The following is a 56009-nucleotide window of genomic DNA, read 5'->3' as shown; positions in this document are numbered from 1 at the left end:
AAGGCGTCGGGGAGCACGATCAGGAGATTGCCGCCATAATAGCGCTGCCAGTCCTGCAGCACCTTGTAGGGCGCCTCGCGCAGCTCTTCCTCGGAATTGGCCAGCGCGGCGAAGACCATCGGCAGCTCATGCGCGTTGGTGCCCAAAGCTTCGAGGTCGTTGTCCATGGCCAGAAGCACGTTGGAAGTACCGGTGAAGGCATCGCCGATGCCTTCCTTCAGCGCCTCGACGCACCAGCGCTGCCACAGGAAGGAGTGGCGGCGTCTTGTGCCGAAGTCGGAAATGCGGATGCCGGGCAGCGCTTTCAGCCGCTCGGTCTTGGCCCACATCTTGGCCTTGGCGCGGGCGTAAAGCACATCGAGCGCGAACGGCCCGTAGGAGCGCATCGCCGCGCGGGAGCGCAACTCGTTGATGATGGCCAAGGCCGGGATTTCCCAGAGCGTGGTGTACATCCAGGGACCGGGGAAGGAGAGCTCGTACTGCCCGTCACGCCTGGAAAGCTCGTAGTCGGGCAGGCGGAAATTCTCCAGCCAGGCCAGGAATTCCGGCTCGAAGATCTGCTTGCGACCATAGAAATTGTTGCCGCCCAGCCAGATCATCTCCTTCTTGGAAAAACGCAAGGTGCGGGCATGGTCGAGCTGGTCGCGCAATTCGCCTTCGTCGATCTCGTCGGCCAGGCGAACCGAGGTGGTGCGGTTGATCAGGGAGAAGGTGGCGTCGACCTTGGGATACATGCCCCAGATCATCTGCAGCATCAGGAGCTTGTAGAAGTCGGTGTCCAGCAGGCTGCGGACGATCGGGTCGAGCTTCCAGGTGTGGTTGTAGACGCGCCGCGCTATATCGGTTTTTGCCATGTCTCAATGCGCTTTCGTTGCTCGCTAGATCAGGATGACGTTTCGTTGAATCGCCATCCTGATCTAACTTTTTTGTTGAGCATGATCTTTTCCGAAAACCGGTTCCCACTTTTCGGGATCATGCTCTAGCCGCGGGAATGCCTCTTAGCACTGTATTTTCGAACGCGCTTGCTGCTTTGCAAGCTGGCCCGACAAAAAGCAGCTATGCAAGTCCAACCATCAAGACGCCGCGCCGGAGCATTTCCATACGGAGGCTACGGCGAAGTCGCCGAGCCTAACCGCTTCACACTTTTCCTGGAATTGCTCTAGCCCCGATCACCTTCAGGGCGGGGCGTTTCCTGCGGCTGGGCACGCGGCCGGCCACCGGCGCGTCGGCCCGGCCCTCATCCTGCTCCTTCTCGGCGAACAGCCAGTCGATGAAGAGCTGGACGATCGGCGCCGAGCGCATTTCGTTGCGGCAGACGACGTAGAAATCATCGACCGCCGGCACCGACAAGGTAAAAGGCGCGACGAGCATGCCCCTGGCCAGCAAGGCGCGCGCGGTGACGGAATCGCCGAGCGCCACGCCATGGCCGTGCACGGCGGCCTCCGTCGCCATGCGCGCATCGCCCAGATGATGGCGGCGGCCGCGCTCCAGATCGAGCGCATCGGCGGCGGCCAACCAGGTGTGCCATTCGCGGCCGTCGTCGCCGTGCAGGAAGACGTGATCGGCAAGGTCGCGGACGCCGCGGATCGGCCGGTTGTTGATCAGCGTCGGGCTGACCACGGGAAAAAGTTCCAGCCCCGACCATTTGCGTATCCAGCAATCGCTCCAGCTGCCGTCGCCATAATGCACGCAGACGTCGATCTGCGGGGCGCGAATATCACGGGCGTCGTTGGATGGGATCAGCGTCAGCTGGATGTCCGGATATTGCGCCGTGAAGGAACCGAGCCGCGGCGTCATCCAGAGCAAGAGCAGCGCCGGCACGCAGGATACCGACAGCGCGCCGGCGCTTGCCGGCCTGGTCATGCGCTGGGTGGCGGCGGCGATGCCGTCGAAGGCGGAGGAGACCGCCGGCAGGAATTCGGCGCCATGCGGCGTCAGCTTCACGCGCTGACCGGCGCGCTCGAAGAGTTTCACGCCAAGCGATTGCTCGAGCGCCTTGATCTGGTGGCTGACGGCGCCGTGCGTGACATTCAGCTCACCCGCGGCCTTGGTCAGCGAGGCGTGCCGGGCCGCGGCTTCGAAGGCGCGCAGCGGGTTCAGGGGCGGCAGGCGCTTGGCCATGGGTCGGCTCCTACTTTGTGAGATTTTCTCACAACCAAGACCCTAACAATATCAATTGATTTTTCAAAGCGGCTGCCCGACACTTTTGCCCGGAACAGCTTCAAGAGACGTGGAATCCGCAGCACAGCCGGCGGGCAACGATCCAGCCGGACAACAGGCTGGCTTGGCAAATCGTCCATGTGGGCAGCGCTGCAGGCAGGCAAGAGAGGAGACCGGACATGGGTTACGATCGCGGCAAGCTCGAAGCGTTGCGCCGCAAATATGGCGAGAGCCATGGCGGCGAGATGTTCGACCCGAAATTCCGCAAGGTCGCCGACAAGATCTTCAACAAGTCGGGCACAAGGCTGGCGCCCTATTCCGGCATCCCGACCTTCCTCGCCGCGCCCTACCGCGAAATATCGGCCGACAATCCGGATTTCGGCGACCTGCAGGTGGCGATGATCGGCGTGCCGATGGACCTCGGCGTCACCAACCGTCCCGGCTCGCGCTTCGGGCCGCGCGCGCTGCGCGCCATCGAGCGCATCGGACCCTACAACCATGTGCTGGAATGCGCGCCGACGCATGAGCTTCGCGTCGCCGACATCGGCGACACGCCGTTCCGCAGCCGCTACCGGCTGGAGATCAGCCATGAGGACATCGAAAAGCGCACCAACCAGATCGTCGACGCCGGCGTGCTGCCGCTCTCGGTCGGCGGCGACCACTCGATCAGCCATCCGATCCTGAAGGCGGTCGGAAAAAAAGCGCCGGTCGGCATGATCCATATCGATGCCCACTGCGACACCAGCGGGCTGTTCGACATGACCAAGTTCCACCACGGCGGCCCATTCCGCAACGCGGTGCTGGACGGCGTGCTCGATCCTTCGCGCACGATCCAGATCGGCATCCGCGGCTCGGCCGAGTATCTGTGGGAGTTCACCTACGAGTCCGGCATGACCGTCGTGCATGCCGAAGAGGTGACCGGGCTCGGCATCCCGGCAATCATCGAGAAGGCGCGCAAGATCGTCGGCGACGGCCCGACCTATATCTCCTTCGACGTCGACAGCATCGATCCGGCCTTCGCGCCCGGCACCGGCACGCCGGAAGTCGGCGGGCTGACGACGCGCGAGGTGCTCGAATTGCTGCGCGGCCTGAAGGGCCTCAACATCGTCGGCGGCGACGTCGTCGAGGTGGCGCCGCAATATGACGCGACCACCAACACCGCCCATGTCGGCGCCCAGGTCCTGTTCGAGATTCTCAGCCTGATGGTGTTCAGCCCGGCAATCAAGAAGGGCTAATGCCATACCAACACGGCCGCCGCGCTGGAGCCGGCGGCCGGATGCAACAAACAAGCTTCCAGCAGGGGAAAAAAATGACTCTTCGCAACGCACTGAAATCCGTCATCACCGCGGCTGTCATCCTCGGCGCCGGGCTCGGCACTCAGGCGAAGGCCGATGCCGTCGACGACATCACCAAGGCCGGCGCCATCAATGTCGGCATCTTCTCCGACTTCCCACCCTTCTCGTCGGCCAGCGCCGACATGAGCATCAAGGGCTACGACGTCGACGTCGCGCAGGCGATCGCCGATGCCTTGAAGGTGAAGCTCAACCTGGTCAGCGTCACCGGCCAGAATCGCATCCCGTATCTCACCGACAAGCGCGTCGATATCTTGATGAGCGTCGGCTACTCCAAGGAACGCGAGCAGGTCATCGACTTCGCCGCCGCCTACGCGCCCTACTACATCGCCGTCATCGGTCCGAAGGCAATGGCGGTCAAAGGCAAGGAAGACCTTGCCGACAAGTCGATCGCCGTCAATCGCGGCACGCTGGAGGACACCTCGCTGACGGAAGCAGCACCGGCTTCCGCCGACATCCGCCGCTTCGACAATTACAATGCGGTTATCCAGGCCTTCATCTCCGGCCAAACCCAGCTGATGGTGGTCGGCAACGATGTCGGCGCCCAGGTTCTGGCCAAGCAGGACGCGCTGCAGCCGGAGCAGAAATTCCAGCTGCTCACTTCGCCTTCGCATATCGGCCTCAACAAGAACGAGGACCGGCTGAAGAAGGCGGTCAACGACGCGGTCGCCAAGATGCTCGCCGACGGCAAGCTCGACGAGAGTTCGAAGGCCTGGCTGAAGACGCCGCTCAATCCCGACAACCTCAAGGATTGAGTTGCCGTGGCCTTCGGCTGGCTTCCAGGCGCTGTGGGCGACATCGCTCACGGCGCGGCCACGACGATCCTGTTGATCGTCGTGACCACGGTGGCGGGAACGCTGCTCAGCATTCTCGGCGCCGCGGGCCGGCGGAACGGCCCCGTGCTGCTGCGTCAGGCCATAGGCTGGTATGTCGAGGTGATGCGCAACACGCCCTTCCTGGTGCAGCTGTTCTTCATCTTCTTCGGCCTGCCCAGCCTCGGCATCAGGCTCGACCCGATCCTGGCCGCGATGCTGGCGATGACGCTCAACATGGCGGCCTATACGATCGAGATCGTCGGGGCCGGGCTTGACGCCGTGCCGCGCGGCCAGGCTGAAGCCGCACTGGCGCTCGGCCTCAGGCCTCGCCAGGTGTTCATCAAGATCGTGCTGCCGCAGGCGCTGAAGGTGATCTACCCGGCGCTGACCAGCCAGATCGTCATCATGATGCTGGAATCGGCCGTGGTGTCGCAGATCGCGGTGCGCGAGCTGACCTATGAGGCCGACATGCTGCAGGCCCGCACCTTCCGCGCCTTCGAGACCTATTTCGTGGTGACGTTGGTCTATCTCGGCCTGTCGATTGGGCTGCGCCGGCTGCTCGTTGCCGGGGGGCGCCAAGCGCTTGGAGCAGGTGTTTCATGATCGAGTTCACCTTCTGGGACATCCTGCGCAACCTGCTGCTCGCCGCGCGCTGGACGGTGCTGTTGTCGCTCGCCGCCTTCATCGGTGGCGCGCTGGTCGGGCTGATCGTGCTGTTCTTCCGCATCGCCAAGACCAGATGGAGCCGGCGCATCGCTTCCGGCTATATCGCGCTGTTCCAGGGCACGCCGCTCCTGATGCAGCTCTTCCTGATGTTCTTCGGCCTGCCGATGCTGGGGCTGCGCATCGAGCCATGGACGGCGGCGGCGCTCGGGCTCACCTTCTTCGCCAGCGCCTATCTGGCCGAGATCTGGCGCGGCGGCGTCGACGCGCTGCCGCGCGGTCAGTGGGACGCGGGCGCGAGCCTAGGGCTGCATTATCTGCAGGAGCTCAGGCTGATCATCCTGCCGCAGGCCTTCGCGATCACCCGCGCGCCGACCGTCGGCTTCCTGGTGCAGTTGATCAAGTCGACGGCGCTGACCTCGATCATCGGCTTCGAGGAATTGGTCAGGACCTCCAACGCCATCAACAACGCGACCTTCGAGCCGTTCAAGGTCTACGGGCTGGTGGCGCTGATCTTCTTCGTCATGTGCTTCCCGCTGACGCAATATGCGCGCCGGCTGGAGCAACGCGTCGGAGCGCGCTGAGCCGGCGCAAAGGCTGCCGATCGTGCCGGCAGCCTTTCCTGTCAATGCCCGAAGGACAACGCCGGCGCGATGCGGTCGCGCCTGAGCCAGCGCGCGAGGAGCAGCGCCGCCACCACGGCCAGTCCCGAGGCCAGGCCGATCCAGATGCCGACGCCGTTCAGACCGAAATGGAAGGCGAGCAGCACGCCGAGCGGCAGGCCGACGCCCCAATAGCCGATCGCGGCGTAGATCATCGGCACCTTGGTGTCGTGCAAGCCGCGCAGCATGCCGGCCGCGACCGCCTGGGCGCCGTCGAAAATCTGGAACAGCGCGGCGAACATAAGGAACGACACGGCAAGCGTGATCACCCTGGCATTGGTCGGATCGGCGAGATCGATGAAGGCGCTGATCAGCGCATGCGGCCAGAGAATCATCACCAGGCCCATCAGCGCCATGAACGAGACGCCGATGACGAAGGCAGTCCAGCCGGCGCGCGAAACGCCATCCGGGTGGCCGGCGCCGTGCGCCAGGCCGACCCGCACGGTGACCGCCTGGTTGAGCCCGAGCGGCACCATGAAGGAGATCGAGGCGATCTGGATGGCGATCGCGTGGGCGGCCAGCGAATCCGCATCGATCAGCCCCATGAGCAGCGCCGCCGCATTGAAGATCGTGACCTCGAAGGCGAGGATGCCGGCGATCGGCATGCCGAGTCTCAGCAGGCCGCGGAAACGCGGCCAATCGGAGCGCCAGAAGCGGCCGAACAGACGGTAGCGGCGGAACTTCTTCTCCAGCATCACCACCGCCGCCAGGCCGACGAACATCAGCGTGCTGGACAAAGTGGTGGCGAGGCCGGAACCGGCGATGCCCATCGACTTGACGCCGAGATTGCCGAACATGAACACCCAGTTGAAGAAGGCGTTGCAGGCGACCGCGACGAAAACGATGATCAGCGCCCATCCCGGCCGCTCCAGCGCCGAGATGAAGGAGCGCAGCACGATATAGCCATAAAAGGGCAGCACCGCCCATTGCAGCCAGTGCAGGTAGATGCCGGCCTGATGCGCGAGCTCCGGTTTCTGGCCCATGGCCAAAAGCACCTCTTCGCCATGCGAGAGAAAAATCCAGATCGGGATCGAGATCAGGATCGCCAGCCACAGGCCCTGGCGCACGGTGCGGCGCAGGTCGCGCACCGAATGGCGGCGGCGGCCGAGCTCGGTCGCCATCATCGGCGAGGTCGCCAGCATCAGGCCGAGGCCGAAGATCAGCGGCATGAAGTAGAGGTTGGCGCCGAGCGCGCCGGCGGCGAGCGTATCGGACCCCAAACGGCCCATCATCATGACGTCGGTCGCGGTCATGGCGGTCTGGCCGAGATTGGTCAGCACCATCGGCCAGGCAAGCGTGATCGTCGCCCTGATTTCCTGACGCCAAAGGTTTTCCGACGCGCGAGCGCCGGCTTCGATCGCAGACATTGTTCTGCTCTTTCAGAACACGGCGCGTCGGCCAAAGGGCCGGAAGCCGCACAACAACGGCGCGAAATGGCGCCATTTGCGTCGCCTTGTGAACGAAATGCGACATGTTGGCAAGGGAGGGACCCGGGTAGCGATTGATCCAGCCGACGCAATCCGGCGCGACGGCTGCCGCTTCCGTGCCAGGTGACAGAAACGCCGGGCAGCGCGATTCCACCGCCGCAAGGACCGGCGGAGTTCAGGCCTCTGCGCGCGAAATCAGGGGTTTGCGGCCACCGATTATATAGGCGACAGACTCGAGGATGACGCCGTTGGTGTTGATATCGGTGACCTCGATCCGCTTGCCGGTCCGCTCGGATATGCCGGCGGAAAAACCTATTCCCTTCATCCTGGCGCGCTCCCTGACATGGGCTACGAGTTTTTGCGCGTAGTCGCCCGGCCGCGCCGCGAGCCACAGATAGGCGCCCTTGGAGTTGACCAGCCGCAGCGAGTCGGAAAGCTTCGCCGCCTTCTCGGGCGCGGAGGTCTTCAACGTGTCGACCGGGAAAGTGCCGCCATCGTGGGTCAACTGGTAGCCCTGGTAGGTGAAATAGGGCGGCCCGGCCATGGCGGTCTCTGAAACGCAGGTCAGGATGCCGGTGTCCTGGAAGCGCTTCATCTGGGCGGCGTAGAGGATGTCCGCGATCAGCCGCCCATGCGGTGATGCGCCCAGCTCGATTTCCTCGGTGACATGAGGCTCGGTCGCGATGCGGCCGCGCCGCTGGATTTCCACCATGGCCGCGAGGGCGGCGTCCATGTCGTTGCTCGGATCCGCAGTGCCGAAGACCGGCGATATCGCCTCGCCCCAGAGGCTGTATCCGCGGCCGGCATAGCCGGCATAGCTGTTGTACTGTCCCGACGAAATCTTGCCGGTGTCGCTCACCACATGCATCTCGCCATCCTTGAGGACGGGTCCGAATGACCAATGCCGCACCAGCTTGAACACCGGGAAGGCACCCGCGGTGTAGCTGTCCAGGATCTTCAGCGCGACGAGCAGGCGCCCAGTATCGGCACTATCGAAACCATCGCGCTCGCCGCCCCTTGAACTCAGCCGCCGCTCGGTATTTGGAATCTTCACCCCGGCGAAGCTGAAATCGCCCTGGCCCAGGAATGCCAGGATCCGATTGATCATCGTCTCGAATTCGGTCTGGTCGATGATGCGCAGGCGTTGGGCGGAAACCGCCGCCAGGATGTGCGATCCGATATCCCACATGGTGACAAACGGATATCCGGCCTGCTTGCCGGATTCGATCCAGGACGTGGCCGGCGCCATGCCGTTGTATTGCCTTGCGCCCCAATCGAAATAGGTCCAGGCCAGTTCGGCATCGGCCCTCAGCGCTTCCTCCTCCAGCCAATACGGATCGGGTTTTCTCCAGTCCTTCACCGATACCTCGGCACGGGCTTGCCGGATGCGATCCACCTTCGGCATGGCCGGGCAGACGGCTTTGTAGTACTGCGCGAAATTGACCAGCGTCGTGCCCGGCAGGCCTGCCATCCGGGTGATGGAGTCGAGTATCACCTGCTTCTTTTCGGGCGTTTTGGCGGTGTCCGGGTGGATGCAGAAGACCGCATCATTGTCCTCTCCAAGATAATCGAAGACCTGTTCTTGCGAGAAATAGGGAAGGTCGCCCGTCCAGGCGGCTTCGAACTTGACGGTATTGGACACATGCAGGATTCCACGCCTGTCGAGGCCGTTGAACCAGCGCATGTCGCCCTTCTCGGCGGCGAACATCGGCGTCCCTGTGCCGGCCACGGCATCGAGCGTGTTGTCGTCGAAATCGTCGTTCGGAGGAATATAGGTCAGCGGCAGCCTGCCGGTGGAGCGGTAGATTTCGCTCATGCAGTCCCTGATGAGGTCGACGTCCTTCGCGAGCGAGTTTCCGAGCAGCTCGGAAGGCGTATGGTGCCAGCCATGCCCCGCGATATCGTATCGCTGGTCCGCCAGCATCGATCGCAGAAAGGCCTTGCTGTTTTCGTCCGCCGACAGCAGGCCCGCCTTGGGTGCCGGGATGATGGCGTTGGTGACTGGATAGCCGGCTTCGATGAGGCCCTTGACGAAGGCCATGTGGCTCGGATCGGTGTCGCTGTCGAGACGCAGGTCATCCACCCTGACCACGATGTAGCGCCTGCCGGCAGCGCGGCTCTGCGTATAGAGCCTCTGCGGCGTCAGGACACGCACGGCGCCGGATGAGGTGGCCGCAAGCACCGCCTTGGCGACGCCGGCCGCGTAGTCGGCCGCATCGGTATTGGACAGGCCGGCGAGCGCGTCAAAGGGAATTTCAACGATGACCGGGTCGATGTTGGCGGCAACAGCCATGATATTCCGCGCAAGCGCGGCCGGGGCCGTCAGCGCGGCTGTCGCATTGCCCGATGTGGCGGATGTTCGCACCGAGGCGACGGTGTTCACAAGGCCGGTGTTGGTCATCCAATAGCCTCCACCCGGAGGCTGCTGGCCGACCTTGTCGTCGGGCTCGCCCGCAAGACGAATGACGGTGCGAATGCCGGCCGACCTCATCGAGGCGGCGTCCTGAGGCGATTGCAGCGGCTGATTGGTGGTCAGCGTCAGCGCGGTGATGACGGCCTTGGACTTGTAACGGTCGAACGCGTTGATCATGAGCGAGAAGGCGGCCTGCATCTCGCCGGCCTGCCGGGCCTGCAGATAAGGATCGGCCGGCGCGATCTTCGTGGCATGGATTCCGAATTCGATGGCGTTTGGAGCCAGTTCCACGGACTGCCTGATCCACTTAGCTAGGCCGGAGCTGTAGCCTGGGATGTCGCCGGGATCGCCTGCCATCTTGATGGTCATGGCGATCGGCAGACCGGCGGACGAGAAGGCGTTTGCGACAGCTTCGAGCTTGCCTGTGTCGGCGTGGGCGCCGACGCCGCTGACGGTCACGATCAGCGGATTGGGCAGGCGCGCCGCGGCCGTGGCGACACCTCGTCCGGCAACGGCCAGGAGCGGGATGCCGATACCGCCGAGAAGGACCGAACGCCGGGTTATGGTCATGAGTGCCTCCTGTCGGCGGCGGGAATTGCGTACCGCGCCGGGCTCACCCAGCGGCCATCGGATTTCGCGGAGAAGGATTTGGCGAGGGCGCGCAGGAAAAGAGCGGCGTCGAGAAGCCGGATGGCGGGAAAGGCGATGCCGTAGAGCATCAGGCTCGGCCGCCGCTCGATGACCGCGACGACCAGTGTGAGCGCATAATCGACGGCGAGGAACAGAGCGAGCAGAATGACGGGCGAGACTGGCCGTATCGCCAGTTGGCCGATCGACAATGCGGGCACTTCAAGGCCTGTCGCCAGATACGCCAGGACGGCCAGCGGCAGGGCGAGCGCGAAAATCGATATGACGAGCAATTCGGCCAGCAAGCCGCCGAGCGAAAGCCAGAAGCGGCTTGGCCAGACGCCATGCCGGCGCACCGTCTGCCAGAAGCCCAGATACCAGCGTTGCACCTGCTTGCGGTAATCGGAGAGGTTGAACGGATCTTCCGACGAGCACTGCGCTCTCGGCGTATAGGCGACGCGGCCCAGCCCTTTGTGCTGCACCTCGAAAGTCATGTTGAAGTCTTCGATCACAAGGCCCGGGGCCGTGATGTCGATCTGGGTCAGGGCCTGGGTGCGATACATGCTTGCAAAGCCGGGCGCGATATAGCTCACGCTGGCCCATTTCCAGGACTGGCCATATTGGAATGCGGTCTGCAGGATCCTGTAGAGGCGTGTGCGATAGGCGGCGAAGAGCATATCCAGCGTCGGCAGGCGCTGATCGCGCCAGCGCGACAGGACATGGCCCGCGACGACGCTGACACCCGGATCGTCGAACAGCGGAAGGGCGTGGTCGAAATAGTGTGGGTCGATTTCGGAGTCTGCGTCCTGGATCAGCACCGCCTTAAACCGCTCGCAAAGGCGATAGTGCTTGATCGCCCGGTCTATGGCCTTGGCCTTGCCACCGTTGGGCCGGATATCAAGAGCCCTGCAGCCCAGGCTCCGGGCGATGGAAACCGTGGCGTCTTTCGATCCGTCGCTGGCGACATAGATCTGCCGGGCCGGGATGATCGCCTTGAGGGCGGCAATGCATTTGGGAAGCGCGATCTCTTCATTATGCGCGGGAATGACGACCGCGACATCGGCGACCCTGATGGCGCGAGGGATCGCGGCGGCCTTGCTGCTGCCGAGTTCGGCGATGAAGCGCAGCAGCCCGACCGTGCACCAGAATGCGATGTTTATGCCCAGCGACGCGCTGAGAACCATCAAGGTCATGTTGAGGACGGCCGTCGGGCTCATGGCGCGGCGGGCTGCAACCGATCGCCCGGGACCGGCGCGCCGCCGTCCCTCCTGTGCGCGGGGCCGAGAGCCGAGCGGGCGGGCTTAATGCCCATCGCGCGAAGCAGGTCCTGGTAGCTCTGGCGGATGCCTGCTTCCAACGAGATGTTCGGCCGCCAGCCGAGGGCCCGAAGCCTGGTCGTGTCCGGCCAGCGGCCGCGGTGATCCTCGATGAAATGCTCGCGAAAGGCTGCTTCGCCAGCAAGGCCGGTTGCTTTTTTCACCGTTGTGAAGAGGTCGCGCACGGTGATCTGTTCGTCGCCGCCGACATTGTAGACCTCGCCGCTTACTCCCTTTTCGACGACGGTGAGAAGTCCGTTCACCAGATCGTCCACGTGGAGAAAGGTTCGCGTCTGCGTTCCGTCACCATAGATCGGCACGGGCTGGCCGGCGATGAGGCGGGTCAACATCTGTGGGATGACACGCTGATCCTTGGGCGACATGGCCGGACCATAGGTGTTGAAAATGCGTACGATGCGCACCTCGATTCCATATTTGCCGCCCCAGAAGCGGGTCAGCGCCTCGCCGAAGCGCTTGCCTTCCTCGTAGGGGCTGCGCGGCCCGACCGGATCGACCCGCCCGACATAGGTCTCGGGCTGAGGGAAGACGTCCGGATCGCCGTAAGCCTCGGCGGTGCTGGCGAACAGATATTTCGCCTTGCACCTGCGCGTGATCTTCAACAGGTTCAGCGTTCCGGCGGACGAGGCCATCAGCATCTGCTCGCCCAGCCGCTTGATGTTGGGAACGCCCGTTGGACAGGCCAGGTTGTAGACATGGCTGTAACGACGGCGCTGCAACCGCCGGCAGATTGCCGGATCGGCGATATCCATCTTGATGAAGCCGAAATTTGGATGGCGCGACAACTGGTCGACATTCGCCTGGCGACCGGTGGAGAGATTGTCGACGACATCGACCTGCGCGCCCTGATCGAGAAGGCGACGGGCAAGGTTGGTCCCCAGACACCCCGCGCCTCCCGCGATAAGGCATCTGACTTCGTTGCTGTTCATGCTCATCGAGCGACAATCCTCGTTTGCAAAAGAAGAAAGCCGCACCCCCTCATTGTGCGCCTTGCTCCATGAAACGAGGATTTCCCCAGGCAAAGCAACTGATAGTTAATAATATGATAAACAACAGTGGTTAATTACCTTTTTGTAATCGTTGCTTTTTTTGGCGTTCCTTTTTTAAGATGACCTAAAGTGGAACGACTGCGTGCGAAATCGGCACAAGCAGCGCGCTTGACAATCCGCAGAATCTTGATCCTGCCGCGAGCCGCAGTCGCCTTGTTTGCCGGCCCTGCGCAAGGTTCAGCCGCAGAAGAAAACTCGTGGCACAGGAGTTGCATCGCGGCCCATGACAACGTGGGGTTATGACGCCGGCTACCAGAAGTCCTGTTCGTCAGAATTCACGGCATTGCAATGCGGCACCGGTTCCGGTCAGCCGCCCTGGTGGAGGGCAACAATGACTTTGGTCGAGCAGGCTCGCGGCGCGACACTTCATTCGAAACTTGAATCACGAACGGCCACGATCGGCGTCATCGGGCTTGGCTATGTCGGCCTACCGCTTGCCGCGGTGGCGGCGCGGGCCGGCTTCCGGGTGATCGGCTTCGACATCGACAACAGCAAGGTCGAGAGGCTGAGGGCGGGCCGGTCCTATATCGGCGCCGTTGCCGACGAGGCGCTGCAGGACATCAGCGCAGGCGGGCGTTTCCAGGCGACATCGGACTTCGCGGCCCTCGAAGAATGCGATGTGATATCCATTTGCGTCCCGACGCCGCTGACAAAGCAGCGGGAGCCGGACCTCTCCTTCGTGGAAGGAACGACGCGCGCCATCGCGGCTCATCTGCGCAAGCACCAGCTTGTCGTGCTGGAATCGACCACCTATCCCGGCACCACCGACGAGGTGATGAAGCCCATACTGGAAGCGACGGGCTACAAATCCGGCAGGGATTTCTTCCTCGGCTATTCGCCCGAGCGCGAGGACCCGGGCAGCATCGGCTTCGAAACCGCCACCATTCCGAAAGTTGTCGCCGGCGACGGGCCGGTCGCCGCGAAACTGGTGGCGCTCTTCTACGGCGCGATCGTGGAGAGGGTCGTGCCTGTCTCGAGCATCAAGGTGGCCGAAGTGGTGAAGCTGACGGAAAACATCTTCCGCGCCGTCAACATCGCCTTGGTCAATGAGCTCAAGGTCATCTATTCCGCCATGGGGATAGACATCTGGGAAGTCATCGAGGCGGCAAAGACGAAGCCTTTCGGCTATATGCCGTTCTATCCCGGTCCAGGGCTCGGCGGACATTGCATCCCGATCGATCCGTTCTACCTGACCTGGAAGTCGCGCGAGTTCGAAGTGTCGACGAAGTTCATCGAGCTGGCCGGCGAGATCAACGTCTCCATGCCGCACTACGTCATGGCGAAGCTCTCGGAAGCCCTCGACACGCAGCTTGGCCTGCCGCTGAGCCAGGCAGCCATCCTGATCGTCGGCGTCGCCTACAAGAAGAACGTGTCGGACGTGCGCGAAAGCCCGGCGCTCAAGCTGATCGAGCTGCTCGAGACACGCACCGCCGACATTGCCTATCATGACCCTCACGTCGCGCGCATCCCGAAGACGCGCAAGCACCCGATGCTGGCCGGCAAGGATTGCATCCGCCTCAACCGCGACTCGATCGCTGCCTATGACGCGGTCGTCATCGTCACCGACCACGACGGGGTCGACTATGGGCTCCTGGCAAATCATTCGCGCCTGATCATCGACACGCGCAACGCCATGCAGCGCAACGGCATCGTCTGCGACCGGGTGGTGAAGGCGTAGGGCATTCGCCGGGCCAGCCTTGGGATCCGGCGCCGACGGCACGTTCACTTGCCGGAGCTGGGCTGCTACGGATAGCGCCGACGCGGATAGCCGGCGCACCGCGCCGGGAGGAATGGATGCCCTTCAAGCGCAGAAAGAACACCGCCGCGATACCACGCACGGTGCCCGCCTTCGAGCATATCGTGACCGAGGCGAGCGACAGTTTCCTGTGGCGGCTGGACGACTATCCGTGGGAGCGCAATGTCTGGAATTTTCACCCCGAATGCGAAATCCATCTTCTGAGGAAATCGTCCGGCGTGGTGCTGGTCGGCGACCATATCGGCGAGTTCGGCCCGGGCTATCTGACCATCGTCGGCGGCGGCCTGCCGCATGACTGGGTGACCGCGGTGCAGCCCGGCGAGCTGATCCAGGGTCGCGACATCGTTCTCCAATTCGATCCCGAGCGGCTGCGCGGCTCGTCCGGGCTGCTGCCGGAACTGCGCGAGCTGGAACCGTTCCTGGAACGCTCGCTGCGCGGCATGGTCTTCCATGGCCAGACCGCGCTCGACGGCGCCGACCTGATGGAAAAAATGGGAGAGGTGCAGGGGCTGGCGAGGTTCCGCCTGTTCCTCGAACTGCTGGACCTTCTGGCCGCCACCGACGAATACGCGCTGTTGTCGTCGCCGGACTTTTCGCCGCTGCTCGACGCGGAATCGCTCGATATCATCCAGCGCTCGCTGACCTATCTGTTCCAGCATTTCGCCGAGGATCTGAAGCTGCCGGAGGTGGCGGCGTTGGCCGGGATGAGCGAAAGCACTTTTTCCCGCTTCTTCCAGAAGAATACTGGCAACTCGTTCAGCGATCATGTCGCCAAGCTGAGGCTCTGGCAGGCCTGCAAGCTGCTCGCCGATACCGAGATCCCGATCACCGACATCTGCTTCCAGGTCGGCTATATGAACATCTCCAACTTCAACCGGGCCTTCCTGCGCAAGCACAAGATGACGCCGTCGTCCTATCGCAAGCTGTCGCGGCAGCGGCTGACGCTGCGGGCCTGATCGAGCTGGGAGCGGCTACGCTTGATAGCACTGATACTCGTGTGACGGGCAGACTCTGCCGGCGTCATTTTTTGCGCCGCACAATGCATAAAAGTACAGGTCTGCTGCAACGGGGCTTCTAGTTTCGCCCCTTCCAACTCCTCATTTTGGCGACGGGTCGCAGTCATGCGGGCGACGTGAGGGTCGCTTAGCCCGCGGACTTGCAACTTCCCGCGCATGTTCCTGGAGGAGAAACATCAATGAAATCAAACCGGCTCGCTGCCAGCCTCGGTGCAGCTTTCGTGCTTACCGCTTCCGTTTCAACCGCAGCCCTGGCGCAGGCGCCGGTCTGCTCGGCGCCGGTCAAGGTGCTGGCGCAGCCGCGCGACGGCCTGACGCTGCTGGAGGACTCCAAGGACGAGTTCAAGAAACTCTCCGGCGCTTCGTTCCAGATCGATTACCTCAACGAGAACGACCGCCGCGCCAAGTCGCGGGCCGATGCTTCCACCGTCGGCAACTACAATGTCTACTATGTCGACGAGGCCAATGTGGCGCTGTTCGCGTCCTCCGGCTGGATCGTGCCTCTGACCGATTATTACCCGGCTGACTATGACTATGCCGATTTCGATCCGGGCCGCCAGAAGGTCGCCACTTATGACGGCAAGGTGTGGTTCGCGCCGCTGACCGGCGGCGGCGACCTGATGGTCTACCGCAAGGATGTGCTGGAGGCCGCCGGCATCCAGCCGCCAAAAACGCTGGACGAGCTGATCGCCGACGTGCCTAAGCTGACCAATGCCGACAAGGGCATGTACGGCATTGCGCTGCGCGGCGCGCGCGGCTCGGGCGCCAATGTCTGGCGCTGGATGCCGTTCTTCAAGGCCTATGGCGGCAAGTGGTTCGACGGCGACAAGCCGGCTTTCAATTCGGACGCCGCCGTCAAGGCGACCGAGACCTACCTGAAGCTGTTCAAGGACTCGGCGCCCGGCACGCAGACCGGCAGCTGGGATGAATCGACCGGCGCTTTCCTGTCCGGCCAGGTCGCCATCCTCGTCGAATCGACGCCGCTGTCAGGCATGGCGGTGGACCCGAAGACCTCGCAGGTGGTCGGCAAGATCGGCTTCCTGCCGCCGCCCTCGCCGCTGCCCGGCGGCGGCTACGGCCACGGGCTTGCCATCGGCACCAAGGCCAATGCGGATGACGCCGCGAAGAAATGCGCCGGCCTGTTCATCGCCTGGGCGACGTCGAAAGAGAACGAGAAGCGCCGGCTCGACGCGCATCAGTTCGGCGAGCTGAACCGGACCAGCATCCTCACCAGCAAGGAATTCGCCGATATCTACGGCGCCGATCTCGGCCAGGCGCTGGCCGATACCGGCAAGGTCACGGCGGTGAACTTCTGGCAGGATCCGCGCTGGCCCGATCTCGGCGACCGCTGGGGCATCATCCTGGAAGAGCTCGTCACCGGCACGCGCACCGACATCAAGGGCGGCCTCAACGAGCTCGAGGCCTATGCCAACGAGCTGGTGAAGAAGAAGTAATCCTCCCGCCCGCGGCGCGCGGTCCACGGCATTCGTCGGAATGCCGGGACCCGTGCGCCGCGGGACCTTCGCCAGACAGCAGTCCAAATCCGAGGATAGGCAATGCGCCGACGCTCTTCCCTGCCGGTCACATTTCTCGTTCCGACGCTCGCCATCCTGCTCGTGCTGTCGATGGTGCCAACGCTCTACGCCATCGTGATCGCGCTGCAGAACCGCGAACTGAGCACGCCGGGTTATTCCTGGGTCTGGTTCTCGAACTTCGCCGATCTCTTTACCGACCGCCGTTTCCTCAACGCCGTCTGGGTTTCGGTGAAATGGGAGATCGTCACAGTCGTCGCGACAATGGTGGTGGCGGTCGGACTGGGTGTGCTGATGTTCGAGGTCGCCGGCCCACGTATGCGCAATGTCTACTGCCTGCTGTTCATCATCCCGGTGCTTTTGCCGCGCGTCTCGGCCGCCTTCGTCTGGAAGTTCGCCTATCACCCGCTCTATGGCATCGCCACCTATCCCTACCGGCTGATCACCGGCGGGCTGATCTTCGATCCGCTGTCCAAGCCCGGCACGGCGTTGTTCGCCGTCGCTTCAGTGGACGTCTGGCAATGGGGGCTGTTCTTCGCCGTCATCGTGCTGAAGCTGCTCGAAACCTTGCCGCCGCAGCCGATCGAGGCGGCCAGGCTCGACCACGCCAAGCGCTGGCAGATCCACGCCTACGTCACCTTGCCGATGCTGAAGGCGCCGCTGATCAGCCTGATGTTCGTCAAGATGATCGAGTCGCTGCGATCCTTCGACCTCATCTATGTGATGACGCGCGGCGGGCCCGGCGTCGCGACCGAGACGCTCGACATGTACGCCTTCTCGCAAGGCTTCATCGAGTCCGGCAAGGTTTCCTACGCGTCGGCCATGGCGGTGCTGATGATGATCGCAACCGTCATCACCTTCACCATGCTGTGGAAGCGGGTGCAGGCATGAAGCGATATCCGATAAGAGTGGGCCGCCTGATCGCCAAGGCCATCCTGGCGCTGGCCGGGTTCCTGGCCGTGTTCCCGTTGGTCTGGACGGCGCTCAACGCGCTCAAGAACAATGTCGACATCATCACGCGCGTGCCGAAGGTGATCTTCACGCCGACGCTCGCCAATATCAGCTACATCCTCGGCCGCGACAGCGTGCTGACCGGGCTCTACAACTCGGTCGTCGCCTGCGGCGCGGCGGTGCTGATCGGCATCGCGCTCGGCCTGCCGGCGGCCTATGCGGTGGCGCGCTACCCAAACCGCTTTGCCGGCGACATCCAGTTCTTCGTCTTGTCGCTGCGCTTCCTGCCGCCGGTGGCGGTGGCCATCCCGCTGATGGTGATCTGGCTGCAGGTCGGCCTCTACGACACTTTGCCGGCGCTGATCGTCACCTATTCGCTGCTCACCATCTCGGTGATCATGTGGCTCGCCATCCCAGCCTTCCAGGGCGTGCCGAAGGAAATCGAGGAAGCGGCTTTCGTCGATGGCTACGGCGCCTATTCGGTGTTCTGGCGGATCGCGCTTCCCGTCGCGGCGCGCTCGCTGATAGGCGCCATCGCCTTCAGCTTCGTGTTGGTCTGGAACGAGTTCCTGATCGCGCTGATGCTGTCGAGCTCCAACGCCAAGACGCTGCCGATCGTGGCTTCCGAGCTGTCCCAGCAAGGCATGAACGTGCCGTGGGGAATCCTCAATGCCTCGGTCGTGCTCTTGTCGCTGCCGCCGCTGCTGTTCCTCGGTGTTTTGAGCGGCTTCCTGAATTCCGTTTTCCGGCAAAAGAAAAATTGAAGTGAGGCTTATCCCAATGCGGGCACTGGTGCTTGAGAAAAAAGGCGAACTGTCGCTGCGCGAGATCGCGCTGCCGCAAGACGTCGGACCGGACGACGTCAGGATCGCGATCCACACCGTCGGCGTCTGCGGCAGCGACGTGCATTACTACACGCATGGCGCCATCGGCAGCTATATCGTGCGCCAGCCGATGGTGCTCGGCCACGAGGCCTCGGGAACCATCGTCGAGGCCGGCGCCAATGTCACAAGCCTGAAGGTCGGCGACCGGGTGTGCATGGAGCCAGGCGTGCCGAACCTTGCGTCGCGCGCGACGAAGCTCGGCATCTACAATGTCGACCCCGACGTCCGCTTCTGGGCGACGCCGCCGGTGCATGGCGTGCTCGCGCCCTACGCAGTCCATCCGGCGGCCTTCACCTACAAGCTGCCGGACAATGTCTCCTTCGCCGAGGGCGCGATGGTCGAGCCCTTCGCCATCGGCATGCAGGCGGCGACGCGCGCCAGGATCGTTCCGGGCGATGTCGCCGTCGTCGTCGGCTGCGGACCGATCGGCATCATGATCGCCCTGGCCGCTTTAGCCGGCGGCTGTTCCAAGGTGCTGATCTCGGACTTCTCCGCGCCGAAGCTGGAGATCGCCGCCCAGTATCCCGGCATCGTACCGGTCAATATCGGCAAGCAGTCGCTGGTCGACACCGTTGCGGCCGCGACCGACAATTGGGGCGCCGATATCGTGTTCGAGGCGAGCGGCAGCCCGAAGGCCTTCGCCAATCTGTTCGAGGTCGTGCGGCCGGGCGGCGCGGTGGTGTTGGTCGGCCTGCCGGTCGAAGCGGTCGAGCTCAACGTGCCGGCTGCGATCTCCAAGGAAGTGCGCATCGAAACCGTGTTCCGCTATGCCAACATCTTCGACCGTGCGCTGCAGCTCATCGCCTCCGGCAAGGTCGACCTCAAGCCGCTGATCACCGGCACCTATGATTTCTCCGAGAGCATCAAGGCGTTCGAGCGCGCCGCGCAAGGCAAGCCGCAGGACGTCAAGCTGCAGATCCTGCTGACCGGCGAGAAGGGATAAGAAATGTCCGCCATCGTTTGCTCCCATGTCGACAAGGCCTATGGCGCCACGACGGTCATCCGCGATCTCAATCTCTCGATCGAAGAGCATGAGTTCGTCGTGTTCCTCGGCCCGTCCGGCTGCGGCAAGTCCACGCTTCTCAGGATGCTGGCGGGGCTAGAGGACATCAGCGGCGGCAAGGTGTCGATCGGCGGCAAGGTGGTGAACGATCTCGACCCAGGCGACCGCGGCATTGCCATGGTGTTCCAGAATTATGCGCTCTATCCGCATATGACGATCTTCGACAACATCGCCTTCGGACTGAAGCGGCAGAAGGTGCCGGCGGCCGAAATCAAGAAGCGCGTCGAGGCTGTCGCGAGAACGCTTGGCCTCGAACCCTATCTTGGCCGCAAGCCGACCGAGCTTTCCGGCGGCCAGCAGCAGCGCGTGGCGATCGCGCGCGCCATGATCAAGACACCGAAAGTGTTCCTGTTTGACGAGCCCCTATCCAATCTCGACGCCAAGCTGCGTAACCATATGCGCGTCGAGATCGCCCGGCTGCACCAGTCGCTGAAGACCACCACCGTCTATGTCACGCATGATCAGCTCGAGGCGATGACGCTGGCCGACCGCATCGTCTTGTTGAAGGACGGCGTGATCGAGCAGATCGGCTCGCCGGCGGAAATCTATCGCCGTCCCGGCAATCTGTTCGTGGCCGGCTTCATCGGCACGCCGAACATGAATTTCATCGAGGCCATGGTCGGCCGCACAGGCGATGGCTGGACGTTGACCGGCGCGGGGACAGTGCTATCGGTCGAGGGCAGCGACTTCTACCTGCAGCACGGCGATCGCGTGGTGCTCGGCATCCGGCCTCCGGATCTGAAGACGGCGGAAGCCGGCGCGGGAAACCTGCTGCAAGGCACCGCCGACCTCATCGAGTTCCATGGCAATGACGCGCTGGTGACGTTCGGCTTTGGCGGCAAGGAGATCAGCGCGCTGGTGCCGGCCCGCGAATGCCCGCAGCAGAGCGCGCCCGTGCGCTACACGTTCGACGAGGAAAGCATCCATCTGTTCGACGCCGAGACAGGCAAGTCGCTGCGCAGGCTGTAGAACGGCGAGAGCGTTCCTGGAATCGCCCTATCCAATCGCGTCGAGCATCTGCCGCTGGCGATGCATTTCGAGGAATATCCGGTAGTCGCGGTCGAAGCGAGCTCCGGCGGCCTTGTTGGGCGCGCGGATCTTGCCGCCCTGTTGCATGGCGACGCAGGCGGCGTTGAGATCGGGATAGATCCCGGCGGCGGTCGCCGCCACCATGCCGGTGCCGAGCAGCACCGCCTCGTCGGCCAGCGGCTCGACAACCGTGCAGCCGGTGGCGTCGGCGTAGAGCTCCATCAAAAGCGGGTTCTTGGTGTGGCCGCCGGTGACATGCAGCGTGTCGATCAGATAGCCGTTCTCGTTCAGCGCCTCGAGCACATGGCGCACGCCGAGCGCGATGCCGACCGCGGTGCGCCAGTAGAGCTTGCACAGGCTGTCGAAAGAGGAATCGAGCGTCAGGCCGCTGATGACGCCGACCGCATGCGGGTCGGCGAGCGGCGAGCGGTTGCCGTGAAAATCCGGCAGCACATGCAGCCTTGCGGCCAGCGCATCGCCGTCCTCGGCGCGCAGCTCGGCGACGCGCCCGGCGATCTTCATATGCATGGCCGCGTCCGGCTCGCCGCCGGCGCCATGCCAGCGGATGATGTGGTCGAGCAGCGCGCCGGTGGCCGACTGGCCGCCTTCCGACAGCCACAGCGTCGGCAATGCCGCCCCGAAATAAGGGCCCCAGACGCCGGCAAAAGGCTGCGGGTCGGGCGACATCGCCATGACGCAGGACGATGTGCCGGCAATCAGCGCCAGATGCCGGCCAATGTCCTTCTCGTCGCCAGCAAAGCCGCCCAACACGCCGAGCGCACCGGCATAGGCGTCGATGACGCCGGCGCCGACCCGGCATTTTTCGGTGAGGCCAAGTTCAGCCGCGGCCTTCGCCGTCAGCGGCCCGATATCGGCGCCGACTGGACTTGCTTTTTCTGGAAGATTGCCATGCTCGAAAAGATCGCCGAGGCCGACGAGCTCAAAGAAATCGCGCCGCCAGCTCTTTTCCTCGTGGGCGAGATAGGTCCATTTTGCCGTGAGCGTGCATTGCGAGCGGGCGAGCGAGCCTGATGCCTTCCAGGTCAGGAAATCGGCGAGATCAAATAGATAGCCGGCTTCGTTCCATGTCTTCGGCAGATGGCGCTTCAGCCACATCAGCTTCGGCGTTTCCATCTCCGGCGACATCACACCGCCGATATAATCGAGCACGGCGTGGCCGCTCGTGGTGCATTCATCGGCCTCGGCGATGGCGCGATGATCGAGCCAGACCATCGTGTCCCAGCGCTTCTCGCCGGTGACCGAGACGCTGATCTGGCTGCCTTGCCTGTCGCGCGCGACCAGGGAGCAGGTGGCGTCGAAAGAGATGCCGGCGATATCCCTGGCGGCGACGCTGGATTTCTGCAGAGCGGACCGCACGGATTTGCATACCGCCGACCAGATATCTTCCGAATCATGCTCGGCGTGATCGGGCTTGGGCTGATGCATGGCGATCGGATGATCGGCGCGGCCGAGCAGGTTGCCTTCCGAGTCGAGAATGCCCGCGCGGGCGCTCCCGGTGCCGACATCGACCGCGCAAACGAAACTCTTCGTCAAGATGCTTTTTCTCTCGCTCCCAGGCCTGCAATCAGATCGGGCAATTGCAGCATGTCAGCGAATATAAAGTCCGGTTCCGTCGACGCAAGCCGCGCCTTGAGGGCGGGGTTGGACGCGTGCGAGCCACCGGTGAAGGCAAAAACGCGCATGCCCGCCGCGCGGGCCGCGGCAACGCCGGCGGGGCTGTCCTCGACCACCAGGCAACGGCGCGGATGCGCCCGCATGCTGGCGGCGGCATGCAGGAAAAGGTCGGGCGCCGGCTTGCCGCGCTTGACCATGCTGGCGCTGAACAGATGCGGCTCCAGCAAGGGAAGCAAGCCGGTGACGTCGAGCGCGTAGCGGATGCGCTCCAGCGTGCCGGAGGAAGCGACGCAGCATGGCAGGCCAAGCTTCGGCAGCACCTCCTTGACGCCCGGGATCGGCTTCAATTCCTCGCGGAATTTGCGCATCAGGTCGACGCGCATGGCGGTCAGATGCTCGTCGCTGATCTCCAACCCGAAATCTCGGCCGAGGATCTCGCGCACGCTTTTCATGCTCTTGCCGAGGAAATGCTCGTAGGCGGCGTCCTCGCCGACCGTGCCGCCGGCGAGCTCGATCATGCCAAGCAGCGCCGAGACGGAAAGCGCCTCGCTGTCGACCAGCACGCCGTCACAGTCGAAGATGACCAGTTCCGGCGTCATGGCTGTTGCTTCCAGCTAAGCAATTCCAGGAAAAGTGTGAGCGGTTTTCCGCCCGGAATTGCGTCAAAAGAGATCGAGGCTTTCAGAGCTTGCCGGCGAGATAGCGCGTCAGGGTTTCATGCGCGCCCTGCGCCCACAGCACCTTCAAGGCGTGGGCGAAGGCTTCGGCGAAGACGGGCGAGCGGCCGACATCGCCATAGATATCCTCCATAGCCAGCCAGGCCTTCGGATCGTCCTTCGCCGCTTTCGCGGTCGCTTGCATGCGGTCCCAGCTCGGGTCGTTCGGCTCGATGACGGCGCCGCTGTCGGTGGTGCCGAAGCAGTAGCGGCACCACAAGGCCGATTCCAGCGCGAGACCGGCGACGCCCTCGCCCGCCTTCAGCCGGTCGGCGATCGTCGGGATGATGAATTTCGGCTGACGATTGGAGCCGTCGAGGCAAAGCCGGCGGATGGTGTCGCCGATCTTCGGGTTGGAGAAGCGGCGCTCGATGAGCTGGTAATAGTCCTCCAGATCGGTGTCGGGCACGGGCGGCACGGTCGGGATGATCTCGTCATGCTCGAGCTTCGACAGGAAGCCGCGCACCAGCGGCTCCTGCATGCCTTCATGGACGAAATGGATGTCCATCAGCCCGGCCGGATAAGCGATCGTGGCGTGGCCGCCATTGAGGATGCGGATCTTCATCAGCTCGTAAGGCGAGACGTCCTTGACGAACTGCACGCCGACCTTTTCCAGCGCCGGGCGGCCGGCGGTGAAACGGTCCTCCAGCACCCATTGCTTGAACGGCTCGCAGAACACCGGCCAATTGTCCTCCAGCCCGAAATCGTCGGCGAGGATCTTGCGCTCTCGGTCGCTGGTGGCCGGGGTGATGCGGTCGACCATGCCGTTCGGGAAGGCGACCTTGTCCTCCACCCATTTCGCCAGATCCTCGTCGATCAGCCTGGCAAGGCCGATCACGCCGTCGGAGGTGACGTGGCCGTTATGGGGGATGTTGTCGCAGGACATGACGGTGAACGGCACGATGCCGTCGGCGCGCCGGCGCAGCAGGCCGGCAAGGATGATGCCGAAGACGCTCTTCGGCGCAGCACCCGGCTGGGCGTCGGCGACAATGTCGGGATGGGCCGGGTTGAACTTGCCGGAGGCCGGGTCGATGAAATAGCCGCCCTCGGTGATGGTCAGCGAGACGATCTTGATCGCCGGATCGGCGAGTTGGTCAATGATCGCGGCCGCGTCGCCGGGCGTCAGGAAATCGATCATGGCGCCGGTGACGCGGGCGCTCATATGACCCTGGTCCTGCTCGACGACCGTGGTCAGCCAGTCCTGTTCCTGGAGCTTGGAACGGCCGATCTTTTCGCCCTCGAACACGCCGGCGCCGATCAACGCCCAGTCATGGCCCTCGCCGGTGCCGAACAGGTCGTCGAGATAGACTGCCTGGTGCGAGCGGTGGAAATTGCCGACGCCAAAATGGACGATGCCCGCCTTCAGGGCGGAGCGGTCGTATTTCGGGCCGGCGACCTTGGCCGGCAGCCTGGCGAGGTTCGAGGAAGAGAGTTTCACGGTCATCTCATTTTACCCTTTGGCCCATCCGCAGCCCGACTGTTTGCGCCTCCTTGAGGAGAGCGAGGATGAGGGGCAACACCTGGTGTTCCAGCATGCCGCCCCTCACCCGCCCCATGGCGTCTTCTCCGGAGGAAAGAAGAGAAGCGCCTTCCCCCTCAGCCCATCCCGGTCAACTCATCCATTGGCCGCCATCGACATTGTAGGTCTGGGCGACAATGTATTCGGCCTCGTCGCTGGCGAGGAAAACCGCCATGCCGGCGAGGTCCTCGGGCTTGCCCATGCGACCGTAAGGAACGCCTTCGCCGACCAGACGCTTCTTCTCGCCCTTGGGCCGGTTCTCGTATTTGGCGAACAGCGCGTCGACCTGGTCCCACATGTCGCTGTCGACGACGCCCGGCGCGATGCCGTTGACGTTGATGCGATGCTTGATGAGATCGAGACCGGCCGATTGAGTGAGCGAGATGACCGCGGCCTTGGTGGCGCAATAGACGGCGACCAGCGGCTCGCCGCGACGGCCGGCCTGGCTCGCCATGTTGATGATCCTGCCGCCCTTGCCGCGCGCGATCATCGAGCGGGCAGCCGCCTGCAGCATGAACAGCGTGCCGGCCACGTTGACGGAGAACAGTTTTTCGTAGCTCGCCTTGGTGATCTCGACGATCGGCGCCAGGTCGAAGATTGCGGCGTTGTTGATCAGCACGTCGAGGCCGCCGGCGTTCACTTCGACCGCCTTCACCGCCGCCTCGATCGAAGCCTGGTCCGTGACGTCGAGCCTGATCGCGTAGGCGGCAGAACCGATCGCTTTCGCCGTCGCTTCCGCCGCTTCAATGTCGATATCGGCAATTGCGACTGTCGCGCCTTCGCGCGCATAGGCTTCGGCGAAGGCCCTGCCGATGCCGCGCGCCGATCCGGTGATCAGCGCCGATTTGCCTTTCAGCCTCACTTTCCCCTCCTCACTGGGCCAGCGCCTTGCCGTCGGCGCCGAAGCGATGGAGCTTGGCCTTGTCGGGCGTCAGATAGACGGTATCGCCGTGTTTCACGCCGACCTCGCCGTCGGCGCGGACATTGACGGTGCCGATACCGTCCGCCTGGACGTGCAGGAAAGTGTCGGAGCCAAGATGCTCCGCGACGCCGACCGTCGCCTTCCAGTCGCCCGACGTGGTCGAGATGTTGAGATGCTCGGGCCGGATGCCGATGGTCTTGGCGCCGTATTTGTCAGCCGGCGCGCCCTCGATCAGGTTCATCTTCGGCGAACCGATGAAGCCGGCGACGAAGAGGTTCTTCGGCGTCTTGTAGAGCTCCATCGGCGAGCCGACCTGCTCGATGTTGCCGGCGTTGAGCACGACGATCTTGTCGGCCATGGTCATGGCTTCGACCTGGTCGTGGGTGACGTAGATCATCGTCGTCTTGAGCTGATGGTGCAGCTCGCTGATCTCCAGGCGCATGGTGCCGCGCAGTGCGGCATCGAGGTTGGACAGCGGCTCGTCGAACAGGAAGGCCGAAGGCTGGCGCACGATGGCGCGGCCGATGGCGACGCGCTGGCGCTGGCCGCCGGACAGCTGGCCGGGGCGGCGCTCGAGATAGTTGGTGAGGTTCAGCACGCGTGCGGCGTCCTTCACCTTCTTGTCGATGGTCGCCTGGTCCTCGCCGGCCATCTTCAACGGGAAGGCGATGTTCTTGGCGACCGTCATATGCGGATAGAGCGCGTAGGACTGGAACACCATGGCAAGCTTGCGCTTGGCCGGCGCCTCGCCGGTGACGTCGCGGCCATCGATGCTGATGGTGCCGCCGCTGGTGTCCTCGAGCCCGGCGATCAGCCTGAGCAGCGTGGACTTGCCGCAACCCGATGGGCCGACGAACACGACGAACTCGCCGTCATCGATGTTGAGGTCGATGTCCGGAATGATCACCGTCGACCCGAAGGACTTGGAGACGTTCTTGAGCGTGATGTTTCCCATGGTTTCCTCCCGGGGATGGTCTTCGTCGTCCGCCGCTCGGGCGTCGTTACTTCACGGCGCCAAAGGTGAGGCCCCGCACCAGCTGCTTCTGGCTGAACCAGCCCATGATCAGGATCGGCGCGATCGCCAGTGTCGAGGCCGCAGAAAGCTTTGCCCAGAACAGCCCTTGCGGACTGGAGAAGGAACTGATGAAGGCCGTTAGCGGCGCGGCATTGGTGGTGGTGAGCCGGATGGTCCAGAACGCTTCGTTCCAGGCGAGGATGATGTTCAAGAGCATGGTCGAGGCGATGCCGGGAACGGCCATCGGCGTCAGCACATAGATGATCTCGTTCCACAGCGAGGCGCCGTCCATGCGCGCGGCCTCGAGGATCTCGCCCGGGATCTCGCGGAAATAGGTGTAGAGCATCCACACCACGATCGGCAGGTTGATCAGCATCAGCATGACCATCAGGCCGATGCGGCTGTCGAGCAGGCCGGTGTCGCGGAAGATCAGGTAGATCGGGAACAGCACCGCGACGGCCGGCATCATCTTGGTGGACAGCATCCACATCAGGATGTCCTTGGTGCGCTTGGTTGGCGAGAAGGCCATCGACCATGCCGCGGGGACCGCGATCAGCAGCGCCAGGATGGTCGAGCCGACCGACAGCAGCACCGAATTGAAGAAGAACTTGAAGTAGCCGCTCTGCTGCTGGACCTCCGAATAGCTCTCGAAGGTCCCGGATGGGATCAGGGCGAAGCCCTGGATCGCCTCCTGTTCCGATTTGAACGAGGTGATGATCGTATAGAGGATCGGAAAGAAGATCAGCAGGGCGACGATCCAGGCGGCGGCCGTGGCAATGGTCTTGTGCTGGGTGGTGACTGCGCGTGCCATCTTGTCCTCCCTTACTTGTCGAGGTTCTTGCCGACGGCGCGCATGGCGAAGAAGGCAACGATGTTGGCGAGAATGACGGCGATCACGCCACCGGCGGACGCCTGGCCGATTTTGAACTCCAGCAGCGCCTTCTGGTAAACGAGGAAGGGCAGGTTGGTGGAGGCGTAGCCCGGGCCGCCATTGGTGGTGACCAGGATCTCGGCATAGATCGAGAGCAGGAAGATGGTCTGGATCAGGATGACGACGGTGATGGCGCGCGACATGTGCGGCAGCGTCAGATACCAGAAGCGGCTGAGAAAGCCGGCGCCGTCCATCTCGGCCGCCTCTTTCTGCTCGCCGTCGAGCGACTGCAGCGAGGTGAGCAGGATCAGCGTTGCGAAAGGCAGCCATTGCCAGGCGACGATGATGATGACCGCCGTCAGCGGGTGCTGGCCGAACCAGTCGATCGGCTGGGCGCCGAAGAAGCGCGCAATGTCGGCGAAGACGCCGTATTGCGGGTGCATGATCATGTTCTTCCAGACCAGTGCGGCCACCGGCGGCATGACGAAGAACGGCGAGATGACCAGGATGCGCACGATCCCCTGACCCCAGATCGGCTGATCGAGCAGCAGCGCAAGGAGAATGCCGCCGATGATGGTGATCAGGAGGACCGCCACGACGATGGTCAGCGTGTTGAGAATGGCGGCGAAGAACGCCGGATTGTCGTAGAACAGCCTGTAGTTGGAGAAACCGACAAAGCCGTCGCGGATCGGGTTCAGCGGATTGTATTGCAGGAACGAGAACCACAGCGTGAACGCCAGCGGCACGATCATCCAGATGAACAGCAGGATCACCGATGGCGCCATCATGAAACGCGCAAGCGAACGGGTTTGCTGAGTAGCCATGACGGTCACCCTCCCAAGGTCAGCCGGATTTTCAGAGTTGTGCCAGAATTTTCCCGATTTTGAAGGGTGGCCGCCCGAACTGGGTTTCGGGCGGCCACCTGCCGGTCATGATGCGCGACCGGCATTCGGCACCGGGAGGAGCCTTACTTGATGTAGCCGCCTTCGGTCATCGCCGCGGTGGCCGCGTCCTGAGCCTGCTTCAGCGCATCGTCGACGCTCGACTGGCCGGCAAGGGCGGCCGAGAAGAGCTGGCCGACGGTGGTGCCGAGGCCCTGGAATTCAGGAATGGCGACGAACTGCACGCCGACATAGGGCACCGGCTTGACGGTCGGATGCGTCGGGTCGGCGGCGTTGATGGAGTCCAGCGTCATCTTCGCGAAGGGCGCCGCCTTCTGGTACTCCGCATTGGCGTAGAGCGAGGAGCGCGTGCCCGGAGGAACGTTGGCCCAGCCTTCCTTCGAGGCGACCAGCTCGGCATAGTGCTTGCTGGTTGCCCAGGAGACGAACTTCTCGGCGGCATCGGCCTTCTGGGTGCCGGCGGGGATCGTCAGCGACCATGCCCACAGCCAGTTGCCGCGCTTGCCGAGGCCGTTGTCGGGCGCCAGCGCGTAGCCGACCTTGTCGGCGACCTGCGAGGCCTTCGGATCGGAGACGAAGGAGGCGGCGACGGTGGCGTCGATCCACATGCCGCACTTGCCCTGCTGGAACAGCGCCAGGTTCTCGTTGAAGCCGTTGGACGAAGCGCCTTCCGGACCGTCGGCCTTCATCAGGTCGACATAGAACTGCAGCGTGTTCTTCCACTCGGGCTGATCGAACTGCGGCTTCCAGTTCTCGTCGAACCAGCGCGCGCCGAAGGAGTTCGACATGGCGGTGAGGAAGGCCATGTTCTCGCCCCAGCCGGCCTTGCCGCGCAGGCACACGCCGTTCACGCCGTTGGCGCGGTCGGTCATCTTGTCGGCGGCCTGCTTGATGAAGTCCCAGGTCGGGGCATCGGGCATCTTCAAGCCCGCCTTGTCCATCAGGTCCTTGCGGTACATGACGAAGGAGCTTTCGCCGTAGAAGGGCGCGGCATAGAGCTTGCCGTCGACGGAAAGGCCGCCGGCAATGGCCGGGATGATGTCCTTGACGTCGTAGTCGTCGCCGAGCTTGTCGAGCGGCAGGAGCCAGCTCTGCTTGGCCCAGATCGGAACCTCATAGGTGCCGATGGTCATGACGTCGTATTGGCCGCCCTTGGTTGCGATATCCGTGGTGACGCGCTCGCGCAGCACGTTCTCTTCGAGCGTGACCCAGTTGAGCTGGATGTCGGGGTTGGCCTTGGTGAAGTCGTCCGTCAGCTTCTGCATACGGACCATGTCGCCATTGTTGACGGTGGCGATGGTGATGGATTCGGCTTGCGCGGCGAAAGCGAGGGCGCTGGCCGACAACAGGCCCAGGGTGAGCGTGCGAAGTTTCATCAAATTCCTCCCATAAACCAAGTTGAGCATTTGCCTTGGCTTTGGGCAATTACTCACTTGGCGTGAATTATGTCAACCCTGAATCTATGCTGCAACGCAGCAGAAATGACGTTACGTGACCCCGATCCAGCGATGCGGCCGGCATCTTTGGAGGAGGAAGCTAAGGGGCTGCCGGAATTACGGGCAGGCGATCTCGGCCAGGATCCAATCGCGGAAGGCGCGGATCTTCGGCACGTTGCGACGCGCCGTCGGATAGACCAGCCAATAGGCATGGCCGTCGTCGCCGACCAGGTCGAAGGGCTGGACCAGGCGGCCGTCGGCGATCTCGTTCTTGAACAGGGCCCTGGTCAGGATCGCCACGCCGTGGCCGGCCATGGCCGCGTTCGCCTCATAGGCCTGCGCGCCCATGCTGGAGCCGGGCCGTTTTGCGAGGTCGTGCCCGGTCACGCCGGCGGCCTCGAACCATTGCGCCCACCAGACGTCGCCGGGATCAAGGATCGGCAGGCGCAGCAGATCCGCCGGCTCGTTGACGCCGCCGATGCTCGCCGCGAGCTTCGGGCTGAGCATCGGGGTGAAATCGGCATCGAGCAGCTTGTGCGCCTCGAGGCCCGGCCACTTGCCGCCGCCCGAGCGGATGGCGAGATCGACATCCTCGCGCGCGAAATCGGTCAGGCGGCTCGACGTGTCGAGCCGCACGGCAAGTGCGGGATGGGCGAGCTGGAACGAGCCCAGATGCTGCGCCAGCCAGTTCGAGGCGAAGGTCAGCACGGTGGTGACGCAGAGCAGGCCGTCGGCGCCGCCGCGCGCCGCGGCGTAGGCCTGGCCCAGGATGGCGAAGGCCTCGCTGACGGCGGGCGCCAGGCGCTGGCCGGGCTCGGTCAACTCGATCTGCCGTGGACGGCGCAAAAACAGCGGCGCGCCGATGCGCTCCTCGAGCAGCTTGATCTGGTAGCTCGCAGCCGCTTGGGTCATGCCCAGCTCCTGCGCGGCCTTGGTGAAGGACAGGTGTCTGGCCACCGCCTCGAACACCCGGATCGCCTGCAGCGGCGGCAGCGGCGCAAGCTGCGGAGAGCTGAGATCGGGCATAAGGCCTCCTTATGGGTCATGATCGAGGTTTAATTGGAAGCACGAACCGGCCAGACCGATATTTGGGGTCGACGATCAATCCGGTTCAAGCGCTAGAGCGCTTCGCCGTTTCACGGAAACGGCAAATCGCTCTAACTCTCTGATTTTACGCAATTCCGGACGGAAAACCGCTCACACTTTTCCTGGAATTGCTCAAGCAAAGGCTGACGATCATGACCACGGTACAGGAAAAACTCGTCTCCACCCCGGCACGCGGTTGGTTTTTCACGCTCGTGCGGGAATTTGCAAGGTTTTCGGGCCGCAGGCGCGGCTATATCGATGTCAGGGAACTATCCGAGCATCTGCAGCGCGACATGGGTTTTCTCGACGGCAACGATCCGCGCGGCCCCTCGCAATAGCCGGCTCTTTTTATGGGCAATCAGCCGGCAAGCAAGGCTTCGGCCGTCCGTTCGTCGGTGACGAGGCCGTTGACCAGCCGGCGGTTGACGGCGGCCAGGATGCCCGGCAGCTTGCGTTCGCCCATGGCCAGAGCAATGACCAGCGACCTTTCCCGCGACGGCAGCGCGGCGGAGGACACCCGGTCGTTGGTGATGCCCTCGATCATGCGACCCTCCCGGTCGTACACCCATCCAACGATTTCGGCGATGCCGCCGGCCTTCTGCAGCGCCTTCAACTCGCTTTCCGAAATGAAGCCGTCCTCGTAGAGGGGTGCCTTAGGCCCGAGGTCGCCGATGCCGACGAAGGTGACATCGGCCTCGGCCGCCAGCGCCAATGTAGGCTGGATCATCGGCTGGTTGAGCAGCATCTCGCGCTCTTCCGGCGAGGACGCAATGACCGGCAGCGGCATCGGGAAGGACCGTGCCTTGACGCGGTCGGCCATGGTGAAGATGACGTTGTAGAAGGCGGCCGAGCCGTCGGGCGAGATGTTGCCGGTCAAGGACACGACCTTGTGCTGCGGGCATTCCATCGGCGGCAGTTGCTCGATCGCCGCCTTCAGCGTTCGCCCAGTGCCGATCGCCATGACGATGGGGGCCTCCGAGCGCAGCCGGCGTTCGATCTCGGCCGCCGCCGCCTCGGCGATGCCGATCGTCGTCGAGTTCGAAGCCGGATCGCTCGGCACCACTTCGACGAGGTCGAGCGCGAAGCGCGACTTCAGCCGCGCGGCGAGGTCGAGGCAGTTGGCGATCGGGTGATCGACCCGCACCTTGATCAGGCCTTCCGACATGGCGAGCGATACCAGCCGCTGCGCCGTCTGCCTGGAAATGCCCAATTTGGCGGCGATCTGGTCCTGTGTGTTGCCGGCAACATAGTAGAGCCAGCCGGCGCGCGCGGCGTCGTCCAACCTTGTGCTGCCGGTGTCCTGTCGCGAATTCACGTCCTGCCTCCCCAACCCCGTGCAACGTTCAAGCGGGCGCCATAGCTTACAGCGAATGCAGCGGCGCGCAATTGTCTATCGAAAGAGCAATTGCTTGGTAATTTTGACTCTGGGAAGGCGGCCGCTTCGCCCCTGTCCGGGCCATTTGCCATGGGGACGGTTTATCTCTACCGGGAAACGCTTTAAGGGATCGGAAAAGGAGCCTCGCGTGATGCCGAAAGCGGTTTTCTGGGACATGGACGGAACGCTGGTCGACAGCGAGCCGCTGCATGCGGCTGCCCTTGCGGCCGCGCTGCGCAGCGTCGGGATTGCGCCGCCGACCAACCTGCATGAGCGCGTGCTGGGGATCGCGGCGTGGCCGGTCTACGAGATGCTGCGCGACGAGTTCGGCCTCGCTCTGCCCTTCGACGACTGGATCGGGCGCAAATACGACCATTATCTGCCGATGGCCGAAACGCTGAGGCCGCGGCCCGGCGCGATCGAGGTGTTCAACGAATTGCGGGCGCTCGGCGTCGAGCAGGCGGTGGTGTCCAATTCCGACCGGCTGATCGTCGACGCCAATCTGCGCGCCGTCGGCCTCACCTATCCGGGCATGATGACGGTCAGCCGCAACGATGTGATCGACGGCAAGCCGCTTCCTGAACCATTCCTGCGCGCGGCCTATCTCGCCGGCGTCGATCCGGCGGATGCTTTTGCCGTCGACGACAGCCTGACCGGTGCCATGGCCGGACTGGCGGCGGGCATGAAGACGATCTTCTGGCCGGAAGCGCCGATGGAGGGTCCGGCCGGCGCCATCGTCATCAACAGCGCCGAGGAATTGCGCCGAGAACTCGGACTCTGAACGACCGCCAAGGTGGGCGCCGCCCTCATCCAGTCCTTCGGACCACCTTTTGCCCGTGAACGGGGAGAAGGAAAAAGCTTCAATTCCGGTAGACCGGCTCTTCCTCGTCGAGGATCGCTTTCAGCTCGGCCAGATGGCGCTCGGCCTGGCCGGGATAATCGTCCATCTCGCGCGCGGTCTTCTCGGCGATCTCGTCGGAGAGCGTGCGCAGCGGCCGGCCGGTCCACAACGCCTTGATGTAGGTCTCGGCGGCGCGCTCGAAATAGAACATGCGGTTGAAGGCATCGGCGACGTTGTCGCCGATGACCATGACGCCGTGATTGCCCATGACCATCACCTTGACCTTGGGGTCGGTGAGAAGCTGCGAGCAGCGCTCGCCCTCTTCCTCGAAGGCCAAGCCGCCATAATTGGCATCGACGACATGGCGGTTGAAGAACATGGCCGAGTTCTGGTCGACCGGCGGCAGCGTCGAATCGGCAAGCGAGGCAAGCACCGTGGCATGGATCGAATGGACATGCATGGCGCAACGCGCATGCGGGACGTTGCGATGGATGGCGCCATGCAGGCCCCAGGCGGTCGGGTCCGGCGCGTTGGGGCCGGACAGCGTTTCGGGATCGTTGGCGTCGATCAGCAGCAGGTCGCTCGCCTTGATGCGCGAGAAATGCACTTGGTTCGGGTTCATCAGGAATTTGGTGCCGTCGTCGTTGACGGACAGCGAGAAGTGGTTGGCCACCGCCTCGTGCATGTTGAGCCTGGCGGTCCAGCGGAAGGCGGCGGCGAGATCGACCCGCTCCTCGTAATAGGGCAGGTTGCTCAGCGGTTCCTTGTGCAGGCGGGCAAGGCTCATCGAAAATCCTCCTGTTTGGGTGAGAATGCCGTGCGAAGCCGCTGCCAGCAACCGCAAACTGGTAGGTCAGTGGCTTACGCGGCAGGCCGCTCCGACTGCAGCCCGCCCTGCTCGACGATGAAATCGACCACTTCTTGCAAGCCCTTGCCGCGCGACAGATCGGTGAAGCCGAAAGGCCGCTTGCCGCGCATGCGGCCGGCATCGCTCTCCATGATATCGAGGTTGACGTTCACATAGGGCGCTAGATCGCTCTTGTTGATGATGAGGAAATCCGAGCGGGTGATGGCCGGACCGCCCTTGCGCGGGATCTCCTCGCCCTGGCAGACCGAGATGACATAAAGCGTCAGATCGGCAAGGTCGGGCGAGAAGGTGGCGGCGAGGTTGTCGCCGCCGGATTCGATGAAGATGATGTCGAGGTCCGGGAATTTCTTGTTCAACTCGGCAATGGCGCGCAGATTGATCGAGGCGTCCTCGCGAATGGCGGTGTGCGGGCAGCCGCCGGTCTCGACGCCGACGATGCGCTCTTCCGGCAGCGCCTGCAGGCGCGCCAGCATCATGGCATCCTCCTTGGTGTAGATGTCGTTGGTGACGACGGCGATGGAGAAGTCGTCGCGCAGCGCCTTGCAGAGCTTTTCGGTGAGTGTCGTCTTGCCGGAGCCGACAGGGCCGCCGATGCCGATGCGAAGGGGACCGTTTTTCGACGTCATGCCGGAAACTCCGTGATGGCAAGGATTGCGAAGCCCAGCCCGATCAACAGGCAGAGCGGCGAATAGAGGCGCTGGTCGAGCCGCGCGAAAGGCTGTTCGGGCGCAAGCCGGCGCCACCAGGGCGTGAAGCCGGCAATGCCGCGTCCGAGGAAGACAAGGCCGATCATCAACGCCGTGGCCGCCAGGCCTTCCCGTGGAAAGGGCGTGGCGAACACACCAGCGAGCGCCAGCGGCCAGAGCGTCGCGAGCGCCAGGCAAGCGGCGACCGCGAGGCTCGCGAAGGTCGAGGGCATCTCGTCGACGCCACGGAAGCCGACGACGGCGCGCGCGCAGGAGGCCTGGTCCGTGCCCGGCCAGATGCCGCCTATGCCCCAATAGACATGCAGCGTGGTGATCAGGAGCAGGACGAAGGAGAGGATGACGGCGAGCACGATCATGAGCGGAACAGCCTGGAGTATTGCGTCTCATGCTGCATCGCCATGATGTCGGACATGAAGGCCGCGCCGCCCAGATCGTCAAGCGTCGAGGCAGCCGCGTGGGCAGCCGTGTCTATGGCCGAGGTTTCAAAGCCGGCTAACAATGTGACGGCGTCGACCTGACCCACGACACCCAGCCTGATCGCAGCCTGCAGGAGATTGGAGAAGAAAGCTTGCAGGAAGGCAGACAGCGCCTGCGCGAGGTCGATGCCGCCGCTGCCGGCAACAGCGCCGACCGCAACGCAATAGGGGCAGTCGGCCGGCAGACGTCCCAACACCGGAGGCGACCAGGCGGCCGCCGCCTGGAGAAAGGCCGCGCCCTGCAGCATGGTTTCCATGTGCCGTTCCTGCGACCCGGCAAGCGCTTCGGCCAGCGCGGCTACCTCACCCAGATCGCCACCGTCGCGCGCACGGCGCCAGCTTTCGGCGAACAGCACGGCGTCGTTCCAGCCCGACCCCAACTCGACCAGCGTCTCCAGCCAGCCGGCGAGATCATTGCGATCGGCGATCAGCCCATCATGCACGGCACGCTCGAGGCCGTGGCTGTAAGAGAAGCCGCCGACCGGAAAGGACGGCGATAGCCAGGCCATCAGCCGCAGCAGCGCGATGCTGGAAAGCTCCTCAGTCATGATGATGGTGGTGGCCGTGGTCGTGGTCGTGATCGTGATCGTGATGATCATGGTGCTGGTGGTCATGATCGTGATGGTCATGCGAATGGCCGTGGTCGTGCCCATGCCCGGAATAGGCGCCGCGCACCGGGCTGAACGGCAGCAGAACCTCATTCACCGTAGCGCCGAGACCTTCCAGCATCGCCTTGATGACATGGTCGCGCAGGATGAGGATGCGGTCCGCTTCGATCGCCGCCGCGAGGTGACGGTTGCCGATGTGCCAGGCGAGCTCGGCGAGATGAACCGCGTCGCGGGCGCGGATGTCGTAGACCTCCTCGGGCGCCGCGACGATCTCGAGCTCTCGGCCGTCTTCCAGCACCAGCCGGTCGCCATTTGCGAGCGCCACCGGCTCGGGCAGGTCGACCAGCACCTTTTCGCCGGCCGCCGTCTCGATGGCGCGGCGGCGCAGATGCCGCTCGTCATGCGGCAGCACGGCCTTGTCAAAGGGCGGCGCTGAGCCAGCCTCGCCGGCTGGCAACACCGAGACGGCGCGCGGGAATTTGGTGAAATCGGTGGTGATGTTGAGCTTCATTTCATGGCTCCGCCATTAGCTTGGGCACGGGCACGAGCGGGGCGCCCGAGGACACGGTCGAAATAGGCGTTGACGCGCTGGGACTCGATCGAAAAACGGCCGGCACGAGCCCAGCCGCCAATATCGCCGAGCAGGACATCGACGGCGGAGAACCGGTCGCCCAGCGCAAAGGGCTTGTCGCCAAGCCGCCGTTCCAGCGCCTTTATTTCGGATGCGAAATCATAGGCCGCGGCCGGCCCGACATCGACGCGCACGTCCCTTGGCAGCAGGAGGCGATGGCGCAGCTTGTTCCACAGCGGCGCTTCCAATTCGCTCTGGGCGAAATGCATCCAGGAATCCATCTCGGCGCGGCCGGCGAGGCCCGGATTGGCGCCCATGCCCTGATCCGCATGCTTGTCCGCCAGGTAGACGCAGATCGCCGCCGAGTCGGTAACTTTGACGTCGCCATCGATCAGGATCGGCACCTTGCCGGAAGGGTTGAGCGCATAGGCCTCCGGCGAGCGCAATTTGACCTCGACGAACTCGTAGGGCTGCCCGAGCTCCTCGATCATCCAGAGCACCCGGCTGACACGGGAGCCGCGCGATCCGACGGCCTTGTACATGGTTGAACTCTTGCCTTTCCCCAAATCCTAGACCAACGCAGGCGTCGGCCCGACGCCACTTACACGATGGTGTCGAAGAGCCGCAGGATGAATGAGACCTGATAGATCAGCGCGGCCGCGACGAAGGCGATGTGGAAGCGGCGGTCGCGCACCAGGATCGCGACGATGCAGAGCGCGACGAAGACCGGCGTTCGGATCAAATATTCGTTGCCGAAGCGGGCGAAATGCTCCGGACCTTTGAGCAGCGTGTCGACCACGTCGAGCAGATAGGTCGCCGCCAGCAGCCCGAAGAACCAGCCGCGGCGCGAGTAGAAATAGTCCTCGTAGCTGGTGTAATCGAGCATCGAATCCGGAAACAGCAGCGCGCAGAGCAGGAACAGCGTGATGGCGTAGAAGATGATGAAAAGATATTTGCCGAAGGTCCAGTTCTCGATGGCGTAGAGGCCGAACTCCCACCACCAGAAATGCACCAGCATCAACAGCACCGAGCCTACCCAGGCGAGATGCACCGCGTAGAGCCGGTACTGACCGGGGTGCTGGACGATGCGGGCCGTTCCCGAAAGCAGCCGCGTGACGCCGAGGCCGATCACCATGCCCATGACTATACGGATATGCGGGAAGATATCGTGCGGAGAGGCGATTTCGGTGGGCATGCCTGATCACAATGCGGCTGTTCGAATGAGGCCGCATATTGCGGTCTGCGGGCGCGAGCCGCAACCGGCCCTCCGTTAGATCACAGCAATGCAGGCAGGGAGGCAGTCCGAACCTCTCAGTCGCGAGCAAGCTGCTCCGGCAGCCACGGCTCCCCCGGGAGAAAATCTTGATCGAGTATATCCGCGATCTGGTAGGGGCAGTCGGCCGGGAAACTCTTCTTCGGCAAGCCCGTCTCGTCGGCTGCTCTCAGCCGCGCAAACTCGTATTCGGCAGCTAGCTGCTTTCGAGGATGAGCCTTCAAGCTTGGGCTTTCATCAATCAGGCTTTTAATCTGATGCCGCTGCTCGCGGATCGTAAGCAACCAGCCAACTTTCCGCATTTCCACCTGAAAATGCCATTTGAGCAAGTGCAGAAGCAAGGTACCCAATCGCTTCGTAATTTCCCGTCTGTCGCTCCGCCCCAAACTCTCGATCTCCTCGGCAAGGTTCTCGCGATCGAGGTCGGAGGGACGACCTTCGCGCAACAGCGCGCCCTGTTCGGCGCACCACTGAGCATAATCGGCCTCATAGGGCGTCAATTGCTGTTTTCGAAAAATCTTGTTCATTTGGGTGATACTGCTCTCAAAGCGAGCAATTTCCAAGCCCAGCGAGAAAAGGCAGGGCCCGTTTCGGCCTCCCCGCGCAATATCTTCACGGCCACATTTGACAAAGGCCATGCGCTTTCAACGAAGGCTCATTTTACAAATTGGGCTTGTACTTGATCGAGTTCATGAACTTCGGCAGACGCAATCGGTCTCAAAACAGGAAATACCGCTGCGCCATCGGCAGCACGGTCGCGGGCTCGCAGGTCAACAGCTCGCCGTCGGCCCGCACTTCGTAGGTTTCCGGATCGACCTCGACATGCGGCGTGGCGTCGTTGAGCACCATGGAATGCTTACCGATGCCCCCGCGCGTGTTCTCAACCGCGACCATCGCCTTGTCGACGCCCAGCCTGCCCTGCAGGCCGGCGTCGAGCGCCGCCTTGGAAACGAAAGTCACCGAGGAGTTGGTCAAGGCCTTGCCATAGGCGCCGAACATCGGCCGGTAATGCATCGGCTGCGGCGTCGGGATCGAGGCGTTCGGGTCGCCCATCGGAGCGGCCGCGATCGAGCCGCCGACCAGCACCATCTCCGGCTTGACGCCGAAGAAGGCCGGATTCCACAGCACCAGATCAGCCCGCTTGCCGACCGTGACCGAGCCGATCTCCTTCGACAGGCCGTGCGCGATGGCCGGGTTGATGGTGTATTTGGCGATGTAGCGGCGGACGCGGAAATTGTCGTTGCCGCCGGTTTCCTGCGGCAGCGCGCCGCGCTGGCGCTTCATCTTGTCGGCGGTCTGCCAGCAGCGGATCGCCACCTCGCCGACGCGGCCCATGGCTTGGCTGTCGGAGGAGATGATCGAGAAGGCGCCGATGTCGTGTAGGATGTCCTCGGCCGCGATCGTCTCCTTGCGGATGCGGCTCTCGGCGAAGGCGATGTCCTCGGGGATCGAGGGCGACAGATGATGGCAGACCATCAGCATGTCGAGATGCTCGGCCAGCGTGTTGACCGTGTAGGGCCTGGTGGGGTTGGTCGAGGACGGGATGACGTTGGGCAGGCCGCAGACCTTGATGATGTCGGGCGCATGGCCGCCGCCGGCGCCCTCGGTGTGGAAGGCGTGGATGGTGCGGCCCTTGATGGCCGCCACGGTGTTCTCGACAAAGCCCGCTTCGTTCAGCGTGTCGGTATGGATCATCACCTGCACGTCATAGTCGTCGGCGACCGACAGGCAGCAGTCGATTGCGGCCGGGGTCGTGCCCCAGTCCTCGTGCAGCTTCAGCGAGCAGGCGCCGGCCAGCACCATCTCTTCAAGCGCCGCCGGCTTTGAGGCATTGCCCTTGCCCGACAGGCCGATATTCATCGGGAAGGCGTCGAAGGACTGGATCATGCGCGCCATGTGCCACGGTCCCGGCGTGCAGGTGGTGGCCAGCGTGCCATGCGCCGGGCCTGTACCGCCGCCAAGCATGGTGGTGACGCCGCTCATCAGCGCTTCCTCGATCTGCTGCGGGCAGATGAAGTGGATATGCGCGTCGAAGCCGCCGGCCGTCAGGATCCTGCCCTCGCCGGCGATGATCTCGGTGCCGGGACCGATGATGATGGTGACGCCGGCTTGCGTGTCCGGATTGCCGGCCTTGCCGATCGCTGCGATGCGGCCGTCCTTCAGGCCGATATCGGCCTTGACGATGCCGGTGAGCGCGTCGACGACCAGCGCATTGGTGATGACGGTATCGACCGCGCCGCCGGCCCGCGTCACCTGGCTTTGGCCCATGCCGTCGCGGATGACCTTGCCGCCGCCGAATTTCACTTCCTCGCCGTAAACGGTGAGGTCTTTCTCGACCTCGATGAACAGTTCGGTATCGGCGAGCCTCACCTTGTCACCGATGGTCGGCCCATACATCTGCGCATAGGCGGCGCGGGTTATCCTGGCCATCAGCGATTGCTCCCGAAATTCAGGTTGCCAAAAGTAAGGTTGTTTGGGCGCGGACTGCACATTGTCGCCACCCAATGGTCACGCAATGACCCGCTCGGCGACACCTTGCGCTCCCATTTGGCGGTTGAGGTGGCCCGGTCAGCCCAAAACGACCGTTTGCTAAATCGATGGAAGGAATATCCATGCTCAAAGCGATTGTTCTCGCCGCAACCGCCGCCACGTTGATGGCGGGCGCCGCGAATGCCCAGCAGCAGCCGACGCCGCAGCCCAGCCCCGCGCCGACCGCGCCCGCCGCGCCGAAGGCTCAGCCCGCGGCGCCGTCGATCCAGAGCGTCAACGTGGTCGACATCACCGAATTGCCCAAGGACGCGCAGACGCAGGTCAATCAGATCGTCGCGCAACGCGGCGACGCCGGCCTGCAGACATTGCGCAAATCGATCGACGCGACGCCGAAGGTGAAATCCGCGCTCGAAGCCAAGGGGGTGAGTTCGGCGCAAGTGATCGCCGCCAGCTTGCAGCCCAATGGCGCGCTGACGCTGATCACCAAGAAGGCAAGCTGATTGCGCGACCAGGCGGGCCGCTTCGCGGTCCGCCGGCGAGCTTTTGAAGGGAACCACCGGCCAGGCAGGACCGTTTCGCTGTTTTCGCCCCGCCACGAGTTCAGTCAGGAGCGAGCGATGGCGAACGCCCCGCGCCTTGCGAAATGGAGTTCCGTGATTGCCGCCACGCTTTTCGTGGCCGCGCCACATGTTGCACTCGCGGCGCAGCCGCTGGACAGCGACAGGCCTGCCGCGGCAATCGTCGATTCCAACATCCGCCAGGAGGAAGCGCTCTCCAGGACGGAAGCCGGAAAGGTCATCACGGCCATCGACCGCACCCGCGACAACATCGGCGCGGTGCGCAAGACCACCAAGCTCGACACGGTCGACATCGTCTTCCTGACCGACGCGGCGCGCAGCGAAGGCGGGCCGCCGCCCGTCATCGAGAACAAGGTGAAGCAGCATAAGGACGATGTTGCCGAACTTCGCCAGGAGATCGAGGCGAACGCCCTGCTCTTCAACGCGATCGATTCGCGCCGTGTTCTGGCCGAGGACGTGCTTGCGGTGGAGTTCGACAATCCCGGCAGGATTGTCATCTACGCCGCAGCCAAGCCTCCGAAGTGATATCAGCGCGGCGGCGGACCTCACAACTTGCCCATCACCTTCTGCTGGAAGCCATAGACCTCGCGCTTGCCGCCCAGCGGCACCAGCGTGACATCGCGCTCCTGTCCCGGTTCGAAGCGCATGGCGGTGCCGGCGGCGATGTCGAGCCGCATGCCGCGCGCGCGTTCGCGGTCGAATTTCAGCCCCTCATTGGTCTCGAAGAAATGATAGTGGCTGCCGACCTGGATCGGCCGGTCGCCACTATTGGCGACCTTGAGCGTCACCATGGGCAGGCCTTTGTTCAGTTCGATGTCGCCTTTGGCCGTGATGACTTCGCCGGGGATCATTGCGGCCTCACAGCACGCCGAAGGCAAGGCCGACGCCAACCGCCGCACAGGCAGCGCCGGCGGCGCGCGCCAGGCGGCGGAAACGCGAGCCTAGCCCAAGACCGGCCGCAATGCCGACGCCGTGGAGCAGCGCCGTGGCGGCGGCAAAGCCCGCCATATATTCGAGGCCACTGGCATTTTCCGGCACTTCCGTGCCATGCGCGTGCCCGTGGAACAGCGCGAACAGGCCGATGACGGCGATACCGGCCGAGACCGGCAGGTCGATCGCCAGCGCCACCAGCAGACCGAGCGCCACGACGGAAGCGAGGATGCCCGGCTCGACGAAAGGCACCGGCACATGCAGCATGCCGAGCGCGCCGCCGACCAGCATCACGCCGACAAAGGCGAGCGGCCAGGCCCAGATAGCCTTGCCGCCCTTCAGCGCCGCCCACAGGCCGACCGCGATCATCACGGCCATATGGTCGAGGCCGGACAGAGGGTGCGCGAAGCCGGCGGAAAAGGACGAGGTCGCGCCGACGCCGACATGGGCGTAGGCCGGCATGGCGGCTGCCAGGAACAGGATCGCGGCAAGCGTGGTACGTTTCGTCGAAGCGGGGATCATCTTTCTGCCTTTCCAATTGACCTGGTCAAGCGGCCTTGCGCGGACCGCAGCCTTCGGCCTTGAGCACGCGTTTGGTCGATGGCGGATATTTCGTCAGCTTGGCCGCCGGCCGGATCGGCCGCGGCGAGAAACTGCCGCCGCAATTGGGGCAGACGCCACCCAGCACATTATCCACGCAGTCGGCGCAGAAGGTGCATTCGAAGGTGCAGATCAGCGCATCGGTCGCGTCCGGCGGCAGATCCTTGTCGCAGCATTCGCAATTCGGCCTGAGCTCCAGCATCGGTCTCACCTTATGGGTTCGTGCACGGTCACCAGCTTGGTGCCGTCGGGAAACGTCGCCTCGACCTGGACGTCGTGGATCATCTCGGCGATGCCGTCCATGACCTGGGCGCGGGTGACGACATGGGCGCCCGCCTCCATCAGTTCCGCGACCGGGCGGCCGTCGCGCGCGCCTTCGACGACGAAGTCGGTGATCAGGGCGATGGCTTCGGGATGGTTCAGCTTGACGCCTCGCTCCAGCCGCTTGCGCGCCACCATCGCCGCCATGGCGATGAGCAGCTTGTCTTTTTCACGCGGCATCAGGTTCATGCAATGTCCCGGCAATCGAAATCAGAGTGACCACAATTTGGGCAGGCCCGCCCGCCCATTGAGCAGTTCGACCAGCGGAACCAGCCGCTTGCGGAGCTGGTAGCCGTCGCCGGCACAAAGCCTCGCAAGAAGCTTGCCAGATCGGCCGACGCGCCAGAAACTGGCGCCGCCCCCCATAAGGGGATCGCCGATGATGGCGCGGGCCGGTTCCAGCAGGCTTTCGGCCTGCGGCGAAACGAGCAGCAATGTGGCGACGGCAAGCGCGCGGCCGGCCGCCGCCGGCCGCCGCAAAGTTGCCGCGATATCCGGCCCAACGCGAAAATCCTCCGCATGGATCAGCGCGCCGCCTTGGCGGACCCGCCAGCGGTCGTGGAAACTGCCGTTGGTTGCGCGCTCGCCCATCGCCAGCCGGCCGAACAGCGTGGCTTCGAGCACCAATGCCTCGGCATCGTCGCCAAGCTCGACATCCAGCGTGCGAGCGAAGGCGGCGCGGTCGAAAACGATGGTTTCCTGCGGCAGCCAGGCCACGCGGCCGCCCGGATCCACCCGCAGGCGGACGCTTGTCTCGGCCCTGTCGGCGGCGGCGCGATAGACCTTCTCGCAGGCCTGGGTGGTGATGGCGGCGGAGGCGTCGGCGCCGACCTCGATCGTCCAGCCGAGGCGGTCGCCGCCGGTCAGTCCGCCGGCGGTGTTGATCAGCACCGCCTCGAGCGGATCGCCTTGCACCGCCGGCAGGCGGATCTTGGCCGATCCGTCCTGGTAAAGCCGCTGCAGACGCGTCCGGCCGCCGCTTTTGCCGCAGAAAAGCCTGCCTAGGCCGGCAACACGTTGCGCGGCAGGCAAGGAAGGGGCCGCCAGGGGCGAGGCAGGTTGGGATGTCAAGGTGTCGTCGATCATGTCCACGATCCCAGGTTAAGCACTCCGGCGGCTTTGTCGATATCGCTTGTTGCTTGACATCGTTTCGGTTTCTATAGAGGGAAGCCACCTTGGAGCGGTCGCGCGGTGCCTGGCGAGGTAAGGGCGACGGCGTTTGTTGGGTCCGGGGATCAAAAAGGGGCGCTGATCAGTTGGCGTCGGGCAACGACAGGGAAGGAACCGAATGGCTGACCAACTGACGACCGAGATCATCGAAAAGATCAAGGCGCATGCCGATACCGGCGGCGAGGAAATCACCGCCAGCACCGATCTCGGCACGCTCGGCATCCATTCGCTGGAGCTGACCGAGATCATCTTCGATCTCGAGGAAAAATACGGCATCGAGATCGAGATGAATACGGTCGACGCCTGGAGCAATCTGAAGAACGTCGGCGACATGGTCGAGGCGGTTCGCGAACTGATCGCGAAAAAAGCCTGACTTCATGCAAAAACGCGTCGTCATCACCGGCATTGGCGGGATTTGCGGGCTTGGCAACGATGCGCCGGCGATGTGGGAGGCCATGCGCGCCGGCCGCTCGGCCATCGGCCCTATCGACAACCCGTCGCTGCATGATCTCAAGGTCAAGACCGGCTGCGAGATCAAGGAATTGCCGGACCATGGCATCGACCGCAAGCAGGTCGTGTCGATGGACCGCTTCAGCCTGTTGGCGGTGATCGCCGCGCGCGAGGCCATGAGGCAGTCCGGATTGACGGCCCATGCCGACAACACCTACCGGATGGGGGCAATCGTCGGCATCGGCGTCGCGGGCTTCGAGACCATCGAAGAGAATTACCGCGCCATTCTGCTCGAGGGGCGCAACCGCGCCGCGATCTTCACCGTGCCGAAAGTGATGCCGGGCGCGGCCGCCGGCCAGGTCAGCATGAATCTCGGGCTGCGCGGCCCTGTCTTCGGCGCCACTTCGGCCTGCTCGTCCGCCAACCACGCGATTTCCTCGGCCGTCGACCAGATCAGGCTCGGCCGCGCCGACGTAATGGTCGCCGGCGGCACCGAAGCGCCGCTGGTGTGGGGCGTGCTGAAGGGCTGGGAGGCGCTCAGGGTGCTTTCGCCCGACACGTGCCGGCCGTTCTCGGCCGATCGAGCAGGCCTGGTGCTCGGCGAAGGCGCCGGCATGGCGGTGCTCGAAAGCTACGATCACGCGATGGCGCGCGGCGCCACCATTTTGGCCGAGATCGCCGGCGTCGGGCTTTCGGCCGACGCCTCCGACATCGTCGCGCCGACCGTGGAAGGGCCGGAAGCGGCCATGCGTTTCTGCCTGGCGGATGCCGGGCTCGATCCGGAAGATGTCGACTACCTCAACGCGCACGGGACAGGCACCAAGGCGAACGACCAGATCGAAACCGCGGCGATCAAGCGCGTCTTCGGCGAGCACGCGCGTTCGCTTTCGGTATCGTCGACCAAGTCGATGCATGCGCATTGCCTCGGCGCTTCCGGCGGGCTGGAGATGATCGCCTGCGTGATGGCGATCCGCGACGGCATCGTGCCGCCGACCGCCAATTACCGCGAGCCGGACCCGGAATGCGACCTCGACGTGACGCCGAACACGGCGCGCGAGCGCAAGGTGCGCGCCGCGCTCAGCAACAGTTTCGCCTTCGGCGGGACCAATGCGGTGCTGGCCTTCAAGGCGGTCTGATCTAGCGATTCCGTTGACTGTGCACGGCAAGCCGCTTGCCGGTGTATTGATCCGGCCGGCCAGGGTCCTAATTCTTTGTTCACCCGCCATGAGCGCCGCCCCGGCGCCAATCCGCATCCGGAGTTTCCGATGACCGACCTGTCCGCCTTTCCGATCGCCAAGCGCTGGCCGGCCGAGCACCCCGATCGCCTGCAGCTTTATTCCGCCACGACGCCCAATGGCGTGAAGGCGTCGATCGCGCTGGAGGAGATCGGCCTGCCCTACGAACCGCACTACGTCGACATCGGCAAGAACGAGAGCTGGACGCCGGAATTCCTGTCGCTCAACCCGAACGGCAAGATACCGGCGATCATCGATCCGGACGGTCCGGGCGGCAAGCCGATCGGGCTGTTCGAGTCCGGCGCCATCCTGCTCTATCTGGCCGACAAGACCGGCAAGCTCATTCCCGCCGATCCGGCGCGGCGCTACGAGACGATCCAATGGGTGTTCTTCCAGATGGCGGCGATCGGCCCGATCTTCGGGCAGGTCGGCTTCTTCCACAAATTCGCCGGACGCGAGATCGCCGACAAGCGGCCGCTGGAACGTTACCGCGACGAGTCGCGGCGGCTGATCGGCGTGCTCGAAACGCGGCTGAAGGGCCGCAAGTGGATCATGGACGACGACTACACCATTGCGGACGTGTCGATGCTGGGCTGGGTGCGCAACCTGATCGGCTTCTACGAGGCGCGCGACCTGGTCGGTTTCGATGATTTCCCGACCGTTGCCGAATGGCTGGAGCGCGGCCTGGCACGGCCGGCGGTGAAGCGGGGCCTCACCATCCCGGCGAAAGGCTAAGAGCTATTTCGCCTTGGCCTTGGCGCCGCCGCGGCCGAACACGGAGGCCGCGAGCCTCGCGGTGGCGACGACCGCTCCTGTCGCGACGCTGGCCACGGTGCGGATCGGCCCCGATTTGCTAGCCGGCGACTTGGCATGTTTCGCGCTCTTGGCCGCGATCTTGTGGGCCGAGCCAGGCGTCACTTTCTTTGGCGCCGCCTTGCCGAAAGCCGGCTTGGCGTCTTTCGACCGCTCAGCGATTGTGGGGCCGGCGCCAGCCTTGGCCTGCGTCGCCCTGGATTGGTTGGCCCTGCTTTTCTTGGGCGCGGGTTTTCTGCTGTTGGTTGCCATCTGACGGCTCCTGTCATTTTCTTTTTGCAATTCCGGAGGCAAAGCGATGCGCCTTCCTGAAATTGTTCCGGCGCCGGACAATTCGAGATAGGGTCATAACGGCGTGAAAACCTTAAAGTTCCCGCCGAAAAATATTGAAAATTGAGCAGGTTAACCAATCACCAGGGTCATTGATCAATGACCAGTCATTAACCAATGACCATGTCGGCCGGCCGGCGCCGCGCCAGCACCCGCTCGATGTTGGGCATGTCGTTGGAGGCGATCCAGGCGCGGGCGTCCTCGTCGGACTTGCCGTGCTCCCGCCAGCGCTCCATCAGGCGGCGCTCGAGTTCATTGCGCGGCACGTCGACGAAGATGGTGAAGTCGAACAAAGGCGCGAGCCGCGACCAGGGCTCCTCGTCGAGCAGCAGGTAATTGCCCTCTACCAGGATGAACTTGGTGTCGGCGCCGACGATCTCGGCCGCCGCGCGTGACAGTTCGATGCTGCGGTCGAACACCGGGATGGCGATGTCGGGTTCGCCGGAGCGGATGCGCTTCAGCAGCGTCTCGAAGCCGGCGAAATCGAAGGTTTCCGGCGCGCCCTTGCGGGGGCGCAGGCCGCGACGGTCGAGAATGATGTCGTCATAATGGAAGCCGTCCATCGGCACGACTTCCGAGCTGCCTTCCGGCAGCAGCTCATGCAGCGAAGCGGACAATGTCGACTTGCCGGAGCCGGGCGGACCAGCGATGGCGACGACGAAGCGCTTGGCCTTGCCGGCGCGCTTGAAGATGGCGGCTGTGATATGGGCGATCTCGGACATCGGCGGCTTTCCGGCTGCGGTTCGGCCGGCATCTTGGCGGGTGTGGATGGAAATTTCAAACCTCGTTCCGAAGTTTCGGCGGCCTGCACGCCTTCGAGATTAGCCGAGGCGTCCATCCCATCGTCATCCACGGGCGGAGCAAGGAGCGTTGCGACGCGGCGCAGACCCGCGGATCCATTCCGTGCCCTTGAGGGTTGCAACGGCGCAGAATTCTGCTCGGCTCACGCCTTTCTATCGAGGTAACGGCAAGGATTCCAGGGGCTCCGAGACAGAGCTTCGCTCCTCGTTCCGCCCTGGAATGACGAATTTCTAGACGCGCTGCCCCCGGACCTCTCACGCAGGAACCGAGCGGCCGATGCGCAGGAACCCGCCGTCGAACGGCAGCTCCCGCGCCGCGCCGCCGGCGGTGACGACGCGCAAGCGGTCAGGCGCCGATTCCAGGCCGCCCGGCGGCTCCACACCCGCGAACGGAACCGCGCCGATGACATGGCGGAAGGAGATCGACCGTCCCTCGGCGAGCGCGAAGGCCGTTGCCACGCCTTCATGCTTCAACCAGTTGTCGCCGAGCGAGGCGGCATGGCCGACGGCCGTGCGGCCGTCCTCGACGCCGAGCACGCCGACGTGACGGCCGCTCCAGGGCGCGTAGTCGCGGCCGCCATTGCTGAACCACAGCATGGTCACCGGCAGTTCGGCCGGGTTCTTCAGCACCAGAACCAAGTCCTGCTCGGCGTGGCGGGCGATCGCCGTCCAGCCCGGGCCGCCGTGATCCGCTTCGACCAGGGTTATGAAATCCTCGCGCCTGTCTTCCATGCGGTAGTCGGTGAGGTCGGTTGTGCCGCCGGCGGCCAGAGGGACCTTTGTGAGGTCGCTGGCGCGGGCCGGATAGGCCAGCCGAAAACGCCCGCGCGCCGGATCGGGCTCCGGCGGCGTCGGGGGCGTGACGGCCATGCGCTTCGGCGAGAAGGCCAACCGGCCGCCGCCCTTCATCACCGTCATCGGATGGTGGGCGACGGAGATCGAGCCGGAGCCGCCGGAAAAGATGTGCTCCTGGTAGAGGAAGGGATGACCGTCGCGCAGCGTGAAGACCTTGTCGATGGTGGCGCCCATTACCTTGCGGCGTAGCCGGAACACCGCGCGCCAGCCGCCGGCAATGGCGCCGTTCTCGACGATGTCCCACTGACTGTTGGCCGGCCAGCCATGCAGGGGCGCGACCTCGACGTCGCTGGTGGAGAATGGCGCGCAAAGGAAATCGCCGGACAGGCGGACCGTGCCTTCGGGCAGGGTTTCCGGCAGGCTCTCGCGCGGCGAACCGACCCAGGGCGCGCGATGCAGGGGTTTCAGAACGCGGCCGTCGGCTTCGATGTCCATGGCGGCGATATGGCCGACCGCGAGATCGAGCGAGACCGAGATGCCTTTTGCGCCGATGGTGAGCGTGTCCATGAATGTCTCCCGCGAATCTTTGCGCAAGAAAAGCCTGTTCGATGGAGCGCGCGCAAGCGGAGCGACCAGCATTTTGCATCACCGCGTTTGCGCCCTGTGAAATCCCATAGCGGCAAGGGGTGGGGATGGCAAAGTGGGGACGCGCCGGTGTGTCTGAAAAGCTGCAAAACCTGGGCAAATGCTTTGCTGTGCGCGTTAACCAGTTGGACGCGGCGGATGGGTTACGTTAGCTTTCGCCGCGTCTCAGCAACAGCTTTAGAAACATCTTGCCCCGTCCCTTCCCCTTCCTCCAGAAACTCATCGCCATATTGGCATTGCTCGCGCCGGTTGCCGGCTGCACCACCACGCCGCCGGAAAGCGTGCTGGCCGTGCCGGCGCAACCGCAGAAATATGCGGCGATCGTGGTCGACGCTTCGTCCGGCAAGACCCTGTTCGAGGTCAATTCGAGGTCGCAGCGCTATCCCGCGTCGCTGACCAAGATGATGACGCTCTACATGCTGTTCGAGGCGCTGGAGTCCGGCCGCGTCACCAAGGAAACGCGGATCCCGGTTTCCGATCACGCCGCCTCGCAGCCGCCGACGAAACTGCGTTTCCGACGCGGCGAAACGATCGACGTCGATTCCGCCATCCGCGCCATGGTGGTGAAGTCTGCCAACGACGTGGCGGTGGCCGTGGGCGAATATCTGGGCGGCGGCTCAGAGGACCAGTTCGCCGCCATGATGACCACCAAGGCGCGCTCGCTCGGCATGACCGGCACCAGTTTCCGCAATGCATGCGGCCTGCCCGACGACGGCCAGGTGACCACGGCGCGCGACATGGCGGTGCTGGGCATGGCGCTGGAGCGCCGCTTCCCGCAGCATTTCCACTATTTCTCCGAAAGCGACTTCATGTTCCGCGGCCGGCTGGTGCGCGGCCACAACGACATGCTGGGACGGGTGCGCGGCGTCGACGGCATCAAGACCGGTTACATAAGAGCTTCCGGCTACAACATCGTCACCTCCTACAATGCCGACGGGCGGCATCTGATCGTGGTGGTGATGGGTGCCGATACCGCGCGCCAGCGCAACGATCATGTCGAGGCGCTGATCCAGCGCAGCCTGGGGCCGACGACCGCCGATGCAACCCAGCCCCGGCTGATGTATTCCGGGCAGCAGCCGGCCTCGCCACTTCCCCAATTGCCGCCGCCGGACTCGGCTTTGCCAGGGCTGCCGCCGCCGGGTTCGGCGACGCCTGCGTCGACGCTGCCGGCATCCGATCTGCCGTCGGCGGATCTGGCCTCGCCCAGTGCGCCGCTGCTGCCGACGCAATAGACAAGGCCAACAGGCGCGCCTCCTTGAACGACGGCGAAGCCGTTCCTTCGTCATTCCAGGGCGAAGCAGGAGCGAAGCTCCGTCGCGGAGACCCTGGAATCCATGCCGTGACCTATGAGCGATCCCACGGTGCAGACCTGATGCGAAAGGCAGCGCAGGCTGCTCTGCACCGTTGTATTCTTCGGCTGGCGTAACGGCATGGATTCTAGGGTCTGCGCGACGCTTCGCGTCGCTCCGCCCTAGAATGACGAACCGAAAGTGGCTCGCCGCCCTATCCGTAGACCCTACCGAACCACCAGCACGGGGATCTCCGTCAGCGACACCACTTCCGCCGTCTGGCTGCCCAGAACCAGGCGGCCGATGCCGCGGCGGCCGTGCGAGGCCATGACGATGAGGTCGCTGCCTTCACTGGCCGCAACCTCGAGGATCGCTTCGGCGGGCGTGCGGTTCTCGATATGGATGCCCTTGGAGGCCACGCCCTTCGCATCGGCCTCGGCCTTGCATTTGTCGAGCAGCTCGCTTGCATATTTGCGCGCGCTTTCCTCGTAATTGACCAGTTCGTCGGCGGCGACGTAGCCGGCCATGGCGCCGCCCCAGGCCAGCGCGGGGAACTGCTCGGAGACAGTGACGAAAGCCACGGTGGCGCCGAGGCCCTTGGCCAGCTCCAGCCCGTGTGCGACGCCCTTCTGGGCCAGTTCCGAGCCGTCGGTGGCGATCAGGATTTTCTTGTACATGGTGGCTACCCCTCATTTGCGGGGCGATGCGCGCCCCAATTGGCGGGAGCCTGAACGATCAGGCCTGATTTGGATATAGTCAGCCTATCAGGCCAGCCACAGGGGCCAGTTTGATCTGGATCAAGGCCAGCCGGCGGAGACGATTGCTCCAGGGGAGATCGGATAATCGCGAACGGCGCTCTCCCTCTCATCTCGACTTCGCCGAGCCGAGACGGAGCGGGGCAGCGCCGACCTATGCAATTGCGTGTGGCGGCTGGCGACGCCTCTCACCTTTCCACCCAATCACAAGAACTTGTTCGGTCACACGGGATTCACACTCAGCATGGATATGCTGCGCCGGCTTGGCGTATCGTAACCGCAAAGCCCGCGAACAGGAGCACCGACCATGGCAGGCGACCCGAAGGCGTCCGCGCAAGTCCAGGCCGACAACGAGAACGACATCGCCGGCGAATATCTCGAGGCGGAGACCGTGCCGGAGGATGCGCAAGCCGCCGCCGACGAGATCCTCGAGGCGCCGGAAGTGCCGGATTCCGAACCGCATGTGCCCGGCCGGATCAAGCCGAAGAAAAAACCCTCGGCGATCAGCGGCAGAAAGTTCCGCAAGCGCGACCTGGTGCGCGTCGATGATCTGAGGCCCAGCCTCGCCGACCGCATCCGTTCCGACCATCCAGACCTGCCGCGCGGCGCCCGCATCAGCCGCGAGGAGCTCGGCCGCTACCGCATGCGCTACATGGAGGAATTGCTGCAGCAGGAGCACGGCGAATTCTCCGAGCTCGACCGCCAGGTGGTGGAATCGATCGCCAGGCAAGACACGATCTCGGAAAACTCGGAAGAGGAGTTCGAGGAGCACCGCTCCTTCGCCGACCGCGTCTCCGACAGCATGGCCGAGTTCGGCGGCAGCTGGTGGTTCCTGATCTCGTTCGGCGGCGTGCTGCTGATCTGGATCGGCATCAACCTGATCGCCGGCCTGGCGCACGCCTTCGACCCCTACCCGTTCATCCTGCTCAACCTGATGCTCTCCTGCATCGCCGCCATCCAGGCGCCGGTGATCATGATGAGCCAGAAGCGGCAGGAGGCCAAGGACCGGCTGCGCTCCTTCAACGACTACCGGGTGAACCTCAAGGCCGAGCTCGAAGTGCGGCACCTGCACGAAAAGCTCGACTACCTGATCTCGCGCCAATGGCAGCGCCTGGCAGAAATGCAGCAGATGCAGCTCGACGCCATGCACGAGCTGGCCGGGGCGAAGAAGCAGAAGCGGGCGACAAGGGCGGTGCGGAGGAAGACGGCGAAGGTGCCGGCGGAGGGTTGAGGCCGAAGAGCTCGCGTTCCTCGCCCCCACAAAGTGGGGGTCCGAAGGACAAGCGAGACCTGCGGCTCGCCCCGGAACGGAGGCTCGACGAAATCGAGACGGAGAAGGGGGCGCCATCTCCGATGGCCTATCGGTCGGACAATCGACCCATCACAGGCCGCCGCACAATCGCCAATTGGCCGTTGAAGCTAGGTGCGGCTTCCGCTAAGAAGCCGTGGCTGGCCGGCTTACCGGCTGGTTCGTTTTCCGGTTTCCGGGAAGCACCCGTAGCTCAGCTGGATAGAGCGCTGCCCTCCGAAGGCAGAGGTCACAGGTTCGAATCCTGTCGGGTGCGCCAAATTATCTTTCTATTTCAATCGGTTACGCCAATTCTGACTTACCTTGCTTGCCTGGAGACTGCCCACGCAACCAACAGGGCTCTCTTTCCGCTGCTTTCGTGGAGCAAAGGTCGCGTAATCATCGTTCGGATGACGTGCCCGGCACTGATTCCACGGAAAGCGGTTGCTGAGTCCTGCCCACAAAAGCAGCGCTCAAGTGTGTTTGGTCTGTCGAGGAGCTTGGGCGGCAGTTCCGGCAGAGGCGGTCAATTGGGCTAAAGCGCGTCGCGCTGAAGCGGATTCAGGCGACGCGCTTTTAAGCCTTTGTTTTCATGCATGTCGTTATCGCAAACCGCTGCACACTTTTGCGCGACATGCATTAGCTTTGGCCGGCAATAGACCTCAGAAGACGGCGATCACCTCAACAGCGCCATCGTCCTGTCGACGGCGCTGGGGAAGCCGTTCAGCGAGAGCGCCAGATTGGTCTCCTTGCCGCCGTCCGCGACCACCTTGACCTTGAGGCTTTTGCCGTCGCGCAGGCTCGCCAATGTCTCGGCGTCGAAACTTAGATCGACGAGGCAGCCGCCGGGCAGGCAGGTGCGGAAGCGCAGCGGCGGCAGGGCCGGGCCGTCATCGATCTGAAGTGTTACCCCTTGGTCCAGCGCCAGGCCGAACGGCAGCACCAGCGTTCCCTGGACGGCCTCGCCGGCCGGGCGCAGTTCCATCGCCAGCACGCGCTGGCGCGACTGGCTGTCGGTCTGTTCCTGCGACAGCGCGCAGACCTTCACATTGGCGCCGTTCTGGGTGGCGAGATTGCACGAGACGGTCCAGTCGCCATGCCCTTCCCTGAGCGAGGTCGCCCCGCCTGGGAGGGCTGCCGTGTCTTGCGCGAAAGCGGCCGCAAGAGAGAGCAGGCTTGCGGCGATCAGCGTGGCATATCCAATTCGGCTGTTTCGTATCATCTCGTTTCCATCTCTCAAAAAGTCGGACCGCCCAGAAGGCGAACGACGAATGCGAACGACAGAGAATGCGCATTTCCGCGCGCATTCTGATTGCTCAACCCGGGCTGTGCCCGATGCCTCGTCGGCGTTGCTACCAACGCACGCTGAAGCCGAGCTTGCCGCTGATGACATTGCTGTCGCCGAAGCTCGCCAGGCTGGTCTTGGCGAGCGCCTCGCCATAGACCGAATACTTGCCGTCGCCAAAGTCGAGCGAGCCGCCGAGGCCGACGCCGCCCCAGAACTTCTGGTTCTGGCTGGAAAGCTTCACGCCCGAGACATCGACATCGGTGCCGTCGAGGAAGTCGTAATAGAGGTTGGCGATGCCGTAGACATGCGCCCGGCTTACCTGGCCGGCGCTGTCGGCCCACTGGTCCTCATAGTCGGCCGATATGCCGAGCCGGCCGATCAGGTTGTCGCCGCTGCCGGGCGACACGACGGTGCCGAACGGATCGGTGAACTTGTCGAAGTCGGCCGCCGAGTAGGAAAGTTGCGCCTGCGGGGTCAGCGACCAGTTGGAGCGCAGCGCGATCTTCTGCCCGCTCTCGATGCTCAAGCCATAGCCGAAGCCGTTGTTGCCATCGGCAAGCTTGCCCAGCACGGCCGAGTTGATGTCGCTGTCATACCAGGTCGCCTGGGCCTGCGTGTCGACGTAGAAGCCGCTGTTGCCGAACCAGGTCAGCGTGCCGCCAACGCCGTAGCCGGTGGCCGAGATCGAGCCCGTGCCGAAGCTCGACGCGACATCCGACGAGACGGTGCCGTAATGGACGGTGATGCCGCCCAACAGGATGCCGGCCTCGCTCTCATGCAGCAGGCCGTCGACACCGGCGTTGAGCTTCCACGTCGTCACGTCGTAATCGGTGCCGGTGGTCGAGGTCTTCGGCTCGAACTTGCCATGCGCGGCATCGATGCGGGCCCAGATGGCGCTGCCGTCGACCGGACCCTGGCCGGGCACGTCCGCGCCTTGCGGCGTCGCGCCTTCGCCCCAGGTCCGGTTGCCGGTGCGCTGCTGCAAGGTGCCCAGTTCATTGAAGCTCTGCAGCACGCCTTCATAGGCCTCGTAGAGCGGCGTGCTTGGCGCATAGAGCGGACCGGTCTGGTTGATCAGCGTCGAGCGCAGATACCAATCGCCGTCGGCCGGCGTGCTCACCCCGTTCTTGTAGAGCCGGTAGGCGTAAGCGCCGCCGACCACGGCCTGGTCGCCTTGGAAGACATAGTCGCCGGCAAGCGTGAAGGTGCCGGCCGAGCTGCCGTCGATGTCGACGATCTTGATGCCTTCGCTGGTCTGCGCGCCCGCGCCGCCGACATTGGTGACCGCCAGGATGCCGGTGCCGGACGTGTTGCCATGCACCACCAGCCTGTCGGTCGTGGAGGCATCGCCGTCGAGCGCGGCATTGATGAGGATCTTGCCGCCATTGCCGACATAGTCGCCGCTCACCGTCAGCACCGTGCCGGGTGCCGCAGCGCCAAGCCGCACCGCGCCGCTGTTGTCGAGCGAGGCAACCGTCTGGTCGAAGCCGGCAAGGTCAAGCGTGCCGCCGGAGGCGACGGTGAAGGCCGAACTGGAGCTGAGCACGTTTGTCGCGCCCGCGGCCAGTGTGCCCTGCTGGACAGAGGTGGATCCCGAGAAGGCCGAGCCAGCGGCTGTCAGGACAAGCGTACCATCTCCTGCTTTGTTGAACGCGCCCGATCCGGTCAATGCCCCGTTCAGGGTCAAGGTGGTACCGGCGTCGGCCGAAATCGTGCCCTGGCCGAGGAAGTCGATGGCGCGGTCGCTGGCGAAGCTGGCGGTGGTGTTGAGCGTGCCGCCGTTGAAGGAGAGCCCGCCGGCCGCATCGCCGAGATTGGCATCGGCCGAGACCCTGAGCGTGCCGCCATTGATGGCGGTGCCGCCGGTGTAGCTGTTGGTGCCGGTCAGCACCAGCGTTCCGGCATCCGTCTTGACGAGCTGAGCATTGCCGGTGAGCGCGGAGGCGATCGTCGCCGTGTAGCCTGCGCCGGCACTGGTGCCGTCGCCGACCCGGATCGTCGACTGCGCGCCGACCAAGCCAATGTCGCCGCCCTGAATGACATAGCCGTCGGTCGAGAACTGCATGCCGGCGGCCGTCACCTGGCCGAGCCCGTTGTCCACCGTCACCGTGCCGGCCTGGCCGGCGAAGATGGCGAAGGCGCCGTCCGAATAGGCTGCGTTGATCGACCCGGTGTCTTCGGTCCAGTTGTCGTTGCCCAAGGAGCTCTGCCAGGTGCCGCTACCGCCATCGACCGTGCCGTCGAACTTCGGACCGGCATCGCCGTCCCAGTAGTTCAGGTTCAGCCCTTGCGTGTTGACGAGGTTCACCTGATGATCGACGGACGTCTGCACGAAGTAGTTCGAGGATGGGATGGAGCCGACGGACAGGCCGTTGTTGGTCAAGGTCCCGCTGTAATCGAACACGCGGTAGATGCCGGGGCCGAAGGTGCCGCCTGGCGAGACAGTCACATTGAGCGTGCCGGCGAGCGTCAGATTGCCGCCTACGGTGGTGAGGTCGTTGAGCGCGCCGCCCGCGACATTCGCCTGGCCGAAGCTGTAGTTGAGGATCGAGCCGCCGGAGAGCGTCAGGTCGCCGGCGATCGCCAGCGTGCCCGGCGTGGCGTCGGCAGAGCCGGGCGACAGGGTCGCGCCGTCGGCAACCGTGACATCGCCGCCGATCGAGCCCTTGCCGCCAAGC

56 protein-coding genes and 1 tRNA gene (1 of these 57 running past the window's edge) are annotated in these 56009 nt (G+C 64.1%); 21 read left to right on the top strand and 36 right to left on the bottom strand.

Going from position 1 to position 56009, the window contains the following annotated elements; genetic code table 11:
- Together pncB and gcvA (FJ417_RS24465) are read right to left on the bottom strand one after the other, a co-directional pair.
- Positions 1–854, bottom strand: the 5' portion of a protein-coding gene (gene pncB, locus FJ417_RS24470) for a nicotinate phosphoribosyltransferase (protein ID WP_140785188.1). 451 nt of this gene lie to the left of the window's left edge; only the first 854 of its 1305 coding nucleotides appear in the window; the start codon lies at positions 852–854; its stop codon lies beyond the left edge, outside the window.
- A gap of 283 nt (positions 855–1137) precedes the next feature.
- Positions 1138–2121 carry a transcriptional regulator GcvA gene (gcvA, locus tag FJ417_RS24465; protein WP_140656078.1) on the bottom strand — a complete coding sequence of 328 codons (984 nt, stop codon included), beginning with the start codon at positions 2119–2121 and terminating at the stop codon, positions 1138–1140.
- A gap of 218 nt (positions 2122–2339) precedes the next feature.
- Here gcvA (FJ417_RS24465) and speB point away from each other — a divergent pair, with 218 nt between their 5' ends.
- The 4 genes from speB to FJ417_RS24445 all read left to right on the top strand — a co-directional run bounded on the left by speB (position 2340) and on the right by FJ417_RS24445 (position 5574).
- Complete coding sequence (gene speB, locus FJ417_RS24460) at positions 2340–3395, top strand: agmatinase (protein ID WP_140656076.1); 1056 nt, start codon at positions 2340–2342, stop codon at positions 3393–3395.
- Positions 3396–3469: 74 nt separating this feature from the next.
- Positions 3470–4267: a transporter substrate-binding domain-containing protein gene (locus FJ417_RS24455; protein ID WP_140785187.1), complete on the top strand. Its 798-nt coding sequence runs from the start codon at positions 3470–3472 to the stop codon at positions 4265–4267.
- Positions 4268–4273: 6 nt separating this feature from the next.
- On the top strand, positions 4274–4930 hold the full coding sequence (locus tag FJ417_RS24450; RefSeq protein WP_140785186.1) for an amino acid ABC transporter permease: 657 nt from the start codon (positions 4274–4276) through the stop codon (positions 4928–4930).
- A complete protein-coding gene (locus FJ417_RS24445; protein ID WP_140785185.1) occupies positions 4927–5574 on the top strand; it encodes an amino acid ABC transporter permease in 648 nt (215 codons plus the stop codon). The genes FJ417_RS24450 and FJ417_RS24445 overlap by 4 nt, the downstream gene beginning before the upstream one ends.
- A gap of 41 nt (positions 5575–5615) precedes the next feature.
- Here the strand turns inward: FJ417_RS24445 and FJ417_RS24440 are convergent, their stop codons facing one another.
- The 4 genes from FJ417_RS24440 to FJ417_RS24425 form a co-directional block, all read right to left on the bottom strand.
- Positions 5616–7019 (bottom strand): MATE family efflux transporter, encoded by a 1404-nt coding sequence (locus tag FJ417_RS24440; RefSeq protein WP_140785184.1) that lies wholly within the window; start codon positions 7017–7019, stop codon positions 5616–5618.
- Between the two features lie 235 nt (positions 7020–7254).
- Positions 7255–10062, bottom strand: coding sequence for a DUF3131 domain-containing protein (locus FJ417_RS24435; RefSeq protein ID WP_140785183.1), 2808 nt, complete (start codon positions 10060–10062; stop codon positions 7255–7257).
- Positions 10059–11336, bottom strand: a complete 1278-nt coding sequence (locus tag FJ417_RS24430) for a glycosyltransferase family 2 protein (RefSeq protein WP_140785182.1) — start codon at positions 11334–11336, stop codon at positions 10059–10061. The genes FJ417_RS24435 and FJ417_RS24430 overlap by 4 nt, the downstream gene beginning before the upstream one ends.
- Positions 11333–12388, bottom strand: a complete 1056-nt coding sequence (locus tag FJ417_RS24425) for an NAD-dependent epimerase/dehydratase family protein (protein WP_140785181.1) — start codon at positions 12386–12388, stop codon at positions 11333–11335. The genes FJ417_RS24430 and FJ417_RS24425 overlap by 4 nt, the downstream gene beginning before the upstream one ends.
- A 445-nt stretch (positions 12389–12833) precedes the next feature.
- On the opposite strand from FJ417_RS24425, the gene FJ417_RS24420 reads away from it, so the two are divergent.
- The 7 genes from FJ417_RS24420 (at position 12834) to ugpC (ending at position 20673) form a co-directional block, all read left to right on the top strand.
- Complete coding sequence (locus FJ417_RS24420) at positions 12834–14180, top strand: nucleotide sugar dehydrogenase (RefSeq protein ID WP_140646792.1); 1347 nt, start codon at positions 12834–12836, stop codon at positions 14178–14180.
- Between the two features lie 116 nt (positions 14181–14296).
- Complete coding sequence (locus tag FJ417_RS24415; RefSeq protein ID WP_140785180.1) at positions 14297–15214, top strand: AraC family transcriptional regulator; 918 nt, start codon at positions 14297–14299, stop codon at positions 15212–15214.
- 239 nt (positions 15215–15453) lie between these two features.
- A complete protein-coding gene (locus tag FJ417_RS24410; RefSeq protein WP_140646794.1) occupies positions 15454–16728 on the top strand; it encodes an extracellular solute-binding protein in 1275 nt (424 codons plus the stop codon).
- 102 nt (positions 16729–16830) lie between these two features.
- Positions 16831–17697, top strand: coding sequence for a sugar ABC transporter permease (locus FJ417_RS24405; RefSeq protein WP_140785179.1), 867 nt, complete (start codon positions 16831–16833; stop codon positions 17695–17697).
- Positions 17694–18521 carry a carbohydrate ABC transporter permease gene (locus tag FJ417_RS24400; RefSeq protein WP_181183288.1) on the top strand — a complete coding sequence of 276 codons (828 nt, stop codon included), beginning with the start codon at positions 17694–17696 and terminating at the stop codon, positions 18519–18521. The genes FJ417_RS24405 and FJ417_RS24400 overlap by 4 nt, the downstream gene beginning before the upstream one ends.
- Before the next feature lie 16 nt (positions 18522–18537).
- Positions 18538–19584 (top strand): NAD(P)-dependent alcohol dehydrogenase, encoded by a 1047-nt coding sequence (locus FJ417_RS24395; protein ID WP_140785204.1) that lies wholly within the window; start codon positions 18538–18540, stop codon positions 19582–19584.
- A gap of 3 nt (positions 19585–19587) precedes the next feature.
- Entirely contained in the window at positions 19588–20673 is a 1086-nt protein-coding gene (ugpC, locus tag FJ417_RS24390) for a sn-glycerol-3-phosphate ABC transporter ATP-binding protein UgpC (RefSeq protein ID WP_140785177.1), read from the top strand.
- A 27-nt stretch (positions 20674–20700) separates the two neighbouring features.
- Here the strand turns inward: ugpC and FJ417_RS24385 are convergent, their stop codons facing one another.
- From FJ417_RS24385 to gcvA (FJ417_RS24345), 9 genes are all read right to left on the bottom strand, one after another.
- Positions 20701–22287 (bottom strand): FGGY-family carbohydrate kinase, encoded by a 1587-nt coding sequence (locus FJ417_RS24385; protein ID WP_140785176.1) that lies wholly within the window; start codon positions 22285–22287, stop codon positions 20701–20703.
- Positions 22284–22967, bottom strand: coding sequence for an HAD family hydrolase (locus tag FJ417_RS24380; RefSeq protein ID WP_140785175.1), 684 nt, complete (start codon positions 22965–22967; stop codon positions 22284–22286). Before FJ417_RS24380 ends, FJ417_RS24385 begins: the two co-directional genes overlap by 4 nt.
- Positions 22968–23049: 82 nt before the next feature.
- On the bottom strand, positions 23050–24528 hold the full coding sequence (locus tag FJ417_RS24375) for a mannitol dehydrogenase family protein (RefSeq protein WP_140785174.1): 1479 nt from the start codon (positions 24526–24528) through the stop codon (positions 23050–23052).
- Between the two features lie 166 nt (positions 24529–24694).
- Entirely contained in the window at positions 24695–25465 is a 771-nt protein-coding gene (locus FJ417_RS24370) for an L-iditol 2-dehydrogenase (RefSeq protein WP_140785173.1), read from the bottom strand.
- 10 nt (positions 25466–25475) lie between these two features.
- Positions 25476–26480, bottom strand: a complete 1005-nt coding sequence (locus tag FJ417_RS24365; RefSeq protein ID WP_140656029.1) for an ABC transporter ATP-binding protein — start codon at positions 26478–26480, stop codon at positions 25476–25478.
- A gap of 46 nt (positions 26481–26526) precedes the next feature.
- Entirely contained in the window at positions 26527–27351 is an 825-nt protein-coding gene (locus tag FJ417_RS24360; RefSeq protein WP_140646803.1) for a carbohydrate ABC transporter permease, read from the bottom strand.
- An 11-nt stretch (positions 27352–27362) separates the two neighbouring features.
- Positions 27363–28235: a sugar ABC transporter permease gene (locus FJ417_RS24355; protein WP_140702066.1), complete on the bottom strand. Its 873-nt coding sequence runs from the start codon at positions 28233–28235 to the stop codon at positions 27363–27365.
- A gap of 143 nt (positions 28236–28378) precedes the next feature.
- Positions 28379–29689 carry a sugar ABC transporter substrate-binding protein gene (locus FJ417_RS24350; protein WP_140785172.1) on the bottom strand — a complete coding sequence of 437 codons (1311 nt, stop codon included), beginning with the start codon at positions 29687–29689 and terminating at the stop codon, positions 28379–28381.
- A 177-nt stretch (positions 29690–29866) separates the two neighbouring features.
- Positions 29867–30775, bottom strand: coding sequence for a transcriptional regulator GcvA (gcvA, locus tag FJ417_RS24345; RefSeq protein ID WP_140646806.1), 909 nt, complete (start codon positions 30773–30775; stop codon positions 29867–29869).
- 212 nt (positions 30776–30987) lie between these two features.
- On the opposite strand from gcvA (FJ417_RS24345), the gene FJ417_RS24340 reads away from it, so the two are divergent.
- Positions 30988–31173, top strand: coding sequence for a hypothetical protein (locus FJ417_RS24340; RefSeq protein ID WP_140646807.1), 186 nt, complete (start codon positions 30988–30990; stop codon positions 31171–31173).
- 20 nt (positions 31174–31193) lie between these two features.
- On the opposite strand, the gene FJ417_RS24335 is transcribed toward FJ417_RS24340, so the two are convergent.
- Complete coding sequence (locus tag FJ417_RS24335; RefSeq protein ID WP_140785171.1) at positions 31194–32150, bottom strand: sugar-binding transcriptional regulator; 957 nt, start codon at positions 32148–32150, stop codon at positions 31194–31196.
- A gap of 208 nt (positions 32151–32358) precedes the next feature.
- On the opposite strand from FJ417_RS24335, the gene FJ417_RS24330 reads away from it, so the two are divergent.
- Entirely contained in the window at positions 32359–32991 is a 633-nt protein-coding gene (locus FJ417_RS24330) for an HAD family phosphatase (protein ID WP_140785170.1), read from the top strand.
- Between the two features lie 79 nt (positions 32992–33070).
- Here FJ417_RS24330 and FJ417_RS24325 read toward each other — a convergent pair whose 3' ends face one another.
- The 9 genes from FJ417_RS24325 to ureC form a co-directional block, all read right to left on the bottom strand.
- The gene (locus FJ417_RS24325; RefSeq protein WP_140785169.1) at positions 33071–33838 is read right to left on the bottom strand and encodes a class II aldolase and adducin N-terminal domain-containing protein; all 768 of its coding nucleotides are present in this window, start codon (positions 33836–33838) and stop codon (positions 33071–33073) included.
- Between the two features lie 74 nt (positions 33839–33912).
- Complete coding sequence (gene ureG, locus FJ417_RS24320; RefSeq protein ID WP_140785168.1) at positions 33913–34545, bottom strand: urease accessory protein UreG; 633 nt, start codon at positions 34543–34545, stop codon at positions 33913–33915.
- Positions 34542–34982 (bottom strand): DUF3995 domain-containing protein, encoded by a 441-nt coding sequence (locus tag FJ417_RS24315; protein ID WP_140785167.1) that lies wholly within the window; start codon positions 34980–34982, stop codon positions 34542–34544. The genes ureG and FJ417_RS24315 overlap by 4 nt, the downstream gene beginning before the upstream one ends.
- The gene (locus tag FJ417_RS24310) at positions 34979–35650 is read right to left on the bottom strand and encodes an urease accessory protein UreF (RefSeq protein WP_140785203.1); all 672 of its coding nucleotides are present in this window, start codon (positions 35648–35650) and stop codon (positions 34979–34981) included. Before FJ417_RS24310 ends, FJ417_RS24315 begins: the two co-directional genes overlap by 4 nt.
- A complete protein-coding gene (ureE, locus tag FJ417_RS24305; RefSeq protein ID WP_140785166.1) occupies positions 35643–36221 on the bottom strand; it encodes an urease accessory protein UreE in 579 nt (192 codons plus the stop codon). Before ureE ends, FJ417_RS24310 begins: the two co-directional genes overlap by 8 nt.
- Positions 36218–36823, bottom strand: a complete 606-nt coding sequence (locus FJ417_RS24300; protein WP_140785165.1) for a glutathione S-transferase family protein — start codon at positions 36821–36823, stop codon at positions 36218–36220. Before FJ417_RS24300 ends, ureE begins: the two co-directional genes overlap by 4 nt.
- A gap of 59 nt (positions 36824–36882) precedes the next feature.
- Complete coding sequence (locus FJ417_RS24295; protein WP_140785164.1) at positions 36883–37476, bottom strand: hypothetical protein; 594 nt, start codon at positions 37474–37476, stop codon at positions 36883–36885.
- A 116-nt stretch (positions 37477–37592) separates the two neighbouring features.
- Positions 37593–38192, bottom strand: a complete 600-nt coding sequence (locus FJ417_RS24290; RefSeq protein ID WP_246687532.1) for a DUF29 domain-containing protein — start codon at positions 38190–38192, stop codon at positions 37593–37595.
- Positions 38193–38271: 79 nt separating this feature from the next.
- Positions 38272–39987, bottom strand: coding sequence for an urease subunit alpha (gene ureC, locus FJ417_RS24285; RefSeq protein WP_181183289.1), 1716 nt, complete (start codon positions 39985–39987; stop codon positions 38272–38274).
- Positions 39988–40166: 179 nt separating this feature from the next.
- Between ureC and FJ417_RS24280 the strand changes: the two genes are divergently transcribed.
- Both FJ417_RS24280 and FJ417_RS24275 read left to right on the top strand, forming a co-directional pair.
- Complete coding sequence (locus FJ417_RS24280) at positions 40167–40544, top strand: hypothetical protein (protein WP_140785162.1); 378 nt, start codon at positions 40167–40169, stop codon at positions 40542–40544.
- A 117-nt stretch (positions 40545–40661) separates the two neighbouring features.
- Positions 40662–41147, top strand: a complete 486-nt coding sequence (locus tag FJ417_RS24275) for a hypothetical protein (RefSeq protein WP_140656000.1) — start codon at positions 40662–40664, stop codon at positions 41145–41147.
- 20 nt (positions 41148–41167) lie between these two features.
- Here FJ417_RS24275 and FJ417_RS24270 read toward each other — a convergent pair whose 3' ends face one another.
- The 5 genes from FJ417_RS24270 to FJ417_RS24250 are packed head-to-tail and all read right to left on the bottom strand — an operon-like array spanning position 41168 to position 43559.
- Positions 41168–41473, bottom strand: a complete 306-nt coding sequence (locus FJ417_RS24270) for an urease subunit beta (protein WP_140655997.1) — start codon at positions 41471–41473, stop codon at positions 41168–41170.
- 7 nt (positions 41474–41480) lie between these two features.
- Positions 41481–42074, bottom strand: coding sequence for a HupE/UreJ family protein (locus FJ417_RS24265; protein ID WP_140785161.1), 594 nt, complete (start codon positions 42072–42074; stop codon positions 41481–41483).
- Positions 42075–42099: 25 nt separating this feature from the next.
- Positions 42100–42354 (bottom strand): DUF1272 domain-containing protein, encoded by a 255-nt coding sequence (locus FJ417_RS24260; RefSeq protein WP_140655991.1) that lies wholly within the window; start codon positions 42352–42354, stop codon positions 42100–42102.
- Positions 42355–42359: 5 nt separating this feature from the next.
- Complete coding sequence (locus FJ417_RS24255; protein WP_140655988.1) at positions 42360–42662, bottom strand: urease subunit gamma; 303 nt, start codon at positions 42660–42662, stop codon at positions 42360–42362.
- A gap of 21 nt (positions 42663–42683) precedes the next feature.
- Positions 42684–43559: an urease accessory protein UreD gene (locus tag FJ417_RS24250; protein ID WP_140702033.1), complete on the bottom strand. Its 876-nt coding sequence runs from the start codon at positions 43557–43559 to the stop codon at positions 42684–42686.
- 202 nt (positions 43560–43761) lie between these two features.
- Here FJ417_RS24250 and FJ417_RS24245 point away from each other — a divergent pair, with 202 nt between their 5' ends.
- The 3 genes from FJ417_RS24245 to FJ417_RS24235 all read left to right on the top strand — a co-directional run bounded on the left by FJ417_RS24245 (position 43762) and on the right by FJ417_RS24235 (position 46063).
- Positions 43762–44016: an acyl carrier protein gene (locus tag FJ417_RS24245; RefSeq protein ID WP_041003067.1), complete on the top strand. Its 255-nt coding sequence runs from the start codon at positions 43762–43764 to the stop codon at positions 44014–44016.
- Between the two features lie 4 nt (positions 44017–44020).
- Positions 44021–45229 carry a beta-ketoacyl-[acyl-carrier-protein] synthase family protein gene (locus FJ417_RS24240; RefSeq protein WP_140646824.1) on the top strand — a complete coding sequence of 403 codons (1209 nt, stop codon included), beginning with the start codon at positions 44021–44023 and terminating at the stop codon, positions 45227–45229.
- A 129-nt stretch (positions 45230–45358) separates the two neighbouring features.
- Complete coding sequence (locus FJ417_RS24235; RefSeq protein WP_140646825.1) at positions 45359–46063, top strand: glutathione S-transferase N-terminal domain-containing protein; 705 nt, start codon at positions 45359–45361, stop codon at positions 46061–46063.
- 3 nt (positions 46064–46066) lie between these two features.
- Here the strand turns inward: FJ417_RS24235 and FJ417_RS24230 are convergent, their stop codons facing one another.
- The 3 genes from FJ417_RS24230 to FJ417_RS24220 form a co-directional block, all read right to left on the bottom strand.
- Entirely contained in the window at positions 46067–46393 is a 327-nt protein-coding gene (locus tag FJ417_RS24230) for a hypothetical protein (protein WP_140785160.1), read from the bottom strand.
- A 188-nt stretch (positions 46394–46581) separates the two neighbouring features.
- Positions 46582–47193: a nucleoside triphosphate hydrolase gene (locus tag FJ417_RS24225; protein ID WP_140646827.1), complete on the bottom strand. Its 612-nt coding sequence runs from the start codon at positions 47191–47193 to the stop codon at positions 46582–46584.
- Positions 47194–47526: 333 nt separating this feature from the next.
- Positions 47527–48633: a hypothetical protein gene (locus FJ417_RS24220; protein ID WP_140785159.1), complete on the bottom strand. Its 1107-nt coding sequence runs from the start codon at positions 48631–48633 to the stop codon at positions 47527–47529.
- Positions 48634–48899: 266 nt separating this feature from the next.
- Here FJ417_RS24220 and FJ417_RS24215 point away from each other — a divergent pair, with 266 nt between their 5' ends.
- Positions 48900–49943 (top strand): D-alanyl-D-alanine carboxypeptidase family protein, encoded by a 1044-nt coding sequence (locus FJ417_RS24215; protein WP_140785158.1) that lies wholly within the window; start codon positions 48900–48902, stop codon positions 49941–49943.
- Between the two features lie 284 nt (positions 49944–50227).
- Here the strand turns inward: FJ417_RS24215 and FJ417_RS24210 are convergent, their stop codons facing one another.
- The gene (locus FJ417_RS24210) at positions 50228–50677 is read right to left on the bottom strand and encodes a universal stress protein (RefSeq protein WP_140646832.1); all 450 of its coding nucleotides are present in this window, start codon (positions 50675–50677) and stop codon (positions 50228–50230) included.
- Between the two features lie 385 nt (positions 50678–51062).
- Here FJ417_RS24210 and FJ417_RS24205 point away from each other — a divergent pair, with 385 nt between their 5' ends.
- Positions 51063–51986 carry a DUF1003 domain-containing protein gene (locus tag FJ417_RS24205; RefSeq protein ID WP_140785157.1) on the top strand — a complete coding sequence of 308 codons (924 nt, stop codon included), beginning with the start codon at positions 51063–51065 and terminating at the stop codon, positions 51984–51986.
- 260 nt (positions 51987–52246) lie between these two features.
- Positions 52247–52323: transfer RNA gene (locus FJ417_RS24200), tRNA-Arg, on the top strand.
- 396 nt (positions 52324–52719) lie between these two features.
- Here the strand turns inward: FJ417_RS24200 and FJ417_RS24195 are convergent.
- Together FJ417_RS24195 and FJ417_RS24190 are read right to left on the bottom strand one after the other, a co-directional pair.
- Entirely contained in the window at positions 52720–53265 is a 546-nt protein-coding gene (locus FJ417_RS24195) for an invasion associated locus B family protein (RefSeq protein ID WP_140785156.1), read from the bottom strand.
- A gap of 130 nt (positions 53266–53395) precedes the next feature.
- Positions 53396–56009: autotransporter outer membrane beta-barrel domain-containing protein (locus tag FJ417_RS24190; RefSeq protein WP_140785155.1), on the bottom strand; the 2614-nt coding region annotated here is incomplete at its 5' end.

Source organism: Mesorhizobium sp. B3-1-7, assembly GCF_006439385.1.
GTDB lineage: Bacteria > Pseudomonadota > Alphaproteobacteria > Rhizobiales > Rhizobiaceae > Mesorhizobium.
This window is presented reverse-complemented; position numbering and strand designations above follow the sequence as displayed.

Bases quoted from the DNA above. Each gene is read 5' to 3' on its own strand.
- FJ417_RS24260 (WP_140655991.1), bottom strand. From the start codon at position 42,354: ATGCTGGAGCTCAGGCCGAATTGCGAATGCTGCGACAAGGATCTGCCG.
- FJ417_RS24295 (WP_140785164.1), bottom strand. From the start codon at position 37,476: ATGCCCACCGAAATCGCCTCTCCGCACGATATCTTCCCGCATATCCGT.
- FJ417_RS24440 (WP_140785184.1), bottom strand. From the start codon at position 7,019: ATGTCTGCGATCGAAGCCGGCGCTCGCGCGTCGGAAAACCTTTGGCGT.
- ugpC (WP_140785177.1), top strand. From the start codon at position 19,588: ATGTCCGCCATCGTTTGCTCCCATGTCGACAAGGCCTATGGCGCCACG.
- FJ417_RS24315 (WP_140785167.1), bottom strand. From the start codon at position 34,982: ATGATCGTGCTCGCCGTCATCCTCTCCTTCGTCCTGCTCCTGATCACC.
- FJ417_RS24415 (WP_140785180.1), top strand. From the start codon at position 14,297: ATGCCCTTCAAGCGCAGAAAGAACACCGCCGCGATACCACGCACGGTG.
- FJ417_RS24325 (WP_140785169.1), bottom strand. From the start codon at position 33,838: ATGAGCCTTGCCCGCCTGCACAAGGAACCGCTGAGCAACCTGCCCTAT.
- FJ417_RS24375 (WP_140785174.1), bottom strand. From the start codon at position 24,528: ATGACCGTGAAACTCTCTTCCTCGAACCTCGCCAGGCTGCCGGCCAAG.
- FJ417_RS24410 (WP_140646794.1), top strand. From the start codon at position 15,454: ATGAAATCAAACCGGCTCGCTGCCAGCCTCGGTGCAGCTTTCGTGCTT.
- ureE (WP_140785166.1), bottom strand. From the start codon at position 36,221: ATGAAGCTCAACATCACCACCGATTTCACCAAATTCCCGCGCGCCGTC.
- FJ417_RS24220 (WP_140785159.1), bottom strand. From the start codon at position 48,633: ATGGACACGCTCACCATCGGCGCAAAAGGCATCTCGGTCTCGCTCGAT.
- FJ417_RS24380 (WP_140785175.1), bottom strand. From the start codon at position 22,967: ATGACGCCGGAACTGGTCATCTTCGACTGTGACGGCGTGCTGGTCGAC.
- FJ417_RS24395 (WP_140785204.1), top strand. From the start codon at position 18,538: ATGCGGGCACTGGTGCTTGAGAAAAAAGGCGAACTGTCGCTGCGCGAG.
- FJ417_RS24350 (WP_140785172.1), bottom strand. From the start codon at position 29,689: ATGAAACTTCGCACGCTCACCCTGGGCCTGTTGTCGGCCAGCGCCCTC.
- FJ417_RS24400 (WP_181183288.1), top strand. From the start codon at position 17,694: ATGAAGCGATATCCGATAAGAGTGGGCCGCCTGATCGCCAAGGCCATC.
- FJ417_RS24435 (WP_140785183.1), bottom strand. From the start codon at position 10,062: ATGACCATAACCCGGCGTTCGGTCCTTCTCGGCGGTATCGGCATCCCG.
- FJ417_RS24210 (WP_140646832.1), bottom strand. From the start codon at position 50,677: ATGTACAAGAAAATCCTGATCGCCACCGACGGCTCGGAACTGGCCCAG.
- ureG (WP_140785168.1), bottom strand. From the start codon at position 34,545: ATGACGTCGAAAAACGGTCCCCTTCGCATCGGCATCGGCGGCCCTGTC.
- FJ417_RS24225 (WP_140646827.1), bottom strand. From the start codon at position 47,193: ATGTCCGAGATCGCCCATATCACAGCCGCCATCTTCAAGCGCGCCGGC.
- FJ417_RS24340 (WP_140646807.1), top strand. From the start codon at position 30,988: ATGACCACGGTACAGGAAAAACTCGTCTCCACCCCGGCACGCGGTTGG.
- FJ417_RS24265 (WP_140785161.1), bottom strand. From the start codon at position 42,074: ATGATCCCCGCTTCGACGAAACGTACCACGCTTGCCGCGATCCTGTTC.
- gcvA (WP_140656078.1), bottom strand. From the start codon at position 2,121: ATGGCCAAGCGCCTGCCGCCCCTGAACCCGCTGCGCGCCTTCGAAGCC.
- FJ417_RS24275 (WP_140656000.1), top strand. From the start codon at position 40,662: ATGGCGAACGCCCCGCGCCTTGCGAAATGGAGTTCCGTGATTGCCGCC.
- FJ417_RS24235 (WP_140646825.1), top strand. From the start codon at position 45,359: ATGACCGACCTGTCCGCCTTTCCGATCGCCAAGCGCTGGCCGGCCGAG.
- FJ417_RS24355 (WP_140702066.1), bottom strand. From the start codon at position 28,235: ATGGCTACTCAGCAAACCCGTTCGCTTGCGCGTTTCATGATGGCGCCA.
- FJ417_RS24280 (WP_140785162.1), top strand. From the start codon at position 40,167: ATGCTCAAAGCGATTGTTCTCGCCGCAACCGCCGCCACGTTGATGGCG.
- FJ417_RS24245 (WP_041003067.1), top strand. From the start codon at position 43,762: ATGGCTGACCAACTGACGACCGAGATCATCGAAAAGATCAAGGCGCAT.
- FJ417_RS24360 (WP_140646803.1), bottom strand. From the start codon at position 27,351: ATGGCACGCGCAGTCACCACCCAGCACAAGACCATTGCCACGGCCGCC.
- FJ417_RS24195 (WP_140785156.1), bottom strand. From the start codon at position 53,265: ATGATACGAAACAGCCGAATTGGATATGCCACGCTGATCGCCGCAAGC.
- FJ417_RS24240 (WP_140646824.1), top strand. From the start codon at position 44,021: ATGCAAAAACGCGTCGTCATCACCGGCATTGGCGGGATTTGCGGGCTT.
- FJ417_RS24300 (WP_140785165.1), bottom strand. From the start codon at position 36,823: ATGTACAAGGCCGTCGGATCGCGCGGCTCCCGTGTCAGCCGGGTGCTC.
- FJ417_RS24255 (WP_140655988.1), bottom strand. From the start codon at position 42,662: ATGAACCTGATGCCGCGTGAAAAAGACAAGCTGCTCATCGCCATGGCG.
- FJ417_RS24445 (WP_140785185.1), top strand. From the start codon at position 4,927: ATGATCGAGTTCACCTTCTGGGACATCCTGCGCAACCTGCTGCTCGCC.
- FJ417_RS24310 (WP_140785203.1), bottom strand. From the start codon at position 35,650: ATGACTGAGGAGCTTTCCAGCATCGCGCTGCTGCGGCTGATGGCCTGG.
- FJ417_RS24425 (WP_140785181.1), bottom strand. From the start codon at position 12,388: ATGAGCATGAACAGCAACGAAGTCAGATGCCTTATCGCGGGAGGCGCG.
- gcvA (WP_140646806.1), bottom strand. From the start codon at position 30,775: ATGCCCGATCTCAGCTCTCCGCAGCTTGCGCCGCTGCCGCCGCTGCAG.
- FJ417_RS24270 (WP_140655997.1), bottom strand. From the start codon at position 41,473: ATGATCCCCGGCGAAGTCATCACGGCCAAAGGCGACATCGAACTGAAC.
- FJ417_RS24420 (WP_140646792.1), top strand. From the start codon at position 12,834: ATGACTTTGGTCGAGCAGGCTCGCGGCGCGACACTTCATTCGAAACTT.
- FJ417_RS24405 (WP_140785179.1), top strand. From the start codon at position 16,831: ATGCGCCGACGCTCTTCCCTGCCGGTCACATTTCTCGTTCCGACGCTC.
- FJ417_RS24230 (WP_140785160.1), bottom strand. From the start codon at position 46,393: ATGGCAACCAACAGCAGAAAACCCGCGCCCAAGAAAAGCAGGGCCAAC.
- FJ417_RS24430 (WP_140785182.1), bottom strand. From the start codon at position 11,336: ATGAGCCCGACGGCCGTCCTCAACATGACCTTGATGGTTCTCAGCGCG.
- FJ417_RS24365 (WP_140656029.1), bottom strand. From the start codon at position 26,480: ATGGGAAACATCACGCTCAAGAACGTCTCCAAGTCCTTCGGGTCGACG.
- FJ417_RS24205 (WP_140785157.1), top strand. From the start codon at position 51,063: ATGGCAGGCGACCCGAAGGCGTCCGCGCAAGTCCAGGCCGACAACGAG.
- speB (WP_140656076.1), top strand. From the start codon at position 2,340: ATGGGTTACGATCGCGGCAAGCTCGAAGCGTTGCGCCGCAAATATGGC.
- FJ417_RS24290 (WP_246687532.1), bottom strand. From the start codon at position 38,192: ATGGCCTTTGTCAAATGTGGCCGTGAAGATATTGCGCGGGGAGGCCGA.
- FJ417_RS24455 (WP_140785187.1), top strand. From the start codon at position 3,470: ATGACTCTTCGCAACGCACTGAAATCCGTCATCACCGCGGCTGTCATC.
- FJ417_RS24250 (WP_140702033.1), bottom strand. From the start codon at position 43,559: ATGATCGACGACACCTTGACATCCCAACCTGCCTCGCCCCTGGCGGCC.